This is a genomic window from Pseudoramibacter alactolyticus ATCC 23263, assembly GCF_000185505.1.
Taxonomy (GTDB): domain Bacteria; phylum Bacillota; class Clostridia; order Eubacteriales; family Eubacteriaceae; genus Pseudoramibacter; species Pseudoramibacter alactolyticus.
Window position 1 is genome coordinate 771860 of record NZ_GL622359.1, and the last position, 57671, is coordinate 829530.

Consider the following 57671-nt stretch of genomic DNA (forward strand, 5'->3'; position numbering starts at 1 on the left):
TATCAGAAAAGTAATTTTTTGTATAACAAACGTCGCGCACCCGCATAGCGGGTCGTTAATATTTCGTGCATATTCTTTTCTCTGATGAGAATCTCACACCCACTCAACTGGGTCGACCCACAATTTAAAAGAGCCCCATTTCAGATTTGTTTTGAATGGGGCTCTTTTTTGCTGGGTTTGTTTGCTTACATCGAAATAATCCCAAATACATTGAGTAGTGAACTCACCAAGATGATCGTCAAAAAAAGAATACAAAAATATTTGATAAATAAATTGTAAATACGCTGACGTTTAAAAGTCGATGTAATCTTGACTTCTGCCGCAATTTGATCAAGTGTCACAGACTTCAAAATTAAGATACAGGTTGCAATGGCCGCGATCGGCATCATCACTGAATTGGTCAGGAAATCAAAGAAATCCAAAAAGTCCATGCCAATGATGGTTATATGGCTGAGGACATTGAAACCAAGAGACGACAAGGACCCTAAAACCACCATGATAAACGTCACTAAAATCGTCGCACGAATTCTTCCCCAACCAAGTTCATCTTCAAAAGTTGACACCGCAGATTCGGCCAATGCAATCGAACTGGTAAGTGCCGCCAAAAGCACCAGCAGGAAGAAGGCAATGCCAGCCGGCGTTCCCAAACCCATGCTACCAAAAACCTTCGGCAATGTAATAAACATTAAAGACGGTCCCGCTTTTAAAACCTTAGGATCACCGCCCGAGAAAGCAAAAACTGCCGGAATAATCATCAACCCAGCCAAAATGGCAATCGCCGTATCGAAGAATTCAACTTGAGTCGTCGATTTTTCAATATCCATATCATGACCCATATAGGAGCCAAACGTGTATAAGATCCCCATCGCGATTGAAAGCGAATAGAACATCTGCCCCATAGCAGATACGACCGTCATCCATGAAAAGTTTTTAAAATTGGGAATTAAAAAATATTTAACCCCAGCCATTGCACCAGGACGTGTTATTGAATAGATTGCTACCAAAATACCTAAAACAACCAATACGGGCATACCAATTTTGGAAATGCGTTCAATTCCTTTCTGAACACCGGCTGCGATAACCAACACTGTTAATAATGTAAAGATTAAAAAATAAATTTCAACCGGCAAACCGTGACCGATAAATCGCGCGAAATAATTATCGGATGCCATGGCCTGGGTATGCCCTTGAAAATAACCGACTAAATATTTGACGACCCATCCCCCGATGACCGAATAATACGGCACGATCAGCATCGGAACGATCGCATTGATCCAACCGCCAAAACGATGGGCTCCGGAGCGGCCAAAATATTTAAAAGCGCCGACCGGGCTTTTACCGGTCATTCGCCCTAAAGCCGTTTCAGACATAATCATGGTATAACCAAAGGTATATACCAAAATTAAATAGACGAATAAAAAAATCCCACCGCCGTATTTCGCTGCAAGATATGGGAATCTCCAGATATTTCCCAATCCAACGGCCGAACCGGCTGCAGCCATCACAAAACCGATTCGACTGGAAAAGCTACCGCGCTTATTTGCTTGATTACTTGTTTTTTCCAAACGATAATGCCTCCATTATAATTGTAAATTTTGTTGCGAAATGATTGCGCAGTCTCACAACGGCACAAGTTCCAATTATTATACACTTAAAATTTACTGAAAGCAATACGTACCCTTATTGATGCATCACATGCCACAGCGTTCGTACGGCCTCTTCATAACGAGGATATTGCCGCATGAAAACGCGAATGCGATCCAATGTTTCTATCACCAATTGGTCCATTCGGTGAAATGCGTGACCAAACGCAAAATCACTCTTTGCAGCATTCAAAAAGTCAAAGGCTTTTTTCTCCGGCACATCCCCTTTATCGGATGCGCTGTCATTGAGTGCTCGTTCATAAGCCTTTGAATCAAAGGTCGATACCATTTTCACCTGTTCATTCAATGCCAATTGAAAAATCGTAATAATTGTTTCGGCAATGGCGTTTTCATCATCATCGTTATCAACGCCCGTTTCAACAATTTGCCATTGCCGGTCAATCAGTTTTTGAAACGCCGCTACATCCGCATCTGTGTAAAGTGCCTTCATCATTCTGATTTGTTTTTTAGTTGCTTTCATAATTTTTTCTCCTGCGATTATCGGTTCAAAACATCTACCAATTGCCAGAGGTGATAGCAAAAAGCCAACGGTCCCGGCAAAATCATATCCACGCCGCCATCGATCAATACTTCCCTGATTCGTTTTTTTTTCAAGGAAATATCCCATTTCCGGTGTTCCAATTCATCCAGCGTTAAAGGATACGGTGCGCACTCCAAAGCCTTGTCCCGATTTTGTTCCTTTAAAACTCGCGGTGAGGCAACGAGGTAAAATCCCAATCTGTGCAACTGATTCAGCAAGGTTTCCCTTGAAACCGTATAAATAACGGCCAATGACGCAATACTCGGATATATGCGAACAGACTGAACTGATGTCAGATTTTTAATTTGCCGCCCCATCTCGGTCACGCGGGCACGGTATTTTCGATTTCTCTGATCAATGATCAGTGTAATCCGCATACGTTTTTGGGTTTCGTGAATAATATTAAAATTCATGAAGCCTCCTTTAAAGTGTCTTTGTGACAAATTATAGCACATAAAAAAGTCCTCTTTAGAATTAAAGAGGACTTTTTGTTTCTTCAATCTTGTCGAATTTGTCTTTACACAATACCCTGAGCGGTCATCGCATCGACAACTTTCTCAAAGCCAGCGATATTGGCACCTGTTACAAAATCGCCTTCCCTGCCATAACGTTTCGCCGCATCGGCAACCTTGGCGTAAATCCCGACCATAATGTCTTTAAGCTTAGCATCCACTTCTTCGAAGGTCCAGCTCAAACGTTCGCTGTTCTGAGTCATTTCCAAGGCGGAAGTCGCCACCCCGCCGGCGTTAGAAGCTTTCCCGGGCATAAAGGCAACGCCATTGCTCTGCAGATACTGTGTCGCTTCAATGGATGTCGGCATGTTGGCTCCTTCAGCCACCAGCTTAACACCATTAGCGACCAAAGTTTTGGCATCGTCAATGAGCAATTCGTTCTGAGTTGCACAAGGCAACGCCAAATCGCACGTGATGGCCCAAATGCCCTTGCCTCCAGTATAAGTCGCGGAAGCTACCCGATCGGCATATTCTTTGATGCGGCCGCGGTGCACTTCTTTAATATCCTTAACAATATCGAGCTGGATACCTTCCGGATCATAAACATAGCCGTTGGAGTCGCTCAGCGCAACGACCTTGCCGCCCAATTGCTGAACTTTTTCAGTCGCATAAATAGCCACGTTGCCGGAGCCAGAAATCACAACCGTTTTATTCTTCAAATCGTCATTCTGATGCTTAAGCATTTCTTCAACAATATATACCAGGCCATAGCCGGTTGCTTCCGTTCTGGCTAAGGAGCCACCCCAAGTCAAGCCTTTGCCGGTCAAAACTCCTTCATATAAGCCTTTGATGCGTTTATACTGGCCGTATAAGAAACCAATTTCGCGCCCGCCGACACCAATGTCACCAGCCGGAACATCCTGATCCGCACCGATATATTTGCATAACTCGGTCATAAAGCTCTGGCAGAAACGCATCACTTCAGCATCAGATTTACCCTTAGGATCGAAATCCGAACCGCCTTTGCCACCGCCGATCGGCAGGCCAGTCAACGAATTCTTAAAGACCTGTTCAAAGCCGAGAAATTTTAAAATGCCACGTGTAACGGTCGGGTGAAAACGCAGGCCGCCTTTGTAAGGTCCGATCGCTGAATTGAACTGAACGCGATAGCCTTTATTGACCTGAACCTGACCCTGGTCATCAACCCACGGCACACGGAAGGAGACAATTCTTTCCGGTTCCGTTAATCTTTCCAGCAAAGCCGCTTTACGGTATTCTTCCTCATGCTGTTCGATGACAATAGACAAAGAATCCAAAACTTCTTTTACCGCCTGATGAAATTCAGGTTCTGCCGGATTTTTTTCGACGACGCGATTATAAATCTCTTCTACATATGACATTTAAAACTCCTCCTGAAAACTTCTATACCCATTGTCCCAATGAACAATGTATACAAATTTAACGTGATCTCATTATAGCGATAAGCATTGGGACAATCAACATTTATTTCGCATTTTAATGTTCTTTATAACATACAAAATGATCAGAGCTCATCCATTGCCTGATTGACCAATGCATCGGCACGATTGTTGCCGGCATCATCCGCATGGCCCTTTACCTTTGTAAAGATTACCTCATGCTGGGACACCAATCGGTCCAATTCCTGCCACAACTCTGCATTCCTCAGTGCCCCGGCTTTACCCCGGGTCCATCCCTTTGCTTTCCATCCACTTATCCAATTTTGATTAAAGGCATTCACCACATAAGCCGAATCAGAGTGAATCGTGACACGGCATGGCTCTTTGAGCATTTTCAATGCGGTAATGACTGCCAGAAGCTCCATTTTATTATTGGTTGTATTTCTATAGCCCTTTTTAAATTCTTTTTGATAATCACCATAAATCAAAACACCGCCAATGCCGCCGATATTTTCGCGGTCCTGACCATTTCCACGACAGCCGCCGTCTGTGTAAATTTCAACATTTTTCATCAATTCACCTATGCTATAAAAAAGGCTGCCGATACTCAGCAGCCTTAGTTTTAAAAGTCTATTATTTTGCAACGATATTATAGATCTTTCCTGGAATGAATATCTCTTTGATGATGTGTTTGCCTTCCAGAAATTTTTGAATATTTTCGTTGTCCAGTGCAAGCTGATGCGCCTGATCCTGATCGCCATCAATCGAAAGCGTAATCTTGCCGCGAACCTTGCCATTAACCTGCACTGCCATTTCGATCACAGCATCAACCGTTTTGGTTTCGTCATATTCTGGCCAATCGGTTTGATGCAGTTCGCCGGCAAAATCAGCCATTTCCCAAAGTTCTTCCGTGATATGAGGGGCAACCGGATAAAGCAGTTTCAAGAAGTCACGATATTCCGCCTTAGTGGTCTGCCCCACCCGATTAAAATGATTGAGCAAGCTCATCAAAGCAGCAATTGCCGTGTTGAACTTCATCGCTTCATAATCTTCACTGACTCTTTTAATGGTTTTGTGCATATCATTTTCCAGTTCCTTAGAAAATGTGTCTCCTTCTACCACCATGTCCTGCAATTTCCAAACCCGGTCCAAGAAGCGGCGGCAACCCTTAATCCCGTTATCCGACCAAGGTGCCGGTTTTTCATAATCGCCAATAAACATAATGTAAGTCCGAAGCGTGTCAGCACCATATTCAGCAATGATGTCATTGGGGTTAACCACATTGCCCTTGGATTTGCTCATTTTTTCGCCATCCGATCCCAGGATAAGTCCCTGAGCGGTTCGCTTGGCATAGGGCTCTTTGGTGGGAACGACACCAATATCATATAAAAATTGATGCCAGAATCGCGAGTAGAGTAAATGACGAGTAACGTGCTCCATTCCGCCATTATACCAATCGACGGACAGCCAATATTTAAGTTTGTCCATATCGGCCAAACATTCGTCATTGTGATTATCTATATATCTCAAAAAATACCAGCTGGAACCGGCCCATTGCGGCATGGTATCGGTTTCCCGTCTGGCGGGACGCCCGCATTTCGGACAAGTGGTATTGACCCAATCTTCAATTTCTGCCAGCGGCGATTCTCCGGTATCCGTCGGTTCGTAATGGGAGACTTTTGGCAATTCCACCGGTAAATCAGATTCCGGTACTGGGACCGTCCCGCAATGCTCACAATAAACGATCGGGATCGGTTCACCCCAATAACGCTGGCGGTTGAATGCCCAGTCCTTCATTTTATAGTTGACGGTCTTCTTGCCAAGGCCTTTTTCTTCTAAATAGGCGATCATGTCCGGAATCGCCTCTTTAACCTGCTTGCCGCTTAAAAATCCCGAATTGACCATTTCACCAGAACTAACATCGGTGAATGCTTCTTGTTCAACGTTTCCGCCTTTGATTACTTCCACGATTGGCAGATTAAATTTCTTGGCAAAATCCCAGTCGCGGGCATCGTGTGCCGGCACCGCCATAATTGCACCGGTTCCGTATCCCATCATGACATAATCCGCAATAAAAATCGGGATGGCATCGCCAGTAACCGGATTGATGGCCTGAATACCTTCAATTTTAACACCGGTTTTATCTTTAGCCAGCTGAACCCGTTCAAATTCCGTCTTGTGCTGCGCGTTTTCTTTATAAGCATTCACCGCATCCATATTCTGGATTTCATCGGCAAGCTCTTCAATAAGTGGATGTTCCGGCGCAATGACCATAAAGGTTACACCGTACAGCGTATCGGCTCTGGTGGTAAAAACCTTCAATGCCTGATCGTGATCAGCAATGGAGAAGTTAATTTCTGCACCGACGGATTTACCAATCCAATTTTCCTGTTCCGTTCGAATCCGGGGAAGGTAATCCACTTCATCCAGACCCTGGAGCAATTTTTCAGCATATTCGCGGATCTTTAAAAACCAGACGTCTTTTTCCATCTGGACCACCGGCGAACCGCAGCGATCGCATTTGCCGTCCCGGAAATCCTCATTCGACAAGACCACTTTGCAGCCCGTGCAGAAATTGACATAAGTATGATCTTTGTAAGCCAATCCGTGTTTATACATCTGTAAAAAGATCCACTGCGTCCATTTGAAATAAGCCGGATCCGTTGTGTCAACCGTATGATCCCAGTCAAACGAATAACCGATGGCTTTCAGCTGTTGGGTAAAGACCTCAATGTTGTGATCTGTCACTTCCCGGGGGTGTTTCCCGGTTTTAATCGCGTAATTTTCTGTCGGGAGGCCAAAAGCATCAAAACCAATGGGAAATAAAACGTTGTAACCCTGCATGCGACGTTTTCTGGCAATCACTTCCAAAGATGTGTATGCTCGAACATGACCGACGTGAAGGCCGACACCGCTCGGATATGGGAATTCGACCAATCCGTAAAACTTCGGCCGTGTCATATTACTATCCGTCGCAAAAGCGTTCGTTTCCTCCCAATGCTTCTGCCATTTTTTTTCAATCTTTTCGTGATGATATTTTATCATTGGTGCCTCCCCATTAAAATCTTATGAACCACTTCATTATAGCGATGGGCCTGTGGCGTGTCAAATGCTTTATCTGCCTTTGCTACGCCCGCAGACGCTCCGTCACATCTCGGGCGGATCCCTTTCGTGTCAAAACCTCCCTAAGATATTGCCCGGTATAGGATTCCGGAACGCGTGCCACTTCTTCGGGCGTGCCCTGCGCCACAATCGTGCCGCCGCCGTCGCCGCCTTCCGGGCCGAGATCGATGATATGATCCGCCACCTTAATCACATCGAGATGGTGTTCAATCACAACGACAGTATTCCCCAAATCAACCAGCTGATGCATGATCGTTACGAGTTTAGCCACATCGTCAATATGCAGCCCCGTCGTCGGTTCATCCAGAATATAGAGGGTTTTACCCGTATTCTGCCGGGATAATTCGGTTGCCAATTTAATGCGTTGTGCTTCCCCGCCGGATAATTGCGTCGAAGGCTGTCCCAATTTGATATAGCCCAAGCCCACATCGTGAAGCGTCTGCAATTTGCGCTTCAGCCGGGGCAAATTGGTAAAGAACTCAAGGGCTTCATCCACGGTCATGTTCAAGACTTCCGCAATATTTTTATCTCGATATTTCACTTCAAGGGTTTCCCGGTTATAGCGCGCGCCGCCGCAGACCTCGCAGGGTACGTAAACATCCGGCAAGAAATGCATTTCGATTTTTAAAATACCGTCCCCGTGACAGGTTTCACATCGGCCGCCTTTAACATTAAAACTAAAACGTCCCTTCTTATAGCCGCGCGCCTTCGCTTCGTTGGTGCTCGCAAAAAGATCGCGGATCAAATCAAAAAGGCCTGTATATGTTGCCGGATTGGAACGCGGTGTTCGACCGATCGGCGATTGGTCAATAGCAATAACCTTGTCGATATTTTCCGTCCCGGTGATTGTCTTGTGCTTGCCCGGACGTTTATAACTGCGATACAGTTTGCGTGAAACGCCGTTATACAAAATATCGTTGATCAAAGTCGACTTACCAGAACCGGAAACCCCGGTGACCAAGACAAGTTTTCCCAAGGGAAATGTCACGTCAATCTGCTTTAGGTTATGTTCGGCTGCCCCCTTAATCGTAATAAATTGCCCGTTCCCTCCCCGCCGCTTTTTCGGAACCGGAATGAATTTTTCACCGGAAAGATAGCGCCCTGTCAGAGACCTGGGATTCTTTCGGATGGCTTCAGCCGTTCCTTCTGCCACGACTTCCCCGCCGTGAATCCCGGCTTTCGGCCCGATATCGACGATCCAATCTGCTTCAAGCATCGTCTCTTCATCGTGTTCAACCACAATGAGCGTGTTCCCCAAATCCGTTAAATGTCGAAGGGATCGCAGCAATTTGCGGTTATCCCGTTGATGAAGACCAATGCTGGGTTCATCCAAAACATAAAGCACGCCGGTAAGACCGGTGCCGATCTGCGTTGCCAGACGAATGCGCTGGCTTTCCCCCCCGGATAAAGTACCGGCAGATCGCGCCAACGTTAAATATTCCAAGCCAACATCCTGTAAAAATTTCAGACGATTTTTGATTTCGACAATGATTTGGCCGGCAATCATCATTTCATGTTCAGATAAATCCGGTGCTTCAAAAAAAGCCAGCTCGTCTCGAATCGGCATCTTCGTCAATTCAATGATATTTTTATCGCATACCGTTACCGCCAGGCTGTTGGAATTTAAGCGGTCGCCATGACAAACCGGGCATGGAATATCGGCCATATAACGCTCAATGAACCCCCGCATGGTGTCAGATCTGGTTTCCCGGAAGCGCCGCTCCATATTGTTGACCAAACCCTCGAAAGTCGTGGTGTAAGTCCCTGTGAATTTCCCGTCGTATTCCACCGTCACTTCGTCATCACTGCCATACAGCAGTTCATTCATAAAAGCATCGGACATCGCTTCAATCGGTGTGTGTATATCAAAGCCATGTTTGCGCAGCAAACTTTTTATCATGACCAACAAATGCTTGTTCTCATTTTTTAAGCCGAAAAACTTAATGGCACCTTCATCAATGGATAAACCTTTGTCTGGGATTAAAAGATCCGGATCGATTTCCTTGTGAAAGCCCAAACCGTTACAGGCCGGACACATCCCGTAGGGATTATTGAAGGAGAACGATCTCGGCTCGGGCACTTCCATGGAAATGCCGCAATCCGGACAGGATAATTTTTCACTATACAGCCGGCTTTCGCCATCGATCACTTGACAACGCACCAATCCGTCGGCCATCTTCAAAGCCGTTTCGACCGAATCAGTCAAACGCTTCTCAAGCGATGAACGCCGCTTCAAACGGTCCACCACCACATCGATGCTATGTTTGACATTTTTTTTAAGTTTAATTTCATCTGAAAGATTGTGAATCTCGCCATCCACCATCACGCGCACATAGCCTTCCTTTTTCAGATGATTGAGAATCTTTTTATGTTGCCCTTTTTCGCTGCGGACAACCGGGGCCAGAATCATAAATTTGGTCCCTTCCGGCAGCTGCATCATGCTGTCCACAATCTGGTCGATGCTCTGAGAAGAAATGGGCTTGCCGCAACACGGGCAGTGCGGGATGCCCACCCGTGCATAAAGCAAACGAAAATAATCGTAAATCTCCGTTACCGTTCCCACCGTCGAACGCGGATTGCGGTTGGTTGTCTTCTGATCAATTGAAACTGCCGGAGACAATCCCTCAATTTTATCGACGTTCGGCTTTTGGGAATTACCCAAAAACATCCGCGCATACGACGACAAAGATTCTACATAGCGGCGCTGCCCTTCGGCATAAATCGTGTCAAAGGCCAACGTCGATTTACCCGAACCAGAAACGCCGGTAAACACGACCAGTTTTTCCCGCGGGATATCCACATTGATATTTTTTAAATTGTGCTCTTTCGCACCTCTCACAGATAAATATTTCATGATGATTCCTAATTTTTGTTATTTAACCGCCGCTTCCAAGCGCTGAATCTGATCTCGAAGCGCGGCCGCCTTTTCGAATTCCAGATGCGCAGCGGCCTCCTGCATTTGTTTTCTCAGTTCATTAATATCCATTTCAGCGGGCTCTGGCTGAACCTTTGCATCGTATGCTTCCGGCTTTTCAGCTACTTTTGTCACTTCAATCACGTCGTGAATATCCTTGACCACAGTTTTTGGTGTAATGTGGTGTTTTTCATTATAGGCCTGCTGAATCCTGCGGCGACGATTGGTTTCTGTAATGGCGCGGTCCATCGATTTTGTAATATTATCCGCGTACATGATCACGCGACCATCTGCGTTTCTCGCCGCGCGGCCAATGGTTTGAACAAGCGAAGTTTCACTTCTCAAATACCCTTCTTTATCGGCATCCAAAACGGCCACCAGTCCCACTTCCGGCAAATCAAGTCCTTCGCGCAGCAAATTGATCCCAACCAAAACATCAAATTTTCCTAAACGCAGATCCCGAAGAATTTCCATGCGTTCGATGGTATCGATGTCCGAATGCAGATAGCGCACCCGCACCCCATTGTCTTTCAGATAATCCGTCAAATCTTCCGCCATCTTTTTGGTCAGCGTTGTGATGAGCACACGCTCCCGATGGCTGGTGGTCTCACGAATTTCACCCAGAAGATCGTCGATTTGCCCCTTAATGGGCCTCACGGAAATTTTCGGATCCAAGAGCCCCGTTGGGCGAATCAATTGTTCCACAATCTGTTCACTATGCTTCTTTTCGTAGGGACCGGGCGTTGCCGTTGTAAAAACCATTTGATGAATTTTGCCTTCAAACTCTTGGAACGTCAACGGCCGGTTATCGTAGGCGGAGGGTAAACGAAACCCGTAGTCCACCAAATTTTTTTTGCGCGCGCGGTCGCCGGCACTCATCCCGCCAATCTGCGGAATGGAGACATGGGATTCATCGGCAATCATCAGAAAATCATCAGGAAAATAATCGATCAAGGTGTACGGCGGACTGCCTGCCGAAATCCCGTTAATGTGCCGCGTGTAGTTCTCAATCCCGGTGCAGTATCCCATTTCCTGAAGCATCTCCAAGTCATAATTGGTTCGCTGCAAGATGCGTTGGGCTTCTACCAATCGATTGTGCTCATTAAACCAGGCATAGCGTTCACCCAATTCTTCCCGGATACCTTTAATGGCTGATTCGAGCCGCTCCGGCGTCGTCGTATAATGGGAGGCAGGAAAAATGGAAATGTGACTCAATTCTCCGGTGATTTCTCCCGTGATCACATTGATCTCCGTGATTCGGTCGATTTCGTCATCGAAGAATTCAATGCGAACGGCTTTATCCGTCGATGCTGCCGGGAAAATTTCCAATACATCGCCGCGAACACGAAAATTATTGCGCTCAAAACCAATATCATTTCTCGTGTACTGAATTTCAACAAGTTTGCGGATAATGTCGTCCCGGTCTTTTACCATGCCCGGGCGCAGCGATAAAACAAGATTCTCATAGTCTATTGGGCTTCCCAGACCGTAAATACAGGAAACCGACGCAATGATGATCACATCCCGGCGCTCAAAAAGCGCAGCCGTTGCCGAATGCCGCAATTTATCGATCTCGTCATTAATCGAAGAATCCTTTTCGATATAAATATCGCGCCCGGGCACATAAGCCTCGGGCTGATAATAATCGTAGTAAGACACGAAATATTCAACAGCGTTATTTGGAAAAAAGCTTCGAAATTCATTGGCAAGCTGCGCCGCTAATGTTTTATTATGTGCAATAATAAGCGTCGGTTTCTGAACGGCTTCAATAACCTTTGCCATTGTATATGTCTTGCCGGATCCTGTAACCCCTAAAAGAGTTTGATATTTCAGACCTTTTTTGATGCCCTTAGCAATTTTCTCGATCGCCTGCCCTTGATCTCCTTTTGGTTCATAATCTGAGACGACTTCAAAGGGCTGATTTTCTCTTTCCATTTTTATTTTCACCTTTTAGCGTGCGACTACTTCCAACGCTTTCTGAAGCTGCAGGTCTTGTCTCTCTGGTACAATGACAACATTTTGGTAAGCTTTTGATTGTTTTACCACATAGTCAGGGGCCAATCCTTTTTTATGGATATTACGACCCTTTGGCGTGAAGTACTGGGCAATCGTCAATTTATAACCGCTGCCATCCAACAGCGGCACCACTTCCTGCACAATGCCCTTGCCAAACGTTTTGCTTCCAACCAGAGAAGCTTTTTTGGTATCCTGCAATGCGCCGGCTAAAATTTCCGAAGCGCTGGCGGAATAACCATTCACCAAAAGCGCCACCGGCTGATCAAAATGTTCCTGACTCGTTGCTCGGTAATCCTCACGATGCCCATTTTTATCCACTGTATAAACCACTTCGCCTCTACCCACAATATTATCGGCCACCTTTACCGCCGAATCAACAATGCCGCCACCGTTCCAGCGCAAATCAATCACCAGGCCATCGATTTGCTGAGTTCGAAGCGCCTTTAATTGTGTATTAAACTCACGGCTGGTTTTTTCGGTAAATTCAGCAATTGCGATATAGCCGATTTTTCGATTATTCCGGGATATCACCCTTGAACTAACCGTCGGGGTGGTGATGGCGCGACGGACCAGCGTCAGATCTTTCTTTTTTCCGTTACGTTCAATGCCAACCATTACCTTCGTTCCCGATTTCCCCTTGATTTTCGAAACAACCGCTGCGGTTCCCTTGCCTGCCATGGAATGGCCATTCACCGAAAGAATTTTGTCACCGATTTTTAAGTCTGCATTAGCTGCCGGCGAATTTTTAAAAACCGTTGCAATAATGGCATTTCGAGCACTATCTTCCGTTACCGCAATACCAATACCGACATAAGTCCCGGAAATGGATTGATTCATCTCTTTCATCTGAGATTTAGAGTAGTACTCCGAATACCGATCGCCGACCGCCTTGAACATGGCTCTGTAAGCCGATGTGCTGACTTTATTTAATGTGATGTTCTGATAATACCGATCTTGAATGGCGCTTTCCAATGTGGCGAATTTTTGTGCATCGTGTGCTGTCCTTCGGCTTGATGCTGAAATTACATAACGTTTTGGCAAATGCCATACGCCCATTGCCGTTAATACAAAAGTCATCGCGTTGGTCACCAATATCAAACTTATCACCCAAAGCCATTTTTGGGGACGTCTTTTTTCCTGCATATTCAACTCCTTCAAAGCTAATTGTCATATTGTATCACACTCAAGAATGAGTTCAATCAAATTTATTTGACAAACAATTCTGACCCAAAATAAAAAATCCAGACCAAATGATCTGGATCGAAATTTTAGGGTTGAACATATCGGAGCGGATTAACATAATCGCCATTAACCATGATACCAAAATGTAAATGCGGACCAGTTGAGTGCCCGGTCGAACCGACATAACCAATCACATCGCCCTGATTTACCCGCTGCCCTTTGGAAACGGCGATTCTGCTTTGATGACCATACAACGTTGTTACCCCATTGCCGTGATTAATCATCACACAATTGCCATAACCGCCGCTTGTACCGGCAAAGATCACCGTACCGGAAGCCGAGGCGTAGATGGGAGCCCCCTGGCCGGCACCAATGTCAATTCCCTGATGATTAGTGCTGCCGATACCGCCCGGAGACTTGCGGCTGCCAAAACCGGAAGTGATGCGCTTAACCGAAACGGGCCATTTGAATCCTGACGAAGTACTTGATGCTTTTTCAGTCGTCGTCTGCCCTGCCGCGCTTTCAGCCTTTGCAATGGCAGCCATTTCATTATCGGCCGATTGAATAACCTGATTTTGCTTCCGAATCTCTGCTTGATACTGAGCGACCAACGTCTTGTTTTTTTCAAGTAATGTTTTTTGTTCTGTTCTCGCTCTTTCCAAATCCTGTTTTGCCTGCGTCTGCTTTTGCAAGGTCGCTTCCAAATTGGCCTGTATAGATTGCAGCTCTTTCTTTTTAGTTTCCAAATTGGCCTGCATGGATTTTAGGGAATCCAGCTTCTGTTGATCCGCTGCCGCGATTGATTTGATCAATTTTATGCGGCCGACCAACTCCGCAAAATCTTTAGACGAAAACATCATTGTCGTATAGCTTTCTTTGCCATACATATACATTACACGCAAACGCTCGTTCAATTTTGATTGCTGCTTTTGTTGCTGAATTTTCAATTGGTTGATCTCAGCTTGCTTCGCCGCAATTTGCCGCTGATAATCTGCTTTTAACGCATTGGTCTTTTCGATCTCTTGATCGGCCGTTTTGATTTTATTGTCAAGCGCTGTCAGAGCCCGTGTCAAACCCTGAATTGTTGTCTGGGTAGTGTTGATGTGTTCTTCTGCCTGCGCCTTTTGCTTTAACGCCTGGTTCTTTTTCGCTGCCAGATCTGCTTGGTTACCAGCCAAAACCGGGGTGGTCACAAAAGCAGTACAAGCCAATGTTAAGACTACCGCCAAACTTTTTTGTTTGATTTTTCTCTTCATCCTGTCTCGAACCCCAATCTACGCCACTAAACATCAAGGAATTTGCTGATGGCGACACGACTTCCAAATGTTCCGATCACAATACCATAAATCAAAAAGAACACAACGATTTGACTGATAACTAACGCCGGCGAAGCTAAATTTGCAGAGATCGGCATCAATGCATTCCCGCTTAGATAGCCGAGCACATAAAAATAACCAGTCCGAATGGCCAATGTCGCCGCTAACGCGGCAATAATGCCGAGAATCGCGCCCTCCAATAAGAAAGGAGCTCGTATATATCCGTCTGTCGCTCCGACATATTTCATAATGCCGATTTCCTTTCGGCGGGCAAAAACGGTCAGCTTAATCGTGTTGTAAATCAGAAAATAAGAAATAACGGAAAGCACAATGACAACCACCAAGCAAAGCATATTGACAAAATGGCTGAAGTTCGTCAGCGCCTTAATGTAATCTCGGCCGTATTTGATATATTCAATCCCGACGGAGCCATTATTATATGCCGAAATATCATTTTTTATTTTCTGAAGATTATCGGCATTTTTAGCCCGAATGATGATAGAATCCGGCATCGGATTGTTTTTGCGGTTAAAACCGCTCATTAAATCAGAAGCATTTTGAAGCGATGCCGAAAATTTCTTTAAAGCCTGGCTTTTCGACTCATAAGTCACTTTTTTTACTAAATCATTTTGCCGCATCCGATCCATCAGGGCGTCTTTTTGTTGCTCAGTATGATTCTGTGTCAGAAAGACCTGAATTTGTAATTCATCCTCAACATTGGCAGTGACCTGATGAATATTCATGGTCAGCACCAGAAAAATACCGAGGATAATCAAAGCGGCCGTTATTGCCAATATGGACGCAAGACTCATCAACGAATTGCGCCGCAGACTCTGCGCTGCATCTCTGATCGTTGAACGCCTTAAATTAAACATTCTGAATACCACCTTTAGCGCTATCGCCCGTTAGGAATCCGCCCTCAAGAGTTAAAACCCGTTTATTAAGCGTTTTGACAATGTTCATATCGTGGGTAACCACAACGACCGTTGTCCCATGCCGATTAATTTCCAACAAAATGCGCATAATATCTTTCGATGTTTCCGGGTCGAGATTTCCCGTCGGTTCATCGCAAATCAAAATGCTTGGATTATTGATGATCGCTCTGGCGATTACCACCCGCTGCTGTTCACCGCCCGATAACTCGTGAGGATAGTGATACATGCGATCTGACAATCCCACCATGCTTAGCGCCAATGGAACCTTTTTACGTATTTTCTTCTCCGGCCGGCCAATGATTTCCATAGCATAGGCCACATTTTCATATACATTTTTGTTTTCCAAAAGCCGGAAATCCTGAAAAACAACTCCTAATTTTCTTCGCAAATACGGAATTTCTTTTTTCGTCAACTGCGAAATATCATGGCCTTTGATTTTAACAATACCATTGGTCGCATCAATTTCTCTCAGCAGCAATTTGATAAAAGTCGATTTTCCAGCACCGCTCCGGCCTACTAAAAAGACAAATTCGCCATTATCGATAAATAAATTAACATCCTTTAAAGCGTCTTTTTCATTCTTTTCATATGTTTTGGTCACATCAACAAATTCTATCATTACTATCTATACCACGCTTTCTTAATCTATTTTCGTACATCTTGAACATACTGTTAACGCAAACGCAAAATTCCATCTGAATTAAACGCATATATTATACCGCATGCGCTGTAAATATACAAATCCTATCAAGATTTATTCAAGATTTTAGATCAAAAAAATTACGTGTCACAGAGTTTTATCTTGCGACACGCAATTTTAATTTCAGAAAAATATCTGTATCATTTCTTAAAGCAATTCACTAGATCAAGCTTTTCCCAAGGCAGATCCAAATCGTTTCTGCCGAAATGACCATAGGCAGCCGTCTGTTTATAAATAGGTCTTCTCAAATCCAGATTCTTAATGATCGCATCTGGTCTGAGATCAACATTTTCTTCAATCAACGCGACAATCTGATCGTCCGGAATGGTGCCTGTCCCAAAGGTATCAACATAAATTGAAACAGGTTTCGCCACGCCAATCGCATACGCCAGCTGAACTTCTGTGCGCTTCGCTAAACCAGCTGCAACAATATTTTTTGCAACCCACCGCGCCGCATATGCCGCTGAACGGTCGACCTTTGTCGGATCCTTTCCGGAAAATGCACCGCCGCCGTGCCGGCCGACACCGCCGTAGGTATCCACAATGATTTTTCGTCCGGTCAAACCGGCATCCCCCTGCGGCCCGCCAACCACAAAACGGCCTGTCGGGTTGACAAAGATCTTGGTATTTTCATCCATCATATCGGCATCGACAACCGCTTTAATCACGTACTCAATGATGTCTCGGCGAATGGTTTTGGCATCGACTTTGGCGCTGTGCTGGGTGGAAATGACTACCGTATCCACACGAATGGGTTTATCATCCTGATATTCGATGGTTACCTGGGATTTCCCATCAGGACGCAAATATGCCAGCGTACCGTTTTTCCGGACTTCTGTTAATTTTTTTGTCAGTTTGTGTGCCAAGGAAATCGGCATCGGCATATATTCTTCTGTTTCATCACAGGCATAACCGAACATCATTCCCTGATCCCCAGCACCGGTATTAAGATCGCCGCCCTCTTTGGATTCCAAAGATTGATCAACCCCCATGGCGATATCCGGTGATTGTTCATCAATCGACGTTAACACCGCACAGGTATCACAATCAAATCCGTATTTAGCGCGGTCATAACCGATTTCCCGAATCGTTTCGCGGACCACCTTAGGAATATCCACATAACAATCCGTCGTAATTTCACCCGTGACCAAAACCAATCCTGTTGCAACAGACGTTTCGCAGGCCACACGCCCCATCGGATCCTCTGCCAAAATGGCATCCAGTACTGCATCCGAAACTTGGTCACAGATTTTATCCGGATGACCTTCGGTGACCGATTCTGAAGTAAATAATCTCTTCATGCTTTCTTCCTTTCAACGGTTAAAATCATAATTAAATGTCGCCTATAAAAAAATCCCACGGCAAAACCTGGGATTTTATGGATCCCATCACTCAGATTTCTGAAGGTATTGGCACCATGCAAAAGCTGGTTGCCGGGTTTCATCGGGCCTTTCCCTCCACCGCTCTGGATAGGTCAATATTCAATTATGATGAACATGTTAACGCTCTGAAAACCGTTTGTCAAGTGGCAGCACAATTTTTTCACGCGCCTCAAACCATGGCGGCCTCAATCGCGTCCGCCTCTTTAATGATTTGTTGTGACAAAACAACCGGCCCGTCATCCGTGATCAGAACATCATCTTCAATTCGAATTCCCATGCCTCGATCAGCTATATAAAGACCGGGTTCACAGGTAATCACCATGCCCGGCTCCAATTTCAATGCACGGTTTTCACATAAATCATGTGTATCCAACCCCAACGAATGACCGATGCCATGATAATAATAATCATCAATCGTCGCATCTTTGGCAAACAATCCCGTTTCGCTGCCGTATTGCCAGAGCAGCTCCCGGGACACTCGCTGCACTTCTTTCATTTCTGCCCCGACATGATAATAGGTAATAATTTCTTTTTGTGCTTTGAGAACCGCGTTGTATAATTTTTTTTGATTCTTCGTGTAGCGGCCGTTTACCGGGAACGTGCGACTGATATCAGCACAGTAGCCGCGATAGCGCGCACCAAGATCAAATAAAACCATGGTATAATCTTTTAGAATATTTCGATTGGTCATATAATGCAAAATCGGACCATTTTCTCCGGATGCCGCGATGGTTTCAAACGAAACTTCCTCAGATCCGTGATCATAAACCGTATATTCGAAAAGGCCTTCCATCTGATATTCATATTGACCGGGCTGCATCTGTTTCAAAATCGCATGAATCCCTTCGTCGGTCACGTCAATCGCGCGGCGCAACATCGCCACTTCATAATCGTCCTTAATCAGACGCAATTCTGACAACATTGGCATCAAACTCATGAAGGAGCAACCTTCGATATCCAAGGTTTGATGTGCCGGCAAGGTGTCGTCCAGATAAAGTGTCTTTTCTTTGATTTCAGTCAGAAACCATTCATCAAAGTTTTCAAGATAATCAATTGCATCAATATCTGAAATTTGCTTAGCCTCTGCCGCAGTAAGATAACGGCCAAACCATTTTTCTTTGTCTGGATCTGACTTTCTGATGAAAAGATGACTGTGAATCGTTCCATCGCCTTTTGCCATTACGAAAATTCCCTCCGGCTCGGTTAATCCCGTAAAATAAAAATAATTATTGTTCACGTAAAAAGGATAATTTTCATCTAACGATTTAGTCACTTCCCTGCCGGCATAGACAATGGCTGCGGCTTTCTCCGGCAACATCCCCGCCAATTTTTTTCGACGTTGTTTATAATAATCTTTCGCTCTCAAGCATGTCTTTTCTTCCTCGATCGTCATGATATTTTCACACTTTCTTATATCGAATCAATTACTGACTTTAATTTTAATTGCTATAACACATATTTTTCAATCAGTTTTGCAGCACCATCTTCGTCGTTGCTCCATGAACCGACCACATCCGCTTCGGATTTTAAAATGGACGCGGCATTGCCTACCGCCATCCCGAGCCCTACACCGCGAATCATGGACAAATCATTTTCACTGTCACCAACCGCGGCCACTTCATCCATCGACAAGCCATAATGCCGGCATAAAAAATTTAGGGCTTGAAATTTATTCATTTCATTCGATGCGATTTCCATAATGGTGCGGCCGCCATGATAAACGCTCAGTCCTAAAACATGAATCTGCCTGACCTTCGTCATCTCCATCTCATTTTCGCAATAAAAAATAAAGCGCAATGGATTTTCAATCTCGGATAAATCATCAACCGGATAGACATAACGGCGCCGGACTGTTGTTTGTGCCGCATAAAGATGCTTCATTTCCGGATATTGGCGTTCATAATAAACATTCAATCCGTCCGCAATATAAGCTTTAAGCCGATATCTGTGAATTTGCGCCAACACGGCTTTTACCTGAGCCTTCGTCATCTTGCCCAAACGCCACAATAATTTCTCTTCGGTAAAAATTGTTCCGCCGCCATCACCAATTTGCGGCGAATGTTCCATTCCGAGATTCAAATTTTTTACAAAAATCAACTGCGATTCTAAAAAACGGCCGCTGGCGGTCACTACGCGAATGTCACGATTCATGCACTCTCGAAGCACTTCCCGAGTTCTTTCCGTAAAACGTTTATCCGTTGTCAAGAGTGTATCGTCCAGATCCAACGCCATTAACCGAATCTTTTTCTGGAACTTCATAATCTTCTATGACGCACTGACGGCCATCAAGCCAAAAGCACACAGCAATGTCACAATCACACCGGCGATCGCCGATCCTAAAACAACAGAAAGCATCCCTCGCTTAAAATCCATTTCAATAAGTGAGGCCGCAAGACAGCCCGTCCAAACACCGGTTCCCGGCAATGGAATGGCCACGAATATCATGAGTCCCCAAAATTTGTATTTGGTAATCTGCTGAGATTTATTAATTCCCCGCGTATGAATCCATTCTGCCAACCGTTTTAACACGCCTTTCTTTGTGCGCATCCAGGTGAGAACGGCGGGAATAAATTTTAAAATAAAAGGGGCCGGCAAAATGGAACCAAGCCATGCCAAAAGAAACACATTAAGATAAGGCATGTGCAGCATTAGCGTGCCCCAGGGAATCGCCCCCCGCAATTCTACGACGGGCACAAAGGCAATAACAAAAACCTCCAGCCAATTGGGCAAAAAAGAAAAAAATTGGATGATTGTGTGTGCCACTAAAAATCTCCTTTCGTAATGAATTGTCATTTTTTTTATGATAAAATAAATTTGTTTATCCATTGTACCGCAATTCATAAAAATTTCAATAAATACTGCTTAGAAAGGCTTGCGCATAAAATCAATGATGCAGAAAATTCTCAGTCCAATGCGAAGGGCCATCCAACAATTCGATATGATCTCGCCAGGCGATCGCATAGCCATTGGCATCTCCGGCGGTAAAGACAGCATGGCGCTGTTGGCTGCAATGGCTCGTTATCAAAAATTTTCACCTATTCCCTTTGAATTAGAAGCCATCACGCTGGATGCAGGACTGGAAGGGATGGATTTCTCTCCGATAGCTGATTATTGTCGGCGCATCAATGTGCCCTACACCATTAAAAAATCTGCCATCGCCAAGGTTGTCTTTGATATCCGGCAAGAGAAAAATCCTTGCGCACTCTGTGCGCGCATGCGGCGCGGCGCCTTGCATAATCTTTCCAAAGAACTGGGCTGCAATAAAATTGCCCTCGGACACCACTCGGATGACGTGGTCGAAACTTTTTTTCTCAGTCTGCTTTACGAAAGCCGCATCAACACCTTTATGCCGGTGACTTATCTTGACCGCAAGAAAATCACGCTGATCCGTCCGCTGGTTTTCGTCAAGGAAAAGGATATCATCTTTGATAAAACCTGTCGGCACCTGCCACTCATTCAAAGCACCTGCCCTGCCGACGGTCACACCAAACGCCAAACTGTTAAGAATATGCTTGAACAGCTCAAAAAAGAAATTCCAGATCTGAATCCGAGGATTATGAGTGCGATTCAAAATAAAAATCAAATGCGGCTATGGTTTTAAAACTCTAATCGGAGGGAACCGATGAATGAAAAAATTTTAGTGGTGGATGACGAAAAAGCCATCGTCGACCTTATTAAAATGGAACTGACCTTTGAAGGCTATCAGGTCATTACAGCTTTTGACGGCGAAGAGGCTGTCGCCAAATCCTTTGAATCCTATCCCGACTTGATTGTGCTTGATATTATGCTGCCGAAAAAAAACGGCTATGATGTTTGTAAAGAAATCCAACAGAAATTGGATACTCCCATCATCTTGCTCACGGCAAAAACCGATATTGTTGACAAAGTATTAGGCCTGGAACTCGGTGCCGATGATTACTTAACCAAACCTTTTGACAATCGTGAATTATTGGCGCGAATAAAAGCACATTTACGCCGAGCGAAAAAAATCACGAACGCCGATATGCAATCCGCCAAAATTATTAACGGTCCGCTTTGCATCATCCCGGATGAGCGAATTGTTAAACTTGATGACCATGAAATTCACCTGACGCCAAAGGAATTTGATCTGCTCCTGCTTTTGGCTTCGCATTTGGAACAGGTTTTTCCCCGAGATGAATTGCTCAAAGAAATTTGGGGATACGACTATTATGGCGACACACGAACGGTTGACATGCATATTCAGCGCATCCGCCGCAAGATTGATATCCATCCAAATAAATTAATTCAAACGGTTTTTGGTATCGGTTATAAAATGAGGAAAGTATAATGCGTCAGTCTTACCGCAACCGCATGGTCTTCTACAACCTTTTTGCTTATCTTTCCATCTTCTCCATTATCCTGATTGTGTTGATTCAAGGAATCCTTTTTATCGGACTTTCCCGCCGCATTGTCCGTGCTGAACAGATGCATCGAGACACCATTCTTTTTATTCGCCAGGAAAAGGGCTATGGCCACCTCGACGCTCAAGACCTTCGCGCTGCGTATCAACAAAATGCATCCGCCTGGGCCAAGTCGTTATCTCAGCTGGAAAATACCAATACTGACATCTTTCTTTGGAGCCGAAACCGAGAACTGTTGGGCACTGCTTCCCAGCACAATCAAGATTTTAATAACCGCATTCAACCAATATCCGCTAAGTTAAAAACCATTCGTCAAAGTTCCTTTTATTATCACAGCCGCGGGGATAAGCCTTATCTTTTATACATCTCGCCGTTAAAAGTGAATGGCCATTTCCTCGGCTATCTGGGAATTTATTTCTCGCTTAATGCGCTCAATGCGATGCTCATGCAGATTATTCAATTATATTTATTGGCTGCAAGTTTGAGCCTTTTTATCCTGCTGGCTATCATTTTTCGTCTTTCGAAATATCTTATAGTCCCTATTACCGATCTTACCCAAATCGCTCACAAAATGACCAAAGGTGAATATAACGTCCAAATCAGTTATGGCCGAAAAGATGAAATTGGCCAATTAGCACAGGTTTTCAATCAGATGGCGACCAACACAGCCCATGTAATCCGACAATTAGATATGGAACGCCAACGTTTAGCGTCCGTATTGGCGGCCTTTGATGACGGCGTCTTAGCCCTCGATCGCGATGGCACCATCATCACATCCAACGCTTATATCAAAAAATACTTTAATGTCGCCAACCCCAAGACCATTTATGACTTCCAATTTCAATCGTTTTTGCGCGATATTTTTGATCAACTGCGCAATGGTAAAAATCATATCTCAGAAGAGATCGACTGCGACGATCGATCACTTTTAATCATCGGCAGTCCTATCGGCGGCGCCGGCGTCGAGGAAAACTATTTGCTGATCATCCGAAACGCGACCGCAACCAAACAATTTCACGAAGATCAGCGAAAATTCATCAGTTCTGTTTCTCACGAACTGCGCACGCCGTTAACCACCATTATCGGCTACACCGATATGTTAACGCGGCGGCATATTGTCGACGGCCAAATTCTCGAAAATTCTTTGAATACCATCAATCATGAAGGCAATCGCTTGTTGCGTCTTGTGGATGATTTGCTCAATGCCAACCGGCTCGATCTTAGAGAATTTGACGTGCGTCGGACCAATCTCGACCTCCACAATTTACTCTCGGACGTCATTAATCAGATGCATATTAAAGCCGAGCCCCGCGGGATTGCCATCACCTATAAGTCAGATGATCACTTGCCGGAGATCCTCGGCGATTATGACCGCCTGGCCCAACTATTTATCAATATCCTACACAACGCCATTAAATATTCCAATGACGGCGATATTATTGACGTGGTTTCTACCGTTGATTCCAATTATTTGGTAACTTCCATTCGCGACTACGGTATCGGCATGTCCGATAATGAAGTTCAAAAAATTTTTGATGCTTTTTACCGCGTTGATGAAGATCGCTCCCGCAGCAACGGCGAAGGCGGCGCCGGTCTCGGCCTTTATCTGGTAAAACAGATCGCCGAAAAACATCATGGGCGTATTCAGATTGAGAGCAAATTGGGAGAAGGCACCAACGTGATGGTCTTGCTGCCCTACATCGGCGCTTATAAACAGGAGGAAAATCCCCATGCACCTCAATAATACAACGCCTCGATTCGGGCACATCAAGTTCATCCTGTGGACGGGGCTTATCTTTGCTGTCTTTTTTCTCTGTTCAGGATGCCGCGCAATTTTTATCCCGGTTGATCAAATTCACACCCTCTCAAGCCGCAAAGCTTGTCAGCCTGCGCCTGCAAATATTCGCGTCGCCAATTTTTCACAAATCGGTTACGGTCATATTCAAGCCATCAATCCCAAACAATCTGTTTTGCTGGTTACCAATGCCTCTGCCGTTCCGCCTGTCGCCTATACGGTGAACCTGCTCAATCCGCAAAATGGTTCCAATCAAAATTTTATCACCTCAGACAAACGAGCGACGGCAACGGTTTTTCAAGGTGATGGTAAAGGCGTGTATTACCTTAATACACAAAACACCGCTTCAAGCGGCTCCCGCCGTTACCAATTGGTGTGGTCTTCGCTTAACCGTGCCTTGACCAAAGTGCTCTCTCTTCCCGGCGAATCCGTGCAGCCGGCATTGTGTGCAACGGACAAAACGCATTTGCTTTACGCCGACCAATCCGGGCATCTGGTTGTCATTGATTCGCATCAAAATCGTCGGATATTCAACCTGTCCCGGTCATTAACCATTTCAAAAATATATTGCGATCCTCAAACGCATCGGCTGTTTTTTTTAGGACAAAAAAAGAATGACGATACGCCAACCTTATACACTACCCTTCTGGAAAATCACCCGCGCGCAAAAAAACAGCCGCTAAAATTGCAGATCATTGACCACAAGGTTACCGATTTTGATTGGATGAACCAAGACCATCGCCTTGTCTATCTGCGAACAATGGATCGTCAAAGACAAATCAAAACGTATTCGTCCAAAACATTACAAATCAAGAAAATAACGACCGGATATTTCTATCGGATAACGGCATTGAAGCGCAACGCGGTCATCGTGTCCCAAGGATATGGCTCCACGTTTTCTAATGCTGCGACCCTCCGATACATCGATCTTAATACAAAACAGCAAAAGCAACTTACCTCACCCCTTCGGTTATCGTCATCTGTTTTTAGTCAGCAAAAAAAGAAAAGCGGTACACTTTTCTTTTCCGTTGAGATCCCGGATAAAAGCAATCACGGAAATGAAGCCATCTATCGCATTGATCTAAAGTAAGCCAAAAAGCCTCAGTCACTGATCAATGACTGAGACTTTTTGTATTTTATCGGGCTTTAAAAATATCTGAAAATGAAATAAACAAATCTTTATAGATCCCAACTTTAATTCGCTGCGGCGTGTCGTAAATTTTAGGAACGAATCCATGCTTTCCAAAATCATAATCCAAGATCACTTTTTTCTCTGGATCGACAATCCAATATTCCCGAACGCCAACTTCGGCATAAATTCCTGTTTTCATTAGATAAGTCATTTCTTCCTCATCCGGCGAAACTACTTCAATAATCCAGTCAGGAAAAGAGCTCCCGTTAATCGTCACGGAAAGGGACGGCCGCAGTTGCGTTTTTTCCATGGCTTCGATTTTTAAAACACCGTTCATATCACTGATCGTATCCAAAGGGCGATGACTCAAACGGTATTGACCCAAAACGGATTGAAAGAACTTGACAATAGTTTTCGCATTTGTATCAACCGTGTTTTTAGCATATTCCACACCGTTGATCAATTCTCCCTGCACGGCTGGCGTTTGTTCATCCGATTCCACTTCGTCAGCGGCTAACGGCTTACCCATCTGGCGACTCAAAATTTCCGTTGTTTCCGGCGATTCTTTTTTTCCCATTTCCATTCGCGTAGATCTCCTTTTATCTTTTTCCGCTTTAAAGCGCATCTCCTTTGATCCTGCCAACTTCCGACTCCAATTCCTTTTTTAAAAGAATGAGCTGAATGAGATCCTCTTTTGCAGAAATAACTTGAAATTCCTGTTCATAGGCATCAGCTAAAGTCTCTTGCTTTAGCTTGCGCAAATTGAGGATATTATCCAGTATATCATTAACCGTCCCGGATTTCATTTTAAAAAGTTTTTGCGCTGATAAAATTTCATCCCGAATTACTGCCATTTCATTATCCAAGCGGTTAACCGTTCCTGCCGTATTGGTCAGGCGTTCCCGAATCACACGAGGCACGCGGCCTTTGTATTTATAATTCAGTGAATGCTCAATGACTGACCAAAAGTTCATTGCCAATGTCCGAATTTGAATTTCCACAAACACTTCCCGATACCCTAATGAACTGATCACCGGGTAACTGATGATCATGTGATAACTTTGATAACCGCTTTCTTTGGGATGACCTTGCCCACTTTGGAAAAAAGAATGATCTTCCCCCCGTAAATAATTTTTTATTTGAACGACTTTCAGATCCTTTCCGTCTCGATCAAAAAACATATTGGACACTTCATAAATATCCTCAATAAATTGGCAGATAATGCGAATACCCGCAATGTCTCGAATTTTATCCTCCACTTCGCCGATATCATAGTCGTATTTATTGATCTTTTCAAGAATGCTCGAAATCGACTTTACCCGGCCGGTCACCGTCTCAATGGGTGAATTTTCTCCGAGTTGCATGCTCTGCTGCCGTAAATGATTGATTTTCAGCAAGAGCTCATCAACCGCTTGTTGATAGGGAATTAGAAGCGTTTGCCAATTTTGTGTTTTCATTTTTGATCTCCCCCGTCATTTCATACAATCTGATAATTTTTCCCGGTCTATCTTCAAGAGGTCTCCTTGCTTTAAGCCAACCTCAGTCATCTCATCCACCAACCGATCCCGAATCTTCCACCAGCTTGTATTCCAATTTGTCAAGATCGAGTCCCGTTTTGGGGCCCGTCCGATAATTCGCTGCAGTGCGATTTTAGGATCTAAATAACCCAAAAATAATTTAGCTCGATGCAGATACGTTTCAAGGGATAACAGATGCACCTCTTTCGAGGCAATCATTTTTGCCAACTCGGTTCCCTTTTCGATATAAAGCGAATGGCATTTAACAAAATCATTTTTTACTACGGATAGGAGTTTTGCACCTTCAATAATATCCAGATCGTCATCCCAGGGCAAATCCAAAATCATATGTGTGCACAACTGCAGCCCGGCTGATTTTATACGAAGCGCAGCATCAATATAGTCAGCCAGCCCATGCCCGCGATTCAATTTTTGGAGCGAATGCGCATTGGCGCTCTGAAGTCCCAACTCAATAACAATATCGATATGATGCTGCTGTTTAAAATCCTTCAACCAATCAATTTGTTGATTCGTGACACAGTCCGGCCGCGTCGAAATAGCAATTCCCACCACATCATTTCCGAGACAAGCCGCGATATTTTTCTTGAATTGATCAAAAGGCAAATAGGTGTTCGAAAAATCTTGAAGAAAAGGAATAAATTTTCGAGCATGATACCGCTTGCCAATATAAGCTTTATTGATCTCAAGCTGTTCTGAAATATTGATTGATCCCCGCAGTGTCTCATTCCCGCCGCCAAACGCACCACAAAAAATGCAGCCTCCATATCCGATTTTACCATCACGATTGGGACACGTCCCCGCTGCATTAATTGGAATTTTATAAACTTTTTCTCCATAGTGTGCTTTAAGCCACTGGGAATAGGGGTAATAGGGCAACTCTGTCAATTGATCTGAAGAGTGGAATATCGCTATACTTTGATCTTTTAGATCCTTCTGTTTCATTTTAACAACACTGATGTTTAATCTAAAAACTGATAAACGCCGATTGTATACCATCATACAATCGGCGCCCTACCGACATATTATCTATTTGTAAAATTATAAAAACTTTTTAACACATTCCGGAATGTCTGTTTCTTCACAACTTAGGCTGAGTACGAATTTGATTTCCTGCTTTTTTTGAATCGTGTCTAAACGCTTTAACAAACCTTCTATATCCTGTGGACCATCGGCATCGAGAATTCTCAACACATTGTCGATATAAATGGTGTCAATGTCATAATTGCCACCAATCACGCCACAAATGAAGCCATAAAGTTCAGCTTCCCCTTTAATTGCGAATTCATCAGAATTAATGAAACGAATCTGCGTATCAACTGTCACTCTGTATTTATCGCGATCGTTAATAAAAAGAACTTGACCTTTCGCGTTTTCGATTTCGCCATTGGCCATATCAATCATTCTTTTTGTCTTACCGCTTCCTTTTGCTCCGTAAACAAATTCAATCATTAGTAGACACCTGCTTTCTAAGTTGTTAATTCAATTATAACGGTGAAAACGATAATATACAATCCTTTTTTTATCAATTTTAGTTATTTTTATATTCTCTGTATCTCACACTGCCGTCACTCATTTAATAAATAAGTTAATGTAAAAAGACTGTCCGTGATATTCACATTTTCGACCATCACGCCTTCAGGCACATCCAAATCCAACGGTACAAAGTTCATAATGGCTTTGACGCCAGCCTTGCAAATTCGATTGGCTGTCCCCTGACCGATTGTCCGCGGCACGCAAAGAATCGCAATGCTGATATTATTTCCGGCAAGGAATTCTTCCAATTGGTCCATGTGGAGAATCGGAATCCCGTCACGGGATTTGCCGACTTTTTGGGAATCAATATCAAACATGGCTTTAATGCGAATCCCTTGATTTTTAAACCCTTCATAGTGTGAAATGGCCCGGCCCAAATTCCCCGCGCCGATAATCACACAATTATACGGTCGGTCAATCCCTAAAATTTTCACAATAGCGTTCTTTAAATCTTCTACCTTATAGCCGTAGCCTTGTTGACCGTAAGCGCCAAACGAATTCAAATCCTGGCGAATCTGAGATGCCGTCAGACCCATCAAATCGGCAAGCTCTTTCGATGAAATCTTTTCAAAACCTCGCTCACTTAAATCATTTAAGTAACGATAATATTTAGGAAGCCTCTTTACCACGCTCATCGAGACTTTCTTTGCATAACTCTGCATTCTTACTCTCCTCTATTGTCATCTATGCATACTTGTTTTGATGTGATTATATCAATTTGTGAAAAAAGAAGCAATTCATTATTATGTCATAAAGATGGATCTTTTAGCAATCAAAGATGACAAATTGACGCGTTTTCTGTTATCATGAGGAACATCAAATATCAGAGGATCCAACATGTTACTATCAATTCAACATTTAAATTTTGGCTATGGCAGCCACACTATTTTTAAAGATTTATCGATCACTGTACAAGAAAAAGAAAAAATTGGTTTGATCGGAGACAACGGCAGCGGCAAGACCACTTTTTTTAATTTGCTCACCTGCTCTTTATTGCCGGACAACGGCACCATTCATCTCAAGCAAGATATCATTATCGGTTATCTTCGACAGGATCCGCAATTTAAACCCGGCCAGACGCTGCATTCTTTTTTTCTATCCCACTTTTCAACACTCTTGGAGATGGAACATCAAATGCAGGTTCTGCAGGACCGCATCGATCGCGCATCTATCGATGAACAGGCTGTCTTAGCGCAGGAGCTCAGTGAAATTCAAGAGGTCTATGCTAAAAAGGGCGGTTATGAATATCCCAGTCGCATCCGCGGCGTGACAATCGGGCTTGGCTTTAAACTAACGGATTTAAAAAAATCCATTGATACTTTCAGCGGTGGTCAAAAAACACGCATTGCCCTCGGCGCTCTGCTTCTGTCCGCTCCCGATTTGCTGATGCTCGACGAACCGACCAACTATCTCGATCTGCAAACCGTCGCATGGCTCGAAAACTATCTTAAATCGTACCCGAATGCGTTTATCATCATTTCCCATGACCGCTATTTTTTAAATCATGTTTGTTCGCGCGTCATCGAAATCGCCCACCATCAATTTTTGTCTTTTGAAGGCAATTACTCAGACTTTCTCGTTAAAAAACGCAAATATGATCAGGCGAGGCAGGCTGCTATTGCCCGCAACAACAAAGAAATGGCGCGTCAGCAAGCTATTATAGATCAATTGCGATCGCGTCATTCCGTCAAAAATATCAAGCGAGCCAAAAGCCGGGAAACAAAACTTGCTAAAATGACTTATTTTCAAGAAGTACAAGCCGATCACGAAGTCAAATTACGATTTGAGCCACCGGTACGTTCCGCTGACGATGTCCTCAAAGTTTCCCATTTGGTCAAAAATTTTGATCAGCAAACTGTCATTCAGGATCTGTCCTTCAAGGTCTTTCGCGGCGATAAAATCGGCATCATCGGTCCCAACGGTGTCGGCAAATCCACCCTCCTTAGGCTCTTAATGCGCCAATTTCCTGCCGACAGCGGACGGTTGCTCTTCGGGCAAAAGGTTCAAACCGGTTATTACAGTCAAGAAGCCACAGACTCCGATGCTTACGGTGCCATCACGCTCATTGATGCGCTTCGTTCCGTTGACTGCCACCTGTCCGACGGCGAAATTCGCCGGATCCTCGCTCGCTTTTTGTTTACCGGCGACAGTGTCTTTAAAGCGACCACCGATTTATCCGGCGGCGAGATGGCTCGCCTGCGCCTTGCTATGTTAATGATTTCCGATGCCAATTTTCTTTTATTGGACGAACCAACCAACCATATCGACATGGCCACCAAAGAAATCCTTGAAGATGCCCTTGCCGATTACGAAGGCACACTTTTGGCCGTCTCTCACGACCGATACTTTCTCAATAAAGTAGCCACTAAAATTTTGGCACTTTCTCCTGCGGGTGCCACGCTATTTGAAGGGAATTACGATGATTATTACCAGCATCTGTCTCAAATGTCGGCCGTCCAACAAAAGGAATCTTTCAGCGTATCCAAAAAAACCAAAACAGCTGAGCGCAAGAATGCCAAAGCTGCAAGGGCGCTTGAACAAGACCGAAGACGAAAAAAGAATCTATTAAAAACGCTTGAAAAAAAGATTGAGGCCTGTGATGACAAAATTGCCGATCTTGAGTCATTAATGTGTCAGCCCGATTTTTATAATGACATCGAACAAGTCTCCCAAATTACCCATGATTACGACGTTTTAAAAAAAGAATCCAATCAATTACTAAATCAATGGGAAGATCTTGCCTTGGATTTAGAAGATGCATAAACTGATTTCACGATTGTCGCGGGGAAGATTTCTTGATATAATTAAATAAAAAGAAAGAGAAAAATCATGCTGAATTTAAATAATGATGAAAAAAAAGTTTTGAACACTCTTTTTAAAGATGTACGTCACACGACCCGCAATGAAATGATTTATGTTCTGTATGCGGCCAAGCCGGAACCGACCACCCCGGATGCTGAATACATCAACTTGATCATCAATCCACTGATCCAAAAAATTTATGATGCCGATCCAAAAGAGATGACTGAAACTTTTGACGCAATCCCTTTCGATATTGATTAACCATTTTATTCCAATTAAAAACCGCTGTTGGCATTTCAACAGCGGTTTTTGACTGCATTATTTCTCTATTTATAACAACCCAAAAAACTTCTCGCCGCCCTTGCGTTTAAAGCGAACGAATCTTTTTAATCGCCTTGTCTAAAAAAGCAACATCTTCAATCGCTTCAACGTCGCCGGCATCCATTAACCGCGCCACTTCAGGATTGATCGGCAGTTCGCCTAAAATATCCAACGCCTTTTCTTCCGCAACGGATGCCAAATCGCTGGATCCAAAAACATTAATCTTTTCGCTGCAATGCGGGCATCTCAGATAACTGTAATTTTCTACCACTCCCAAAACAGAAACGCCCATCATCTTGGCCATATTCATCGCTTTTTCAACAATCATCGCAACCAGATCCTGAGGTGAGGTGACAATGATAATGCCGTCAATGGGCAGCGACTGAAAAATTGTCAGCGGCACATCTCCGGTTCCCGGGGGCATATCGATCAGCAGCACGTCTTCATTCGTCCATACGACATCTGTCCAAAATTGTTTGACCGCACCGGCGATCACCGGTCCGCGCCAAATAACCGGATCCGTATCATTTTCAAGCAAAAGATTCATTGACATCAAATCAATTCCTGTTTTGGATGTTACCGGATAGAAATAATTCTCCGTCCCCCTTGCTTTTTCTGTGATGCCAAAGGCCTTGGGAATAGAAGGACCGGTGATATCGGCATCCATAATGCCCACTTTTAACCCGGCGCGCTGCAGGGCCACCGCCAATTGGGATGTGACTGTCGTTTTCCCAACGCCCCCCTTGCCGCTGACAACGCCAATAACCTTTTTAACAGAGCTCAGTGGATTGGCTTCTGCTTTGAAATTCGGTTCCGGCCGTTTGGGTATTTTTTTTCTGTTTCGCTCATTTTTACCTCTTCCATTTAGTTTTGTTGCTATTACTATAACACAAAGCGGCCCCATTTTCACGATGGACTTAATTTCGGCGAATAACCATACTCAATTAAAAAGACTTTTTCTTGATGCGTCAGTCTTTTCTTAATGAGGGCCTCGCGGCTCATCGCTTTTTGCTTATCGGCATACGATTCTGAGTATACCAATTGCACCGGCCGTCGCACGCGTGTGTATTTCGCCCCTCTGCCGGCATTATGGGTTTTAATGCGTTTGGTTAAATCGCTCGTGTATCCGGTATAAAAAGACCCATCTGCACATTGAAGCATATAAACATAATATTTTCCCATAGTCATCACAAATTTAATTTCATGGTCGGATGTCCTTCTGCTGACAGGAACAACATAAAACAAGCAGTCGGTTAAGACTGCCTGTTTCCGCCATCTATGCCATCATTTCTTTCACTTTCATCAGGCGCGTGGTCGTGCTGCGTTCATTTTCTTCCAAACGCATCACAATGTATTTAATGGATGCCTGCATTTCCGGAATCATCACGTGTTCCAACGCGTTCACCCGTCGCCGCGTTTTTTCGATTTCATCGGTTAACATATTGCAGGTCTTTTCGACTTCTGCCAGTTCGATCAGCAAGGGCATCAATTCCGCCACGTCCAAAACAGCTTGATCTAATTCACCGGATGAAAATGCAAAACTGTATGGTAAATCTGCCGTGTCCGTTTTGCCTTCATAGCGCAGAGTGGGCACGTCCACATTCATGATATTTTGTTTGCCCACCGCAACCGAGGCCTCCCTTGCCGGACAAAGCAATGCTTCCGTAACCGCGTCAGCCCCCATTCTGGCCTCTGCAATGGAAAATCGTTTCATGGCATGGGCCAGTTTTTCATCGATTTCTTCCCGCAATTCTTTATTCTTTTTAATATAGGCCATAAAGCGTCGGACCATTTCGTCACGTTTGTCTTTTAAAAGCTTATGACCTCTTGTCGCCGTGGCCAAACGCGTTTTTAAACGGGTTAATTCCATCCGCGTCGGATTAATTTGAGCAGCCATGATTATGCCTCCTCGTTATTTTCCCGGGGAGATGGTAAATATTTTTCGATATAAGTTTCCTTGACGCGTTTAAGTTCGGATTTCGGCAAAATAGAAAGCAGTTCCCATCCGATGCGCAGCGTCTCTTCGATGGAGCGATTGGTTTGAAAGCCCTGGTTGATATAGCGTTCCTCGAAAGCTTCCGCAAACTGCGCATAAATTTTATCGATATCCGACAGCGCTGCATCCCCGAGGATCACGGCCAATTCCTTGGCGTCCTTCCCGCGGGCATAAGCCGAGAAGAGCTGGTTCATGGTGTCCGCATGATCTTCGCGGGTTTTGCCGTCACCGATGCCTTTGTCCTTCAGACGGCTCAGCGATGGCAGCACATCAATCGGCGGCCGAATCCCACGCATGTTTAAATCCCGGGATAGAATGATCTGCCCTTCCGTGATATATCCTGTCAAATCCGGAATCGGATGGGTGATGTCATCTTCCGGCATCGACAGAATCGGGATCTGAGTGATCGATCCTTTTTTCCCGCGAATGCGGCCGGCACGTTCGTAAAGGGAAGCCAAGTCTGTATAAAGATAGCCCGGGTAACCGCGGCGGCCCGGCACTTCTTTGCGCGCCGCCGAGACTTCACGCAACGATTCCGCATAATTGGTGATATCTGTCAAAATCACCAGCACGTGCATGCCCAATTCATAGGCAAGATATTCCGCGCAAGTGATCGCCATCCGCGGCGTCGCAATCCGTTCAACCGCCGGATCGTTCGCGTAGTTCATAAAGAGCACAGCCCGCTCAATGGCACCCGTCTTTCGAAAATCCTTAATAAAATAATCGGCCTCTTCAAAGGTAATCCCAATAGCCGCAAACACAACGGCAAAGTCTTCACTGTTGTCCAATACCTTCGCCTGTCTGGCAATCTGCGCCGCCAGCTGCGCATGGGGCAACCCGGAACCGGAGAATACCGGCAGCTTTTGACCTCGAACCAAAGTGTTCAAACCGTCAATCGCTGAAATTCCCGTTTGAATAAATTCAGCCGGATAGTCTCTGGCTACCGGATTCATCGGCGCACCGTTAATATCGAGCCGTTTTTCAGCAATAATATCCGGTCCGTCATCTTTCGGCCGGCCCATGCCATCGAAAACGCGCCCCAGCATATCCCGACTGACGCCTAATTCAATACCGTGTCCCTGAAATGTCGCTTTGGCGTCAAAAATTTTTAGCCCTTGTGAGGTTTCAAACAATTGAACCAGCGCCGCATCACCATCGATTTCCAAAACGCGGCCAATGCGTTTCTCACCGTTGGCCTGCTTGATCTCAACCAACTCATCGTACTTGACATTTTCGACGCGATCAACCAACATCAACGGCCCGACGACTTCTCGAATGGTTTTGTATTCCTTATTCATTTGATCCCCGCCCTTCCGTCAATGCTTCGAAGTCATTGCCAATTTCCGTTTTGATTGCATCGTAGCGCGCCGCTTTTTCATCTTCCGGCACGTACTTCATCCGCGCAATGCGTTCGCGTACGGGCATCTCGGCAATATCCTGAAATCTCACATCCGTTTTTAATGCCGACTGTCCCAGATGATACCAATGTAAAATCATTTTTAAAATCGCGTATTGCTTGTCGAGCGACGAATAGGTATCCACATCATCAAACGCCGATTGATGCAAATAATCCTCGCGGATTGACTGGGCACATTCCAATGTCAGGCGATCGTCAAAGCTCAAAGCGTCCACTCCGACCAGACGAACAATTTCGTCCAATTCGGATTCTTTTTGCAAAATATTCATGGTTTCCTGAACCATGGCCGACCAGTCCGATGCCACTTCTTTGTCAAAGTAAGCGTTCATCTGATCGCTGTAAAGCGAGTAACTCTGCAGCCAATCAATCGCCGGGAAGTGACGCTTGTGCGCCAAATCGGCACTCAATCCCCAGAAGACCTTCACAATGCGAAGGGTCGCTTGGGAAACCGGCTCGGAAATATCACCACCGGGCGGCGACACCGCGCCAATGGCCGAGATAGCCCCATAGCGTTCATCACTGCCCAAACATTTAACGTAACCGGCTCTTTCATAAAACTCTGACAGGCGCGACGACAGATAGGCTGGATACCCCTCTTCACCGGGCATTTCTTCCAAACGGCCCGACATTTCGCGCAGGGCTTCTGCCCACCGAGAGGTCGAGTCGGCCATAATCGCCACTTTATATCCCATATCTCTAAAGTATTCCGCAATGGTAATGCCCGTGTAAATTGAAGCTTCCCGGGCCGCCACCGGCATATCCGATGTATTGGCGATCAGCACCGTGCGTTTCATCAGAGACAAACCTGTCCGCGGATCCTTCAGCTCCGGAAACTCCATCAGCACATCTGTCATTTCATTGCCGCGTTCTCCGCAGCCAATATAAATAATGATGTCCGCGTCCGCCCATTTGGCCAATTGATGCTGAATCACCGTTTTCCCCGATCCAAATGGTCCCGGGATGGCCGCCACTCCGCCTTTTGCAATGGGAAATAACGTGTCAACAACCCGCTGCCCGGTTACCATCGGTTCATCCGGTGCCAATTTGTTTTGATACGGTCGGCCTCTTCGGACCGGCCAGGTTCGCAACATTGCCACATTGCGAATGCCGCCATCCACTGTTTTAATTTTAGCAACTGGCTCTGTAATCGTTGCCTCGCCATTCAAAACCCAACTCACCGTGCCGGACAAATCTGTCGGCATCATAATTTTATGCAAAACGGCCGGGGTTTCCTGAACGGTTCCGATCACATCTCCCGGTTGCAGAATATCTCCGACATTCGCTGCAGGTTTGAATGTCCATTTTTTTTCTCGGTCCAATTTGGGAACGTCGATCCCCCTGGTGATTCGATCTCCCGCCTGTCGATAAATTGTTGTCAGCGGGCGCTGAATCCCGTCGAAGATCCCTTCGATCAAACCCGGCGCCAGCTCAACAGACATGGCTTCGCCCATCATATAAACGGGTTCACCCGGGCCCAGTCCCGCTGTCTCTTCATAGGCTTGAATCGATGCGCGGTCTCCGCGCAATTCGATAACCTCACCGATGATCCTTTTCTCACTCACTCGGACAACATCATACATCTGCACGTCGGCCATCCCATCTGCGACGATCAGCGGGCCGGCGACTTTAACAATGCTGCCGGTTTTATTTTGATTCGGTTGACTCACCTTATCGTATCTCCTTCCTACAGAATATCGGCACCGATGGCTTTTTCCACATTCTGCTGAATGCCCTGCATGCCCAATCCTTCCGATCCCAATCGACTTGGAATGGGAATAATAGCCGGAAAGGGCATCGTTTTATAGCTATCGATTGTTTCCTGTGCCAATAGTGCAGCTTGCTCTGTAATGTAAATGGCTGCGTAATGTTCCTTTGCCAGATCCCGGATTGCTTTTTGTATCGTATCTTGATCTTGCGCATAGACGGTTGTAAATCCCAATGCTTTAAAGATCATAATGGATTCTTGGTCACCTATAACGGCAATTTTAGCGTTATTTTTCTTTGCTTCCAATCCTATCACCCCGCAATTCCAAGACTAACCAATGAGGAAAGTATCCCTGCACGTTTTTGTGCAAACAGCACCCTCAAGGCCTTCGCCTCATTTTCTCGGCGCAACAGATAATAAACAATCGGACCGATGCCGAAGGAATCATTCCGCGATTCTTTAATCACAGAAAACGTTAATCGATCCATCGCCTGTTCTAATTGCCCGATGTCGGCATTCTGCGCATATTGATCAAACATCTTTCGCAATGCGTCCCGATGATCGCCTCTTGCCAGCACTTTCGACAATTGATCATCCGGCAGGCCAACGGCAGCCAGCAGATTTTCCCGGTCCAAAGAACCTGATTCAATCATCATTTTCTGCACTTTTCTCGCGTCCCACTTAAGGGCATTCCCCCGCACAATTGCGAGCATATTGCCGCAGTCAATCTTAAGGGAAAAATAATCTCTGACCAGCGCATAGTTTTTCTTCCGCGACGAAAGAATGTCATGAATGTACGCAAAGATGGCTCGGTCCACACCGGCGCTGATCATCATTGGATCTTCTTCATCTATTAGAGCCGCTATCATCTCTTCAATGGGGCTTGGCAAATCACCGCCGCCATTCGTTTCAAACGCTTTGAGCAACTGTTCAATGGGAATAGATCCTCCGGAATGAAGCAGATTTTTGGTATCCATCCTTTGATGCAAACCCTTTAATAAAATCTTTAAATTGTAGGCATCTTCCGGCAGCAAAAATAATTTGATAATCTCAGGCTCCGGAGCAATCTCTTTTGCCACTTGGTAAGCATCCATTAATTCAGCATCTACCAAGGCCTCAATTTGCATTTTCTCTTTTGCATTTGTGCCATAGCCACTTTCGATTAAAATGCGCAACGCATCTTTTTCATTTGCTTCAATCAGGCGGTTCCACATTTTCTCGTCGAGCAAATGTGCCGACAGCCCTGTGATTCGTCCGACCGCAAAGGGATAACTATTTGAAGCCATGTCTACGCCTCATGTTGGTCGTCAAACAGAATTGCCGCTACCTGGCGTTCATATTTTTCTCTCACGGCGTCAAGTAGAACATCGAAATCGCCATTGATATCCGAATCTTCACCGACCAACATCACGCCAGCCTCAAAATCCGCCGGCTGGTCATCCAGCGTCAATTGACCGGACAAACCATTGGCTTGCAATCCACGATTGAGCGAATCCAAAAATCCATTTTCATATTTTTCACGATCCCGCGCCGGAACACGCAATTTGCCATCGCCCGTCACCACTGATTCAGCAACCATAGAAGCGATTAAAACAGACCATTTTTCATCATCTAAATGACGAAGTTGTTCTCTGGCTCCATCAAAGGCTTCATCGATCACCTTTCGCTTGGCTGCCAAAGTATTTTTTCGTGTTTCAAGATGACTCATCAATTCACCGCGATCATGAATCTCAGCAATCGCCGCTTTATTTTTTTCAAGAAGTGTTTCGCGATCCTTCTCAATTTGACGTGTCATTTCTTCTTTAATTGCTTGTACACGGCGATCGCCTTCTGCCATAATGGATTCGGCCTCTGCTTCGGCTCCTTTCAATATTTTTTCGATAATGATATTTTCAGCCATAAGCGCTACCCTCTCAATATTAAGTGCTGTATTTATTTAATACCAAATAAAAGCAAGATAGATGCCAAAAGTGCTAAAATAGCGTACGTTTCAACCAACGCCGTCATCGTGATCCCTTTGGCTGAAGAATCCGGATCTTTGCCGGTCATGTGAATTGAGGCAGCCGCCGTCTTTCCCTGATAGATCCCGGAAACCAATCCAACCACAGCAATCGGCAAAGCCGCGGCAAAATAAGCCCATCCCTGAAGAACTGTTAAATTTGCCGGATGTCCGGAAATCAGCCCGGTTTGAACCATGATTAAAACCGCCAGCAAAAATCCATAGATTCCCTGCGTTCCCGGCAAAGCTTGCAGCACAAGAACTTTCCCAAATAGATCAGGTTGTTCAGAACAAACTCCTGCTGCAGCTTGTCCGGCGCATTGAACGCCCCATACTGATCCTATCCCTGCCAACAAAGCACTAATACCTGCACCAAAGGCTGCAATAATAATTCCTAAAGACATTTTTTGTTCCTCCCTTTACTTTTTACGTTTTAATTTTTATTGTTTTTTATCACTTTACATTAACATATTTTGACTGTATTGACAGCGGCTTAAAAGGTATTCCGCCGCCTTGATAAAATCGATTAAAGAATTCGATATACTGTAATCGGCTGTCGTGGACGTAGGCCGACAACAAGCTCATTGCCAGATTAAACACGTGACCGATCAAATAAATGAAAATTGCAGCAATCCATCCAATCGGATTCACGGCAACCATATGTGCCAGGAGATTCATAACCATGCCTATGACTCCTGTTGCTAAACTCAATGCCAAAATCCGAGAATAAGATAAAATATCACTTAAATATGAGCTGATATCATAAAGCCCCAAAAGGCCGCCTGTGATTTTCCCAAAAATATTTGGTCTGTCCCTTCCTGCTGTCAGTAAAATCACCATCGCTCCAAGGATGGCCATGATCTTTCCAATGGTCGCCAGTGCCGGCATAAATAACAATCCAAGCCCAATGATAAGAACCATCCAACTAACCTGATCAAAAACGGCATCCAACCAATGGCCAGCCTTAACTTGCTCAGCAATTTTAATTCCCATACCGGAAAACATATGCAAAACTCCCACGATCATGGTGAAAATCAGCATTTTCATCGGCTGATTCAAAGGAGCAAATAAAAGCGGATGCCAGGTTTCTCCGAAATATGATCCAAATAAAACACCAAACAAAATTGTCGTCGCGGAAGAGTAAAACAAAACATTAATCAGTTTTGCAAAATCCCCCTTGGGTTTCATCAGTTTTTTGGCTGCAAAAAACAACACGGCCATGCAAGCACCGTATCCAACGTCCCCCATCATCATGCCAAAAATCACCCAATACCATGGTCCTGCAACTAAAGCCGGATCCAATTCTCCCGGTCGTGGTTTGGAAAACATGTCGGTAATGGTTTCAAATTGTGCCCAAAAACGCGGATTGCGCGTGACCGTAGGAGGCATCTCACCTTCTTCCGGTTCAACCAAGTTCAAATCAAAAACAGTTGTCACTTTCCCGATGGCTTGCTTTACCTTATCCACACGATCTTTGCAAATCCACCCATAAAGGCAGATCGTAGCCTCGCTTTGAGCATACACCACTTCCTCACGTTGCAGTTGGGCTTCGTATTGCTCGCTTAAAAGAGCTAAATCTTTTTCGTCTTCTGCAAAAGACGTGATTTGATCTTGGATTTCCTCTATTTGTTCTTGGCATTGGGCCATTGCTGTTTCATTTTCTGAAATCAAATCTTGGGGTGTCCCTTTTTTCCGAGGAAAATTCGCATCCACGAAGCCCAGTTCTCGAAATTGCTTCTCAAAGTCATTTTGGTCCCCGGCATATTGAATGGCGAGCACCGCTTTTCCTTCTGACGCCGCGCCAAAGAACTGCAAATCCACTTGGCAAACTTGCGCTACGGCAGATGCCTCTTCCTCTAATCCCATCGGCAGATAACCTGCCAACACGCGAACATGGGATGTGTCCTTAACCGCCAATAAGTTAACATTCAAATCTTTCCAAGGTTGAAGCGTATCGACTTGGCTTTCGAGATTTGATATGTGATTGCGCAGTTCCGCAATTTGGGCCGTTGCAGCTTCAAGCTTATCCTGAATCTTTTCACCCCGTTCATTTCTTTGCGTAAAAATTTCATAAGAAATCTGAGGCTGATCTTCAAAAAATGTTTTCTTTCCTGTGTGGCGCCTCAGAAATTTGAGCATGGCAGCCGCATCCTGAGCCTTAGATGCCGTTTGAGAATCCGGGGTTAATGTTTCGGTTTCATCCGGCGCAACAGCCATAAATTCTCCAGTGCGCTGCAATGCCATTAATATTTTCGGCAGATCCTCCTTTAAAACAATCAGTCGGGCCTTGCTCATCGGAATAATCATAAACCCTCAACCCTTTCAAGAATATATTTGACCGCATCGCTTAAATGCGTTCTGCCGACTGCAATAATGCTTTCATCGTTTTCACCATCGGCTTTAATCCGCGATCGCAGGTAAGTTTCCGCTTTATCTTCCGCTCTTTTGATTGACAATGCACATGCTTCCCGAACCTGAGCCAACGTGCGCTCGTGCTCCGCGTCGGCTTCCTGGCGAGCCGCTTTTATTTTTTCTCTGGCATTTGCCTTGGCTTGCTGTCGTATTTCCTCGGCTTTCACTTCCGCATCGCGAATTTCATCCAGTATGAACATCCTTTTCACCACCTTCATAAAATAAAATAACAGTTCATGATTATATTACCATGAACTGCTGTAAAAGTTAATCATTTTTTCTGCTTTATTCAGCCTGTTTTCTGCTCTATTCAGCCTATAGCTTTACAATAGATGTGAGACCTTGAGAATAAAAAAAGCGATTGGATCCGTTAAAATTGTTTTTATTACTAAACTCCTCTAACGAAAGGTCTTCAACCGCCATAAACAGTATATCACATTCACAACGATTACTGGCCCCATACTCTTGAAAACAGGATTCTATGCTGTAAAGCTATACCGCGGCAGCAGCTCCGTACAATTTGTCTGCTGTAGATACCATAGGCCTCTCTCATGCGCTGAAACAAACGATTCGATGGGAAACAGAGATTCTCTTAAAGATAAATCTCACAGATCGATTACTCCGCATCCAAATGTGCATACAGAAGTTGAACTAAAACGGATCGTCAATCTGCATCGCAGGAACACTCATAATCCAATCTTTCGCGATCGACGCACATCATTCAGCGCTATCCCCCTGATTTGTCTGGAGCGCCGCCTTTTTATAATCCGCAATCAACGCCTCACATAAATCCAAAGTCGCATTTGGCGAATAAGTTTTGGCCTCAGTGTTCATATTTTCAGCCATTTCCTGGATAATCAATTTATGATCGATAAGATAATCAATCAAATCCGTGAGCTCATCAATCTTCTCAAGGCAAATGCCCATCCCCGAAGCTTCCAGATATTCTGCATTATCCTCTTCCTGACCGGGGTAGCAATAAGGAATGATCATCGGAATGCCTTTCACCATTGCCTCTGCTGTCGTCAGTCCGCCGGGTTTGGATACGATCACGTCAGACTCGTCCATCAGCGCCGGAATATTATCCACAAAGCCAAACGCCTGAACCAATTTATTATTTGTGTGTTTTTGAGCGTAGTGCTCCAGCTCGTCCATCAAGCTGCTGTTATTACCGCACACTGCGATGATACGGATCTTTTCCCGGCTCTTTATCAGCGCCTTAAACGCTTTTTTCATGTGATGCGTCCCGAGACTGCCACCCATTAAAAGCACGGTCCCTTTCACCTCTTTGTCGATCGCTTCGCAGGGTGCTTTTTCTTTTTCGAAGGCTTCCCGAACCGGTATGCCGTAGGGGTGGATAATCTCTGCCGGGACACCGCGTTCTACCATCCCTTTTTTAGTGTAGGGACTGCCGACAACATAAGCATTGATTTTCGGATGGGTATAAACGCCATGGAATTTATAGTCCGTCACAAAAGAGATGATCGGAATATCAAAAGCCCCCATGTCTTTGATCCTGCCCAAAATATTGGTCACAAAGGGATGGGTGGATACCAAAAGCACCGGCTTATTGGCCACCATCATCGGCATGATATCCGGATTCATAAATCGTGCTACCAGACTGAAGATGCCTCTTCGCCGCAGCGTATCTTTGTCTAAATCATTATAAAGCAGATGATACAACCGCGGCACTTTCTCCACCATTTGCTTATAGCCCTTTGTCAGCAGTTTATTAAAGGCCTTGGATGTATCGGCAAAGGCGTCGATGATCTGAACCGTGTATCCGCGCTCGCTCAGCCCTCTTTGAACCGTCTGAGCCGCCAGATTATGTCCGCCGCCCGTCGATGCCGAAAAGATCAAAACGGTATCGCCGCCCTTGGCCTCCATTTGTGATGCTGAGATCATCTTTTAATCGTCAAATTCTTTGGTGAACCGATAGTTGACCCGCATCAATTTACCACCGACTTTTTTCTCACTCTTCTTTTCCAGCCAATAAAACACGCCAAAAACGGCCGATAGTCCCACGCACACTGCGCCGATCGCCGTCATCACTTTTTTAAACATTTTTTACCTCCTGCTCCTTCACCTGATAAAATTTTTGATTTTTCCGAAATAATGTTCCAATTGGCTCGCCGTCCATAATACGGTAAAGCACATTCACATCGCTTCCCGAGGTAATAATGGTTTCAAGACCGTGATTCGCGGCATACCGGGCCGCCTTGAGTTTCGTTACCATGCCGCCTGTCCCCAAACTGGACCCGGATACACCTCCCAGTTTCATAATCTTTTCCGTCACTTTTTCCACAATGTCGATGCGTTGAGCTTGAGCCTCTTTTCCGGGATCCCCGGTATAAAGACCATCCACATCTGAAAGAATGATCAAGCCGTCGGCCTCAATCAATGCCGCCGTCATCGCCGATAAACGATCGTTGTCACCGAAGCGTTCCTCCTCTATTTCATCGGTCGAAATCGGGTCATTTTCATTGACAATCGGAATGATTCTGCGCTTCATCAATTCACTGAAGGTATTGCGGGCATTAATGCGCTTAATCGGATTTGAAAACACATCCTTCGTCAAAAGGATCTGACCGATATTTTGATAATAACTGTCAAAAGAGCGGTGATACAATTCCATCAGAAGCCCTTGCCCCACAGATGCCGTCATTTGCTTTTCTTCCAGGGTGATTGGCCTTTGGGACATTTTCAGGCGATGCATCCCACAGCCGATTGCCCCGGATGACACCAGCACAATTTTCCGGCCTTCATTCTCGAGATCGGTTAAAACCCGGGCAAGGGCGTCCATTTTTCTTAAATCGATAGTTCCATTGTCGTGAGTCAGCGAGGTGGTGCCCACCTTCACCACGATGGTCTGCGCAGCCGTAAAATCATTCTCCATGATCTTTACGCTCCTTTATTTCCTCTGTTGATGCTTTTCAGTTTATCAGAAATGGTTCGCAAAGGCAAGAAGCCATCCGGCAGCGGATGGCTCCTAATTTTCGATATTCAAAATCGGTTTTGCCGTCTGTTATTCCTCATCGTAGGTTTCCAGCCAGCGTCGCAAAATCTGACAAAGCTGCCTGGCGTCTTCCGACGACAGGTGCAGACATTGCCCCATCTGTTCCGGCACACACAAGGCTTTATCCTGCAGGGCTTCGCCCTTGTCTGTCAAGGTGACGATCAATGAACGCTCATCAATTTCCGAACGCTTTCGCGTCACATAGCCTTTCGCTTCTAATTTTTTAAGAACCGGTGTCAGCGTACCCGAATCCAGATAAAGCCGCTTGCCCATCTCTTTAACAGAGATTTGTCTTTCCTCCCAAACAACCATCATCGTGATATATTGGGTATAGGTTAAGTCGATAGCGTCTAAAAAAGGCTTATAGGTTCGGATGATTTCCCGTGAACAAGCATAAAGCGGAAAACACAATTGATTATCCAATCTTAAACGCGCGTATTTATCACTCATATTATTTTCCTCCCGCAACGACATTCTCAGCAAATGCGCCGGCATTTTTTAAATCAACCGTGTCCGGATGCGATTTAAACAGACCGTGAAAAGACCCTTTGCAATGAAATTCTTCATCAGCCATGGCAATGCCCCTGGCGGCTGCCAGTTTTTTAACCTGACGATACGTGCCGGAAATCAGCGCCGCGCTGCTAAAGTTAACAATCTTCCCCACCTTGACATCCAAATCCGAAATAAATCGCTTGACCGCTTTGTCGACTCCGGCCTTATAAACCGATGATCCCAAAAATAAAAGGTCCACATCTTCCGTCAAGGGGTTCGAAATATCCTCTGGCGCAACGCCAATCGCCCGGCCGATGGCCTCTGCCAATTTTCGTGTATTCCCACTTTTCGTATAATACCGAATTGCAATTTTCATGAAGATCGTGCTCCTTCTTTGAAATCTGTTATGCTTATTAGTTGTGTTCAATCAAATACTATCATTCACCCCAATTCCTGTCAAGCACCAAATTCTTTCGCGCCAAACCTTATTTAAGCTTTAATGATTCATCTCCGTCAACACGTCGCCCGTCAGATCGTCCGCTGCCGTTCGCATCACCGACGCCATTTGATAACGCACCAGCCAAAAGGGACGTTTTAAATCTTCAAAATGCTTTTCCGCACCGGCCATCATCGGCAAAACATAATGTTCAGTCTCTTTGATATAAGTCTTTTGCTGTGATGCCGTAAACCCTTCCGACATTGTTGCCAGATTATGGCAGCGATCCAGCGCCTTGATCAGTGCCGTGCCCCTATTTTGTGCAACGGCATGATAATAGGCCAGCATTGCTGATGTGTCTGCCTTTCCCCGACCGCGATAGGTCAGTGTGTCCACCGCTTCCCGAACGCCCAGCGAAAAAGAACCGGGCAGTTCATGCAGTGTGCTGTCTTCCAATGCGTCGTGCAAAAGAGCTGCTGCCAATAGTTCATCCTCTGAAAAACTAAGGGCCGCCGCATGCAAGGCCACCGTTACCGGATGAATCACGGCCGGAATGGCTTTACCCTTTTTATTTTTTCGAAACTGCCCCGCGTGAACGGACGCTGTCAGATCCAAAGCCTGCTCCGTTTGCCCGAGCCCATCCCGTATTATCAGTTGCTTCAATACATCGACACTTTTATTAATTTGATTTTGCAATGAGAATGCCTCCCGTTCTTTGAATGAATATTTTTCAAACAATAAAATCAGAACGCAAAAAACGCCCGCAATCAACGGGCGTTTTTGATTTTATTTTAATCCGAATTGGCTTTTCTGGCTGACGGCACCGTTCGCAAAAGTGATACTGGCATTCGATCCCGAATCCCCATTACCGTTCCAATAATAAACTTCCGTTTTAATGTCTTTGTTTGACTGATCTTTATAGGTTGATTCCGATAACTTTTGGCCGTCCACATTGCTGAACTGCTGCTTGACCTGATCATAGGTCATGCCAGTTGTAATCGCATTGTATTGTGCCAAAGTCACTGTCGTAGACGTTGCATTATTATTCGTGTTGTCATTGCTTGTATTATTGTCCGCCGTCGCATTATCGTCAGATGACGTATTTTTTGAACTGCTTTTATCGGATTTTGTCTTAGAAGATGTTTGGGTTTTCGACTGACGGTCACTTGCCGTTGACTGCTGATGACGATAATAAACAAAAGCTCCTGCCGATGCCAGGGCAATAATCACGATCAAAATCACCGGCAACAACCATTTCTTTTTCTTTTTTGCCAGTTTATTCGCTTTATCAGCCTTCTTGATTTCCCGGGCTGTTACTTCTGGAACTGGTGCATCATGATAAAGCGCATTTAAATTAGCCTGCGCTTCCGATTGTGCATCTTGTTTTGCGTTCAGTGGCACTTCCTGCCAACCATCTTCTGCGGGTGGTTTCTCTTTAGTTTGATCTGTCCGGCCGTCACCGGGCAAAGTTTCCGATTCATTTGGCAAGCAGGTTTCCTGGTCAGCTTTCGACTCGGCATATGGTTCTCGCTCAGGACTCTGTTCTGCTGATTCATTCGTCTCCGCCGCCCGTTCCTCAACTTTTGCAGCTTTCAGCTCATCCATAACACGTCTAAAAATCGGCGCTACCTGATGTTTATAATCGTCAATCAACGACGGGTCATCCACCTGAATGACCATTCGGGTTTTCCCCGTTTCCGGCGTCATATAATCAATGCCAATCGCTCCCTTTTCAGGATGATGTCCACTGATATGCAAACTCGCTTCGTCAACAGTGATATCCTCAATGCCCATGTTCGATAGGGCCGCTTCGGTCGAGCGCATCCAAACATCCAGCTGACCTTTCGCTGTCAATGCCTGTCTCATGTTTTTCCTCCTGGTGCACCATTTAATTTATAATAAGATACGTATTGCTTTTATTTTAGGCTTTTTAATAGCCACTGTCAAGACAAATCGATTTCATTCTTCACGTTGCTCCCTATTTTTGCAATATGCTTTTTTGAGGAATTTCCACTTGCAATTTCATTTTGACTGAATTATAATAAGAGCGTTCTTGGCACAGGGGTATAGCTCAGTTGGTAGAGCAGTGGTCTCCAAAACCACGTGCCGAGGGTTCAAATCCTTCTGCCCCTGCCATTTTATTTTTTAAAGAACTGCCTGAAACCGCACAAAAGCGTGGTTTCAGGCTTTTTTATTGGTATTTTCTTTAAGGGCTTCCGCTCCGTACAAAATCCCCATGTATTTGGATGCCCTTGCTTTTCACTCGAATCAATCATCGCGAGGTTGTCGTCACCCACATGCAGTCACCCGCCACTTCACAGACCTCGATTCTCATATTTGCCCGATGCTATCCTCCTCCTAAATTTTTTGGATTTTATTCGAATCAACCCGAAACGGTTTGTTCTGAATAAAAGGTTTTTCCATCTTTTTTCTTTTATCCATAAAATACAACGTCATTATTTAATTCTCAATCCGTTAATGACTTGAGCAGACAATTAAAGAACCTCCCCCATCCAAATTCAGATGAAAGAGGTTAACGCAAAAATAACTTTTCAATTTTTATTGATTCAGCGAATAAATCGTAATCCCGTTAAAGAGCAACACATTATCCTCCGAAAGGGAGTAATCCAATAGTTCCTGTTCAAACGGATAGGCCGAGAATACGCCAAAAATCCAGGTATAATCTTTATACGTTTTTTTCAAACGCTTAATCCCCCGGGCCTTTTCGACAAAATAATCAAATTTCTTTTTGGTATAAGCCTCGCTGGTGAACACGCAATCCCCAAAGAATATTTTCTTTTGCTCTTCGTCGACCGCGACAATTGGGATCTTATTATCGTCATCATCAAAGTATTCCCCAACCGCATCCGTTCGCATCGGAAGGCTGTCCTGAGCGGCGGCGACCAAAAAGATTTCTCCGGCCACTTGGCGAAACCATTTTTGAATATACTGGGCAAAGTTTTTCTTGAGAGCCTGCTTGGCACCTTTGGATCGGTTGTCTTTAATATCCTCGTAATACGGAAAGACAAAGGTATACCAAAAATCGAACATCGGGTCGGCGATATGATATTCCACACGTTGCTTGCCGAAAAGTTTTTTCTTCCCGATAGAGGCTGTCTGGGCCACATAACCCAGCGTTTCCAAATTGGCCAGCGCGTCTCGTATTTTTCCGATCTTAAAGTCCGTAAAAGCTGCAAGTTCTTCTTGAGTGGAACGATCTGCAGACAATGCAGACAACAAACTATGATAAACCGACGGTTCCCACACTTCCCGTTCAAGCAGCCGACTCACTTCGTCAAAAAAGATCCCTCTTCCGCTTAAAATATTCGCTTCGATGGTATCCCGTACCTGTTTGTCGTTAATGCAGTGATCAAAGATATACCAATAAGCCGGAACGCCGCCGGTCACTGCGTACATCAGCATGAGCTGGCTGAAATCATGATGGGGATATTCGCGCATCATTTCCACAAAAGTCACCGGCGCAAGGACAATCTGGCAAGTCACTTCAGAGGCAAAGCCTTTATCCGCCATCATATTTTGCTTCCCGGAGGCATTGCCGATAACGAGGATCAACGTCACGCCGTTGGGTTTGAAAAATTGCTGCCAGGCCTTGCGAATCGTTCTGGCAAAGTCGCCGTTGGCCTCCAACAAATATTCAAAATTATCGACGATCAGCATTTTTCCGCCGGTTTCCGTTTTTTCCGCATACAGGCGAAACAATTCTTCCCAGGTAATCTTGTTGTCGCCGGACTTGATATCCCCGTTCAAATGCTGTTTAAATGCCTGCTCAAAAGCCAGGCGATTCATCTGATCAGATACACTCCGCGCTGCAAAATATAAATGATTTTTATGATCTGCAAAGGTTTTAATAAAAGCTGTCTTTCCCACCGCGTGACGCCCGCTGATCAAAATAAAAGCATCCTCTTTCTTCCATGCCTGATTTAACGTTTTGAGCTCTTTTTTTCGACCGATCAATTGCATTGCGCTTTCCTCCACACTTTTTATTTTAGTATAGCACAGTTAAAGCCAAAGATTCTAAACATTTGCAGAACTTCTGAAATTTCAAAAGCCTGTTCACGCCTTACGGCATCAATAACGTCAGCACATGCATCTCTTCGCGCTTCACATAACGCAGTCCCGGGAGCCGGAGCCACCTCAGGCGGCTGACGGCCTTTTGCATGTCATCGGCCGATGCAAAACGTGCCGAAAAAATTTTTTCTCCCCGATAACGGGCCATTAAAACGGCCCGCAGGAATTTACCCGACTCCCCTGCATGATAATCGCGCTGCTCCCGGACAAAATAATTATCACGGGTGGCTTCGCACGTCGCAATTTCTCCCAGGGGCGCATCTATCGTGTGATTTTTTAGCAGCGCCCGGGTCGTAATGCCGAAGAAGGCATGATCCACATAATCTGACGGCGCTTCGCCTTCAAAGGTCGGATCGTCCCAAGTCACGTCGACAAAATAATAATCCCCGTCCATCTTCACCAGGTTCCACTCGTGCGCGCCACGACCGGCCACCCGGCCGTCAACCACCGTGCAGTAAATCCCCACCTTTTTCAGCAGATATTGCATCGCGCGCGAATAACCGGCACAAACCGACTCGTGGTCCACCAGCACCGAAACGATATTTTGATTGTCCTTGGAGCCACTGCCATAGCGGGTATCTTTCACAATAATGTCGTGCACTGCCAGCACGGTATGATAATCGTCAGCGCCTTTAGGAATCTGCGCCAACATGCGTTTTGCCCCCGTGTCAATTTGCCGCTGCTTGGCCTGCGCTTCCTGCTGCGTATAGGCATAAACCAATTGAACCCCTGAAACAATTTGATTGGCGCCGCCATAGGTATAGCGATATCCGGAGACCCAAAAGATCTGCGGATTATCCTGATAAAATGCCTGCCAGACGCGTTTAACGGCCTCGACATCCAACCGAATCCCCGAAAGTGCGACCGATGACAGGTGCGTTTCGGCCGCTTTTAAAAATTGCGCGTAGGCAATTTGCTCTGACGCCGTTAAACGCGCATAGCCGCTTTGTGAATCGGCCGTATAAATACTCTGGGACAACGCATGGCGCTTGGCTGCCGTCTGCGAACGGGTGCGGGCAGGCAAAAGCCATTGCCGCCCGCCAAAAAAACAGCCGACGATGAACACGATGAGCATCCCCGCAATGACAATGCGCATTCCCTTTTTCGATTGGTTATTTTTTTGCTCCATTTTTTAATTCCCGCTGAAATCCATGCTACAACACGATATTTTAAAAAAAGACTGCCCCTGCCGATCGGCAGAAACAGTCTGCACGGATCGCCGATTAAAAAAATCGGCCCGTTGAGTTTTAATCCGCAGGACTCACAGGTCCAGTCATGGCCAATCGCCGTGGTTTTTCCGCCGCAATTCGGGCACACACCTTCGCCGCCTTTTTTAAACTGGAAGTCCAAAACCTTCATATCGACAAATTCGTCCGGACCGTCCTGAACCTTTTTAAACTTCAGAATCGGATCTGGTGCATCGTGACTCACAACTTCCCCTCCTTTGACATCTCTTTAATATGATTTTATTTTACCACACCATCCTGTTACATCAAAGAAATTTTGTTATTTGGTGACCTCACGCCGCCTTGGCACGATGATACCGCTCAATCATTTCATCATACTCTTCCATTACATGGGCTTCCGGTTTGGTAAAGTGATTAACCATCAGAATGGTCAGAACATTCAGCGCAAATCCAGGCAGAATTTCGTAAATTCCCGTGCCGAACAGATGTGCCGAAAGGCCGGTTACTTTCCAGACGATAACCGTCGCTGTTCCGACGAGCATGCCGGACAACGCCGCCTGCCAGGTGGTTCTGCGCGAGTAGAGGCCGAACAGAACAAGCGGACCAAAAGCCGCCCCAAAACCGCCCCACGCATAGGAGACGAGCCCCATGACTGTTGCGTTGTTGCCAAAAGCGATAACCAGCGCCGCCACAGAAACGGCAATAACAGACCAACGTCCCAGGCTCACACTTTGTTTATCAGTCAGTTCTTTCTTTAAGAAAATGCGAGCCAAGTCTTCTGATAAAGCCGAAGAGCAAACCAAAAGCTGGGAATCGATCGTGGACATGATCGCCGCCATGATCGCCGCCAAAAAGACACCGCCGATCCAAGCCGGGAAAAATTTGCGAATCATTAAAATAAAGACGGTTTCTTCTTTCCCGCCGGATAGCCCATGAAAAAGCGGAATGGAAAGCAGTCCCACCAGCAAGGCGCCGGCCAGCGAAATCAAGCACCAGACAATGGCAATCCGTCTGGCCTTGGGAATTTCTTTAACCGAGCTGATGCCCATGAAGCGCACGAGAATGTGCGGTTGGCCAAAATACCCCAATCCCCAAACAACAGCAGAAACAATGGTTGCAGCCGTGACGCCGCCGCCAAAAAGATTGAGCGAAATATGCTGGCTGGTCATCGCCGCTTGGGTCGTGCCAAAGCCGCCCATGTGAATTATGGCAAGCACCGGCACCACTGCAATGGCAATGACCATCAAAATGCCCTGAATCAAATCCGTCCAGCATACGGCCAAAAATCCGCCGAGAAAAGTGTAGGAAACGATCACCACCGCGCCGATCATCACCGCGATATTATAATCCAGACCGAACATCGTCGAGAAAAGCTTTCCCGAAGACACCATGCCCGAAGCGCAGTAAATCGTAAAGAAAAACAGGATAACAACAGCGGAAATGATCCGCAGCGCACCGGTCGGATCTTTATAGCGCCGGTCAAAAAAGGTCGATAAAGTCAGCGCGTTTATTTCTTCGGTGTAAACCCGCAGCCGTTCGGAAACGCATTTCCAGTTGATGCAGGTGCCGGCAAAAAGGCCGATGCCAATCCAAAGCTGAGGCATTCCCCCGAGATAAATTGCGCCGGGGAGTCCCATCAAAAGCCATCCGCTCATATCAGAAGCCTGGGCAGAAAAAGCCGTGACCCAGCTGCCCAGGGCGCGGCCCCCCAATAAAAATCCTTCTGACGAATCGGATGACGCATCGTAAAACTTCAGCCCGATAAAAATCAACACCGCCAAATACACAATAAAAATCCCCAACTCGACGGGATTAACCTGTCCCATGTGATGATCTACCTCCTTTGTATTTTTAATCGCGTAAATGCTTATTTATTCTACCCTAAAGGAAAATCAAAGTAAAGATGCGAAAACAGCGGACACAACAAAAGGCGGCTTTCGCCGCCCTATATCGAATAAAATAGAGTAAAATGATTGACTTGTCCGTTTAAAATTATCCGACCACGAATTGTCCGTTCTGCCAATCAACCGTCATCACATCGCCTCGGCTGAGCTCGCCGCCGAGAATTTTCTTCGCCAGCAGCGTCTCAATGTGCTTTTGGATAAATCGACGCAGCGGCCGCGCTCCGAAGGAAGCGTCATATCCTTGGTCGATCACCGCGTCTTTGGCCGCCGGTGTCAGCTCAAAGTGCAGCTCCTGTTCGTCAAGGCGGTTTTGAACCTGAGCCAGCATCAAATCCACGATCTTGCTGATCGTCGTCTTCGACAAAGGCTTATAAAGCACAATTTCATCGATCCGGTTAAGAAACTCCGGCCGGAAGGTCTGGTTTAACAGCTTCATCACGGTATCTTCGGTCGCCGGCTTGATATTGCCGTCGACATCGATGCCGTCGAGAATGTATTCACTGCCGAGGTTGCTCGTCATGATGATGATCGTGTTTTTAAAATCGACCACCCGGCCCTGAGAATCCGTCACCCGACCGTCGTCGAGAATCTGCAGCAGAATATTAAACACGTCTCTGTGGGCCTTTTCGACTTCATCAAGCAAAATCACCGAATAGGGTTTGCGGCGCACGGCTTCTGTGAGCTGACCGCCTTCTTCATACCCCACGTATCCCGGAGGCGCCCCAATGAGCCGACTGACCGAGAATTTTTCCATATATTCGGACATGTCAATGCGCACCATGTTGTCTTCCGAATCGAAAAGATTGGCCGCCACCGCCTTGGCCAGCTCCGTCTTCCCGACCCCGGTCGGCCCGAGGAAAAGGAAAGAACCGATGGGGCTATTGGGATTTTTAATGCCGGCGCGGGAGCGCAGAATCGCATCGGTCACCTTTTGAATCGGTTCGTCCTGGCCGATCACCCGCTCTTTGAGGGTTGCTTCCAGATGCAGGAGTTTCTCCCGTTCGCCGCTCATGAGCTTGGACAGCGGAATGCCCGTCCAATTCGAAATGATTTCGCCGATTTCTTCCTCGCCGACCCGTTCGCGGATCAAATTGTCATCGTAGCCCTTGGCGTCCGCCGCGTCTTCCATGGTTTTCATCTGATTCTGAAGCGCCGGCAGTCTGCCGTATTTGAGCTCAGCGGCCTTTTCCAGATCATTGTCGCGCTGGGCCATATCGATTTCATGATTGACCTGATCAATTTGTTCTTTGATTTTCTGAACGCTGTCCACCGACTGTTTTTCGTTGTCCCACTGGATCTTCATCGCGTTGAATTTTTCGCGTTCGTCGGCCAGTTCCTTCTGCAGCGCCGCAAGCCGTTCCTGACTCAAATGATCTTCTTCTTTTTTAAGCGCCGATTCCTCGATTTCCAGCTGGATGATCTTCCGATTGATTTCATCCATTTCTTCCGGCATTGAATCGATTTCCGTACGGATCATCGCACAGGCCTCGTCGATCAGGTCGATGGCCTTGTCCGGCAGGAACCGATCGGAAATATAGCGATTGGACAGCGTTGCCGCCGCGACGATGGCATTATCCATGATTTTAACGCCGTGGAAAATTTCATACCGTTCTTTGAGTCCGCGCAGAATGGCAATGGTATCTTCCACCGTGGGTTCGTCCACCATAACGGGCTGGAAGCGCCGTTCCAGCGCCGGATCCTTTTCGATGTATTTGCGGTATTCATCAAGGGTTGTCGCACCAATGCAATGGAGTTCTCCCCGGGCCAGCATGGGCTTGAGCATATTGCCGGCGTCCATATTGCCGTCGCCCTTTCCCGCGCCCACCACCGTATGCAGCTCGTCGATAAAGAGCAAAACCTCACCGTTGGCGTCCTTTACTTCTTTGAGCACCGCCTTGAAACGCTCTTCGAATTCGCCGCGGTATTTAGCGCCGGCCACCAACGCTCCCATATCCAACGAAATGATGCGTTTGTTCTTAAGCCCTTCGGGCACATCGCCGGCGACAATGCGGGCGGCCAGCCCTTCCACGATGGCCGTCTTGCCGACCCCCGGTTCCCCGATGAGCACCGGGTTATTTTTGGTTTTCCGGGACAGAATTCGGATGGTGTGGCGGATCTCGCTATCGCGGCCGATCACCGGGTCGAGTTTATTGTCAATGCAGTCCTGCACCAGGTCATGCCCGTACTGAGCCAGCGCTTCATAAGTCGATTCCGGATGATCGCTGGTCACGTGCTGGCTGCCCCGCACTTCCTGTACAATGGCTTCAATCTGCTGCTTGTCCACTTCGTAACGGGCAAACAGCTGCCGCACGTCATTGTCTCTCGGCAGGGCAAACATCCCAAGCAGCAAATGTTCCACCGAAATGTATTGATCCTGCATCTTCCGGGCCTGCTCTTCCGCCTCGTTTAAAACCTGGTTGGTTCCCTGGCTCACATAGACCTGACCGGACTGTCGCCCCGGGCCGGAAACCTGGGGCTTTTTAGCAACTTCCGTTTCCAGTTCGCGAATCATGGTGCTCACGGGCTTGCCCAATTTGTCAAACACCCGAGCCACCACGCCGCCCTCCTGATTGAGCAGAGCCAACAGCAGGTGGTCCGGTTCAATTTCGACATGGCTGTGGTTATTTGCAATTGTTTCGGCGCTTTTCAGCGCTTCAATGGATTTTTGTGTTAATTGATTCATATCCATGGGTTACCTCTTTAATCTTCATTAATTGTTTCGCCGAGAAAATGAGAATAGATGGCATCAATCCGCGCTCCGATGTTTCCCTGACCGTCCGTTTCAAAATAAGTGTCCATCGCCGTATCGATCATGCGCAGATAACGGGTCAGAAAATCTGTCAGCGTGTTCTCATCCCGGCTCACCGCTCCGGCGTGCTTGAAAGCCCGCACAAATTTGTGCTGGGTCTGATCGTCATCGCCTTCCCGGTCAATTTGATGATGTTGACGCTCCACCGTGCAGATCTGATCAAAAAAATCATCAAACCGTTCGTTGAGATCCCGATTCTGTGTCCGCGAACTCACTTTCAGCACCGCGTACCGTCCTTCGCCATCATTTTTAAATTCATAGATGTAGCGCACCTTTGGCCGGTATTTATATTTAAGGCTCTTGCCAAAATAAATGCTGCTGTTTTGATTGATCTGACTGACCGCCAGCATATCGTCCATATTGGCATTAAGCGCTTCAATCACCGATTGAATTTTCTGCTCCGGCGTCTCCATGCCGACATAGTCTGCCAAAATGTCGTTGATGAGCTGAGAGCGATTAGTGTGATGCATATAGGCCATATCATCAATCCGCTCTACAATCTCATCAAACAACATCAAGCTGTAAACACTTTTTTTCATGCCCTCACCTCGTTTTATTTATTGTTATCATAGCCGACTTCCAATATTTTGTCAATTGATTTATATATTTTATTATTCAAATTATAAACTATTAAGATTTTAAATCGGCAGAACCAATAAAAAACCTCACCTGCCAAAAGGCAACCGAGGTTTATTTTTTCTTTATTTTAAATCAAAAATCAACTTTGAAACTAATCGAGCATATTTCCCGGTCGTTGATAGGCCGAGAAGGGTTCCTCTTCCTTGATAATCGGCGAAACCAATAATTCCAGCTGATGGTCAATTTCCGCTTCTTTCATGCCAATGAGCGGCATATTCAGCGTTAAGCCTTCCAAAAACAGCGCAATCTGCTTGGACCAGACTGCCGTATCCATTTTGTTGAATTCGCCGCGGGCAATGCCATAGATCAACACCTCACGAACGGTTTCCACCAATCCGTCAAACTGCCACTGTTTGACAATGCGCTCATCCGGGTTTTCCATAAAAAACTCGTAAACAGCGTGGGCCATTGTCGGCCCGTCACCGCGCATGGTTTTTTTATACACATCAAAAACGCCAAAAAGAATATCCGTGGCCGTTTGCTCTTCCCAAATGGCAATATCGGCAGCATCAGCTGTAAGTTGTGCATCCCGGCGAAAGATTGTCAGAAAAATTTCTCGCGTCGAAGAATAATAAAGGTACAGACCACCACGGCTAATACCGCAGGCCTCAATGATATCCTTCATTGTCACATTGGCAAAGCCCTTTTCGAGAAAGACCTTTTTGGCCCGTTCCAATATCAATTCTTTTTTCTTTTCTGCGATGCGTCCCATGGCGATGCCTCACCTTTTTTGGTTTTATTATACGAGAAAGTATGAAATCGGTCAACAAATTTAGAGCCGAACGACTTCCGCTTTTGCCACCGCGTTGGCAATCATCGCTTCAGCCTCAGCCATCATGGCCGCTTCCCCTGCCCGGATTTTATCCAACTGCGGGCGCGTTTCCGGATGCTTGGGAACAAAGATGGTGCAGCAATCTTCATAAGGCAAAATGGACGTTTCAAAGGTGCCAATATCCTGGGCAATCTCCACAATTTCCTGCTTATCCATTCCAATCAGAGGACGCAGCACCGGCATCGCCACCACGTCCCCCGTCGCCGCGAGGCCTTCCTGGGTCTGGCTGGCCACCTGGCCAAGGCTTTCTCCGGTGATCAGGGAAAGCGCGCCATTTTGTTCAGCAATTTTTTCCGCAATGCGCATCATAAAGCGCCGAATGATGAGCGTCGTCTGGCGTTCCGGGCAGACTTCAACGATTTTGGTTTGGATATCGGTAAAAGGCACCACATAGAGACTCATGCGCCCGGTGTATTGGGTTAGAATCTTCGCCAGGTCAATCACTTTTTCCTTCGCGCGGTCACTGGTAAAGGGAAAGCTGTGAAAATATACGGCAATAGGCCGGATGCCGCGTTTGGCCATCATATAGCCGGCTACCGGCGAATCAATCCCGCCGGACAGAAGCAGCGCCGCTTTGCCGGAGCAGCCCACCGGCAGGCCGCCACGACCTTTGATAAATTCGGAATACACATAGGTTTGTTCCCGAATTTCCACCCAGATTTCCCGATCGGCTCCTTTCATCTTTACTTTTTTGCCCTGACCGTCGTAATGCTTGAGCACCACGCCGCCGAGATGCCTGGCGATGTCCGGCGATTTCATCGGAAAGCGCTTATCCGAACGCTTCACACAAACCTTGAAGCTATCGAAGGGGGCTTTATCCGCTTCTTCCCGCACCACCGGCTCAACGGCGGCCATCTCGCTGGGCACCACCGTCGCCGGACTGAGTGAGACCACCCCAAAAACCCGGCTCACCGCTTCCATCCCGGCAGAAAGCTCCACGTCGCTGACGTGCACCACAATGCGTCCCTGCACCTTTTTCACGTCAACACTTTCAAAATGCCCCAGGGTGTTGCGGATGTTTTTAACCAGCATATCGATAAACGTATGCCGATTGAGCCCTTTCAGGGCAATCTCTCCGTATCGAACCAAAATCACGTGTTCTCTCGGTTGATTTTCTGTTAACTGCATGCCTTCTCCTCAATTTTTATTGCCGCCGCATAAACTTCCGAAGTTTCTGCGCTTCTGCCACGATCACGGCCATACCGGTTTTGACTTCCTCCCAGGTAGTTAATGCCGAAAAAGAAATGCGAATGGTCCCTTCGGCCTTATCGCGACCGAGGCCGATAGCCTTCTGCATCCCGTGCTTTTCTTTTTTATGGGTTGAACAAGCGGACCCAGTAGAAATATAAACCCCTCGTGCCTCCGCCGCATGCAAAAGAACCTCGCCCCGGATCCCCTTGATCGCTACACTCATCACGGCCGGAGAGCGATCGGCCGTCGCCGCCGGTCCGAGCATGGTCACGCCGCCCAATTCATCGGTGAGGATTTGAGCCACATACTGCTGATATTCCCCGATACGGACCATCACGGCCGGATCCTGCCAGACTTTCACGGCGGACTCAAAGCCCACGATACCCTGCACATTTTCCGTGCCGCTGCGCAGCCCGTTTTCC

Annotated in this window: 53 protein-coding genes, 1 tRNA gene and 1 riboswitch (1 of these 55 cut by a window edge); of the genes, 7 read left to right on the forward strand and 47 right to left on the reverse strand. The window is 45.9% G+C overall.

The features are described from left to right. Positions 1-185 precede the first annotated feature (185 nt). The 16 genes from HMPREF0721_RS03635 to HMPREF0721_RS03710 form a co-directional block, all read right to left on the reverse strand. Positions 186-1565 (reverse strand): sodium-dependent transporter, encoded by a 1380-nt coding sequence (locus HMPREF0721_RS03635; protein WP_006598206.1) that lies wholly within the window; start codon positions 1563-1565, stop codon positions 186-188. Positions 1566-1680: 115 nt separating this feature from the next. Further along, entirely contained in the window at positions 1681-2124 is a 444-nt protein-coding gene (locus HMPREF0721_RS03640; RefSeq protein WP_006598207.1) for a hypothetical protein, read from the reverse strand. Positions 2125-2141: 17 nt separating this feature from the next. Then, entirely contained in the window at positions 2142-2597 is a 456-nt protein-coding gene (locus HMPREF0721_RS03645) for a hypothetical protein (RefSeq protein ID WP_040639889.1), read from the reverse strand. Positions 2598-2701: 104 nt separating this feature from the next. Further along, entirely contained in the window at positions 2702-4036 is a 1335-nt protein-coding gene (gdhA, locus tag HMPREF0721_RS03650) for an NADP-specific glutamate dehydrogenase (RefSeq protein WP_006598209.1), read from the reverse strand. Between the two features lie 143 nt (positions 4037-4179). Further along, on the reverse strand, positions 4180-4626 hold the full coding sequence (rnhA, locus tag HMPREF0721_RS03655) for a ribonuclease HI (RefSeq protein ID WP_006598210.1): 447 nt from the start codon (positions 4624-4626) through the stop codon (positions 4180-4182). 61 nt (positions 4627-4687) lie between these two features. Then, complete coding sequence (leuS, locus tag HMPREF0721_RS03660; RefSeq protein WP_006598211.1) at positions 4688-7099, reverse strand: leucine--tRNA ligase; 2412 nt, start codon at positions 7097-7099, stop codon at positions 4688-4690. Positions 7100-7181: 82 nt separating this feature from the next. Next, entirely contained in the window at positions 7182-10031 is a 2850-nt protein-coding gene (gene uvrA / locus HMPREF0721_RS03665) for an excinuclease ABC subunit UvrA (RefSeq protein WP_006598212.1), read from the reverse strand. An 18-nt stretch (positions 10032-10049) separates the two neighbouring features. Next, a complete protein-coding gene (gene uvrB / locus HMPREF0721_RS03670; RefSeq protein ID WP_040639890.1) occupies positions 10050-12026 on the reverse strand; it encodes an excinuclease ABC subunit UvrB in 1977 nt (658 codons plus the stop codon). Positions 12027-12041: 15 nt separating this feature from the next. Then, positions 12042-13250 carry a S41 family peptidase gene (locus HMPREF0721_RS03675; RefSeq protein ID WP_006598214.1) on the reverse strand — a complete coding sequence of 403 codons (1209 nt, stop codon included), beginning with the start codon at positions 13248-13250 and terminating at the stop codon, positions 12042-12044. Between the two features lie 125 nt (positions 13251-13375). Continuing rightward, positions 13376-14545 carry a murein hydrolase activator EnvC family protein gene (locus tag HMPREF0721_RS03680; protein ID WP_006598215.1) on the reverse strand — a complete coding sequence of 390 codons (1170 nt, stop codon included), beginning with the start codon at positions 14543-14545 and terminating at the stop codon, positions 13376-13378. 26 nt (positions 14546-14571) lie between these two features. Beyond that, a complete protein-coding gene (ftsX, locus tag HMPREF0721_RS03685; protein ID WP_050786957.1) occupies positions 14572-15480 on the reverse strand; it encodes a permease-like cell division protein FtsX in 909 nt (302 codons plus the stop codon). Further along, complete coding sequence (gene ftsE / locus HMPREF0721_RS03690) at positions 15473-16159, reverse strand: cell division ATP-binding protein FtsE (protein ID WP_006598217.1); 687 nt, start codon at positions 16157-16159, stop codon at positions 15473-15475. Before ftsE ends, ftsX begins: the two co-directional genes overlap by 8 nt. A 221-nt stretch (positions 16160-16380) precedes the next feature. Beyond that, positions 16381-17541 carry a methionine adenosyltransferase gene (gene metK, locus HMPREF0721_RS03695; protein WP_006598218.1) on the reverse strand — a complete coding sequence of 387 codons (1161 nt, stop codon included), beginning with the start codon at positions 17539-17541 and terminating at the stop codon, positions 16381-16383. 81 nt (positions 17542-17622) lie between these two features. Next, positions 17623-17716: riboswitch (SAM riboswitch) on the reverse strand. 75 nt (positions 17717-17791) lie between these two features. After that, positions 17792-18988 (reverse strand): aminopeptidase P N-terminal domain-containing protein, encoded by a 1197-nt coding sequence (locus HMPREF0721_RS03700; RefSeq protein WP_040640240.1) that lies wholly within the window; start codon positions 18986-18988, stop codon positions 17792-17794. Between the two features lie 80 nt (positions 18989-19068). Continuing rightward, positions 19069-19881, reverse strand: coding sequence for an HAD-IIB family hydrolase (locus HMPREF0721_RS03705; RefSeq protein ID WP_006598220.1), 813 nt, complete (start codon positions 19879-19881; stop codon positions 19069-19071). A 6-nt stretch (positions 19882-19887) separates the two neighbouring features. Continuing rightward, on the reverse strand, positions 19888-20385 hold the full coding sequence (locus tag HMPREF0721_RS03710) for a COG2426 family protein (protein WP_040640241.1): 498 nt from the start codon (positions 20383-20385) through the stop codon (positions 19888-19890). A gap of 127 nt (positions 20386-20512) precedes the next feature. Between HMPREF0721_RS03710 and HMPREF0721_RS03715 the strand changes: the two genes are divergently transcribed. From HMPREF0721_RS03715 to HMPREF0721_RS03730, 4 genes are read left to right on the forward strand one after another with little or no spacing between them, the layout of a single operon-like run. Further along, on the forward strand, positions 20513-21223 hold the full coding sequence (locus HMPREF0721_RS03715) for a tRNA 2-thiocytidine biosynthesis TtcA family protein (RefSeq protein WP_040640242.1): 711 nt from the start codon (positions 20513-20515) through the stop codon (positions 21221-21223). Positions 21224-21244: 21 nt separating this feature from the next. After that, positions 21245-21931 carry a response regulator transcription factor gene (locus HMPREF0721_RS03720; RefSeq protein WP_006598223.1) on the forward strand — a complete coding sequence of 229 codons (687 nt, stop codon included), beginning with the start codon at positions 21245-21247 and terminating at the stop codon, positions 21929-21931. Then, positions 21931-23748: a HAMP domain-containing sensor histidine kinase gene (locus HMPREF0721_RS03725; protein ID WP_006598224.1), complete on the forward strand. Its 1818-nt coding sequence runs from the start codon at positions 21931-21933 to the stop codon at positions 23746-23748. Before HMPREF0721_RS03720 ends, HMPREF0721_RS03725 begins: the two co-directional genes overlap by 1 nt. Then, on the forward strand, positions 23735-24889 hold the full coding sequence (locus HMPREF0721_RS03730) for a hypothetical protein (RefSeq protein ID WP_006598225.1): 1155 nt from the start codon (positions 23735-23737) through the stop codon (positions 24887-24889). The genes HMPREF0721_RS03725 and HMPREF0721_RS03730 overlap by 14 nt, the downstream gene beginning before the upstream one ends. Before the next feature lie 46 nt (positions 24890-24935). On the opposite strand, the gene HMPREF0721_RS03735 is transcribed toward HMPREF0721_RS03730, so the two are convergent. The 5 genes from HMPREF0721_RS03735 to HMPREF0721_RS03755 form a co-directional block, all read right to left on the reverse strand. Next, positions 24936-25514, reverse strand: coding sequence for a Uma2 family endonuclease (locus tag HMPREF0721_RS03735; RefSeq protein WP_006598226.1), 579 nt, complete (start codon positions 25512-25514; stop codon positions 24936-24938). Between the two features lie 31 nt (positions 25515-25545). Then, positions 25546-26388, reverse strand: coding sequence for a GTP pyrophosphokinase (locus HMPREF0721_RS03740; RefSeq protein WP_006598227.1), 843 nt, complete (start codon positions 26386-26388; stop codon positions 25546-25548). A gap of 15 nt (positions 26389-26403) precedes the next feature. Next, positions 26404-27468 (reverse strand): tRNA modification radical SAM protein MnmL/YtqA, encoded by a 1065-nt coding sequence (mnmL, locus tag HMPREF0721_RS03745; protein WP_242821850.1) that lies wholly within the window; start codon positions 27466-27468, stop codon positions 26404-26406. 39 nt (positions 27469-27507) lie between these two features. Beyond that, positions 27508-27918: a hypothetical protein gene (locus HMPREF0721_RS03750; RefSeq protein ID WP_006598229.1), complete on the reverse strand. Its 411-nt coding sequence runs from the start codon at positions 27916-27918 to the stop codon at positions 27508-27510. 116 nt (positions 27919-28034) lie between these two features. Next, positions 28035-28664 carry a redox-sensing transcriptional repressor Rex gene (locus HMPREF0721_RS03755; protein WP_006598230.1) on the reverse strand — a complete coding sequence of 210 codons (630 nt, stop codon included), beginning with the start codon at positions 28662-28664 and terminating at the stop codon, positions 28035-28037. Between the two features lie 175 nt (positions 28665-28839). On the opposite strand from HMPREF0721_RS03755, the gene abc-f reads away from it, so the two are divergent. Together abc-f and HMPREF0721_RS03765 are read left to right on the forward strand one after the other, a co-directional pair. Then, positions 28840-30765: a ribosomal protection-like ABC-F family protein gene (abc-f, locus tag HMPREF0721_RS03760; protein WP_006598231.1), complete on the forward strand. Its 1926-nt coding sequence runs from the start codon at positions 28840-28842 to the stop codon at positions 30763-30765. A 66-nt stretch (positions 30766-30831) separates the two neighbouring features. Beyond that, positions 30832-31065, forward strand: a complete 234-nt coding sequence (locus HMPREF0721_RS03765; protein ID WP_006598232.1) for a hypothetical protein — start codon at positions 30832-30834, stop codon at positions 31063-31065. A 106-nt stretch (positions 31066-31171) separates the two neighbouring features. Here HMPREF0721_RS03765 and HMPREF0721_RS03770 read toward each other — a convergent pair whose 3' ends face one another. From HMPREF0721_RS03770 to HMPREF0721_RS03855, 18 genes are all read right to left on the reverse strand, one after another. After that, positions 31172-32035 (reverse strand): Mrp/NBP35 family ATP-binding protein, encoded by an 864-nt coding sequence (locus HMPREF0721_RS03770; protein WP_006598233.1) that lies wholly within the window; start codon positions 32033-32035, stop codon positions 31172-31174. Next, positions 32032-32313: a GIY-YIG nuclease family protein gene (locus HMPREF0721_RS03775; RefSeq protein ID WP_006598234.1), complete on the reverse strand. Its 282-nt coding sequence runs from the start codon at positions 32311-32313 to the stop codon at positions 32032-32034. Before HMPREF0721_RS03775 ends, HMPREF0721_RS03770 begins: the two co-directional genes overlap by 4 nt. A gap of 88 nt (positions 32314-32401) precedes the next feature. Beyond that, entirely contained in the window at positions 32402-33022 is a 621-nt protein-coding gene (locus HMPREF0721_RS03780; RefSeq protein WP_006598235.1) for a V-type ATP synthase subunit D, read from the reverse strand. A 2-nt stretch (positions 33023-33024) separates the two neighbouring features. Further along, entirely contained in the window at positions 33025-34419 is a 1395-nt protein-coding gene (locus HMPREF0721_RS03785) for a V-type ATP synthase subunit B (protein ID WP_006598236.1), read from the reverse strand. Then, complete coding sequence (locus HMPREF0721_RS03790; RefSeq protein WP_006598237.1) at positions 34412-36205, reverse strand: V-type ATP synthase subunit A; 1794 nt, start codon at positions 36203-36205, stop codon at positions 34412-34414. The genes HMPREF0721_RS03785 and HMPREF0721_RS03790 overlap by 8 nt, the downstream gene beginning before the upstream one ends. Positions 36206-36222: 17 nt before the next feature. Then, positions 36223-36558: a V-type ATP synthase subunit F gene (locus HMPREF0721_RS03795; protein WP_006598238.1), complete on the reverse strand. Its 336-nt coding sequence runs from the start codon at positions 36556-36558 to the stop codon at positions 36223-36225. After that, complete coding sequence (locus tag HMPREF0721_RS03800; RefSeq protein WP_006598239.1) at positions 36555-37529, reverse strand: V-type ATPase subunit; 975 nt, start codon at positions 37527-37529, stop codon at positions 36555-36557. Before HMPREF0721_RS03800 ends, HMPREF0721_RS03795 begins: the two co-directional genes overlap by 4 nt. A 2-nt stretch (positions 37530-37531) precedes the next feature. Next, positions 37532-38143, reverse strand: coding sequence for a V-type ATP synthase subunit E (locus tag HMPREF0721_RS03805; RefSeq protein ID WP_006598240.1), 612 nt, complete (start codon positions 38141-38143; stop codon positions 37532-37534). 32 nt (positions 38144-38175) lie between these two features. Then, positions 38176-38646 (reverse strand): V-type ATP synthase subunit K, encoded by a 471-nt coding sequence (locus HMPREF0721_RS03810; protein WP_006598241.1) that lies wholly within the window; start codon positions 38644-38646, stop codon positions 38176-38178. A gap of 49 nt (positions 38647-38695) precedes the next feature. Further along, positions 38696-40549 (reverse strand): V-type ATP synthase subunit I, encoded by a 1854-nt coding sequence (locus HMPREF0721_RS03815; protein ID WP_006598242.1) that lies wholly within the window; start codon positions 40547-40549, stop codon positions 38696-38698. Further along, positions 40546-40854 carry a hypothetical protein gene (locus HMPREF0721_RS03820; RefSeq protein WP_040639891.1) on the reverse strand — a complete coding sequence of 103 codons (309 nt, stop codon included), beginning with the start codon at positions 40852-40854 and terminating at the stop codon, positions 40546-40548. The genes HMPREF0721_RS03815 and HMPREF0721_RS03820 overlap by 4 nt, the downstream gene beginning before the upstream one ends. 517 nt (positions 40855-41371) lie before the next feature. Further along, positions 41372-42559, reverse strand: a complete 1188-nt coding sequence (locus HMPREF0721_RS03825; protein WP_242821851.1) for an MGDG synthase family glycosyltransferase — start codon at positions 42557-42559, stop codon at positions 41372-41374. 3 nt (positions 42560-42562) lie between these two features. Continuing rightward, positions 42563-42718 (reverse strand): hypothetical protein, encoded by a 156-nt coding sequence (locus HMPREF0721_RS03830; RefSeq protein WP_006598245.1) that lies wholly within the window; start codon positions 42716-42718, stop codon positions 42563-42565. Continuing rightward, positions 42711-43550: a glutamate 5-kinase gene (gene proB / locus HMPREF0721_RS03835; protein WP_006598246.1), complete on the reverse strand. Its 840-nt coding sequence runs from the start codon at positions 43548-43550 to the stop codon at positions 42711-42713. Before proB ends, HMPREF0721_RS03830 begins: the two co-directional genes overlap by 8 nt. A 129-nt stretch (positions 43551-43679) precedes the next feature. Then, a complete protein-coding gene (locus HMPREF0721_RS03840) occupies positions 43680-44120 on the reverse strand; it encodes a MarR family winged helix-turn-helix transcriptional regulator (RefSeq protein WP_040639892.1) in 441 nt (146 codons plus the stop codon). Between the two features lies 1 nt (position 44121). Continuing rightward, positions 44122-44538 (reverse strand): flavodoxin family protein, encoded by a 417-nt coding sequence (locus tag HMPREF0721_RS03845; protein ID WP_006598248.1) that lies wholly within the window; start codon positions 44536-44538, stop codon positions 44122-44124. Between the two features lie 120 nt (positions 44539-44658). Continuing rightward, positions 44659-45294, reverse strand: a complete 636-nt coding sequence (locus HMPREF0721_RS03850; RefSeq protein WP_169310207.1) for an HD domain-containing protein — start codon at positions 45292-45294, stop codon at positions 44659-44661. Between the two features lie 90 nt (positions 45295-45384). Beyond that, the gene (locus tag HMPREF0721_RS03855; protein ID WP_006598250.1) at positions 45385-46464 is read right to left on the reverse strand and encodes a hypothetical protein; all 1080 of its coding nucleotides are present in this window, start codon (positions 46462-46464) and stop codon (positions 45385-45387) included. A 194-nt stretch (positions 46465-46658) separates the two neighbouring features. On the opposite strand from HMPREF0721_RS03855, the gene HMPREF0721_RS03860 reads away from it, so the two are divergent. Continuing rightward, positions 46659-46734, forward strand: a tRNA-Trp gene (locus HMPREF0721_RS03860). 423 nt (positions 46735-47157) lie between these two features. Here HMPREF0721_RS03860 and HMPREF0721_RS03865 read toward each other — a convergent pair. The 8 genes from HMPREF0721_RS03865 to HMPREF0721_RS03900 all read right to left on the reverse strand — a co-directional run. After that, on the reverse strand, positions 47158-48579 hold the full coding sequence (locus HMPREF0721_RS03865; protein ID WP_006598252.1) for an ATP-binding protein: 1422 nt from the start codon (positions 48577-48579) through the stop codon (positions 47158-47160). A gap of 100 nt (positions 48580-48679) precedes the next feature. Next, complete coding sequence (locus HMPREF0721_RS03870) at positions 48680-49816, reverse strand: transglutaminase domain-containing protein (protein ID WP_006598253.1); 1137 nt, start codon at positions 49814-49816, stop codon at positions 48680-48682. 390 nt (positions 49817-50206) lie between these two features. Further along, positions 50207-51700: a sodium/proline symporter PutP gene (putP, locus tag HMPREF0721_RS03875; RefSeq protein ID WP_006598255.1), complete on the reverse strand. Its 1494-nt coding sequence runs from the start codon at positions 51698-51700 to the stop codon at positions 50207-50209. A 166-nt stretch (positions 51701-51866) separates the two neighbouring features. After that, positions 51867-54467, reverse strand: coding sequence for an ATP-dependent chaperone ClpB (gene clpB, locus HMPREF0721_RS03880; protein ID WP_006598256.1), 2601 nt, complete (start codon positions 54465-54467; stop codon positions 51867-51869). 11 nt (positions 54468-54478) lie between these two features. Then, positions 54479-55126: a hypothetical protein gene (locus HMPREF0721_RS03885; RefSeq protein WP_006598257.1), complete on the reverse strand. Its 648-nt coding sequence runs from the start codon at positions 55124-55126 to the stop codon at positions 54479-54481. A 191-nt stretch (positions 55127-55317) separates the two neighbouring features. Further along, positions 55318-55938 carry a TetR/AcrR family transcriptional regulator gene (locus tag HMPREF0721_RS03890; RefSeq protein WP_006598259.1) on the reverse strand — a complete coding sequence of 207 codons (621 nt, stop codon included), beginning with the start codon at positions 55936-55938 and terminating at the stop codon, positions 55318-55320. Positions 55939-55998: 60 nt separating this feature from the next. Continuing rightward, positions 55999-57186, reverse strand: a complete 1188-nt coding sequence (gene thiI, locus HMPREF0721_RS03895) for a tRNA uracil 4-sulfurtransferase ThiI (RefSeq protein ID WP_006598260.1) — start codon at positions 57184-57186, stop codon at positions 55999-56001. Between the two features lie 16 nt (positions 57187-57202). Continuing rightward, on the reverse strand, positions 57203-57671 hold the 3' end of the coding sequence (locus tag HMPREF0721_RS03900) for a cysteine desulfurase family protein (RefSeq protein WP_006598261.1). The gene runs 701 nt beyond the window's last position; 469 of the gene's 1170 nt are visible here — the last part of the coding sequence; its start codon lies beyond the right edge, outside the window; it ends in the stop codon at positions 57203-57205.

Coding starts and splice junctions, on each gene's coding strand:
- HMPREF0721_RS03735 (WP_006598226.1), bottom strand. CDS start 25,514: ATGGAAATGGGAAAAAAAGAATCGCCGGAAACAACGGAAATTTTGAGT.
- uvrA (WP_006598212.1), bottom strand. CDS start 10,031: ATGAAATATTTATCTGTGAGAGGTGCGAAAGAGCACAATTTAAAAAAT.
- thiI (WP_006598260.1), bottom strand. CDS start 57,186: ATGCAGTTAACAGAAAATCAACCGAGAGAACACGTGATTTTGGTTCGA.
- HMPREF0721_RS03730 (WP_006598225.1), top strand. CDS start 23,735: ATGCACCTCAATAATACAACGCCTCGATTCGGGCACATCAAGTTCATC.
- abc-f (WP_006598231.1), top strand. CDS start 28,840: ATGTTACTATCAATTCAACATTTAAATTTTGGCTATGGCAGCCACACT.
- HMPREF0721_RS03830 (WP_006598245.1), bottom strand. CDS start 42,718: ATGTTTAAAAAAGTGATGACGGCGATCGGCGCAGTGTGCGTGGGACTA.
- HMPREF0721_RS03675 (WP_006598214.1), bottom strand. CDS start 13,250: ATGCAGGAAAAAAGACGTCCCCAAAAATGGCTTTGGGTGATAAGTTTG.
- HMPREF0721_RS03885 (WP_006598257.1), bottom strand. CDS start 55,126: ATGAAAAAAAGTGTTTACAGCTTGATGTTGTTTGATGAGATTGTAGAG.
- HMPREF0721_RS03840 (WP_040639892.1), bottom strand. CDS start 44,120: ATGAGTGATAAATACGCGCGTTTAAGATTGGATAATCAATTGTGTTTT.
- HMPREF0721_RS03645 (WP_040639889.1), bottom strand. CDS start 2,597: ATGAATTTTAATATTATTCACGAAACCCAAAAACGTATGCGGATTACA.
- HMPREF0721_RS03845 (WP_006598248.1), bottom strand. CDS start 44,538: ATGAAAATTGCAATTCGGTATTATACGAAAAGTGGGAATACACGAAAA.
- HMPREF0721_RS03810 (WP_006598241.1), bottom strand. CDS start 38,646: ATGTCTTTAGGAATTATTATTGCAGCCTTTGGTGCAGGTATTAGTGCT.
- HMPREF0721_RS03870 (WP_006598253.1), bottom strand. CDS start 49,816: ATGGAGCAAAAAAATAACCAATCGAAAAAGGGAATGCGCATTGTCATT.
- HMPREF0721_RS03750 (WP_006598229.1), bottom strand. CDS start 27,918: ATGATTGAATTTGTTTACGGAGCAAAAGGAAGCGGTAAGACAAAAAGA.
- mnmL (WP_242821850.1), bottom strand. CDS start 27,468: ATGATGGTATACAATCGGCGTTTATCAGTTTTTAGATTAAACATCAGT.
- HMPREF0721_RS03725 (WP_006598224.1), top strand. CDS start 21,931: ATGCGTCAGTCTTACCGCAACCGCATGGTCTTCTACAACCTTTTTGCT.
- clpB (WP_006598256.1), bottom strand. CDS start 54,467: ATGGATATGAATCAATTAACACAAAAATCCATTGAAGCGCTGAAAAGC.
- proB (WP_006598246.1), bottom strand. CDS start 43,550: ATGGAGAATGATTTTACGGCTGCGCAGACCATCGTGGTGAAGGTGGGC.
- rnhA (WP_006598210.1), bottom strand. CDS start 4,626: ATGAAAAATGTTGAAATTTACACAGACGGCGGCTGTCGTGGAAATGGT.
- ftsE (WP_006598217.1), bottom strand. CDS start 16,159: ATGATAGAATTTGTTGATGTGACCAAAACATATGAAAAGAATGAAAAA.
- uvrB (WP_040639890.1), bottom strand. CDS start 12,026: ATGGAAAGAGAAAATCAGCCCTTTGAAGTCGTCTCAGATTATGAACCA.
- HMPREF0721_RS03720 (WP_006598223.1), top strand. CDS start 21,245: ATGAATGAAAAAATTTTAGTGGTGGATGACGAAAAAGCCATCGTCGAC.
- HMPREF0721_RS03865 (WP_006598252.1), bottom strand. CDS start 48,579: ATGCAATTGATCGGTCGAAAAAAAGAGCTCAAAACGTTAAATCAGGCA.
- ftsX (WP_050786957.1), bottom strand. CDS start 15,480: ATGTTTAATTTAAGGCGTTCAACGATCAGAGATGCAGCGCAGAGTCTG.
- HMPREF0721_RS03640 (WP_006598207.1), bottom strand. CDS start 2,124: ATGAAAGCAACTAAAAAACAAATCAGAATGATGAAGGCACTTTACACA.
- HMPREF0721_RS03705 (WP_006598220.1), bottom strand. CDS start 19,881: ATGAAGTTCCAGAAAAAGATTCGGTTAATGGCGTTGGATCTGGACGAT.
- metK (WP_006598218.1), bottom strand. CDS start 17,541: ATGAAGAGATTATTTACTTCAGAATCGGTCACCGAAGGTCATCCGGAT.
- HMPREF0721_RS03780 (WP_006598235.1), bottom strand. CDS start 33,022: ATGGCTGCTCAAATTAATCCGACGCGGATGGAATTAACCCGTTTAAAA.
- HMPREF0721_RS03775 (WP_006598234.1), bottom strand. CDS start 32,313: ATGACTATGGGAAAATATTATGTTTATATGCTTCAATGTGCAGATGGG.
- HMPREF0721_RS03740 (WP_006598227.1), bottom strand. CDS start 26,388: ATGAAAACACAAAATTGGCAAACGCTTCTAATTCCCTATCAACAAGCG.
- gdhA (WP_006598209.1), bottom strand. CDS start 4,036: ATGTCATATGTAGAAGAGATTTATAATCGCGTCGTCGAAAAAAATCCG.
- HMPREF0721_RS03755 (WP_006598230.1), bottom strand. CDS start 28,664: ATGCAGAGTTATGCAAAGAAAGTCTCGATGAGCGTGGTAAAGAGGCTT.
- HMPREF0721_RS03815 (WP_006598242.1), bottom strand. CDS start 40,549: ATGATTATTCCGATGAGCAAGGCCCGACTGATTGTTTTAAAGGAGGAT.
- HMPREF0721_RS03890 (WP_006598259.1), bottom strand. CDS start 55,938: ATGGGACGCATCGCAGAAAAGAAAAAAGAATTGATATTGGAACGGGCC.
- HMPREF0721_RS03765 (WP_006598232.1), top strand. CDS start 30,832: ATGCTGAATTTAAATAATGATGAAAAAAAAGTTTTGAACACTCTTTTT.
- HMPREF0721_RS03825 (WP_242821851.1), bottom strand. CDS start 42,559: ATGATCTCAGCATCACAAATGGAGGCCAAGGGCGGCGATACCGTTTTG.
- HMPREF0721_RS03785 (WP_006598236.1), bottom strand. CDS start 34,419: ATGAATAAGGAATACAAAACCATTCGAGAAGTCGTCGGGCCGTTGATG.
- HMPREF0721_RS03820 (WP_040639891.1), bottom strand. CDS start 40,854: ATGTTCATACTGGATGAAATTCGCGATGCGGAAGTGAAAGCCGAGGAA.
- putP (WP_006598255.1), bottom strand. CDS start 51,700: ATGGGACAGGTTAATCCCGTCGAGTTGGGGATTTTTATTGTGTATTTG.
- HMPREF0721_RS03680 (WP_006598215.1), bottom strand. CDS start 14,545: ATGAAGAGAAAAATCAAACAAAAAAGTTTGGCGGTAGTCTTAACATTG.
- HMPREF0721_RS03805 (WP_006598240.1), bottom strand. CDS start 38,143: ATGGCTGAAAATATCATTATCGAAAAAATATTGAAAGGAGCCGAAGCA.
- HMPREF0721_RS03715 (WP_040640242.1), top strand. CDS start 20,513: ATGCAGAAAATTCTCAGTCCAATGCGAAGGGCCATCCAACAATTCGAT.
- HMPREF0721_RS03800 (WP_006598239.1), bottom strand. CDS start 37,529: ATGGCTTCAAATAGTTATCCCTTTGCGGTCGGACGAATCACAGGGCTG.
- leuS (WP_006598211.1), bottom strand. CDS start 7,099: ATGATAAAATATCATCACGAAAAGATTGAAAAAAAATGGCAGAAGCAT.
- HMPREF0721_RS03855 (WP_006598250.1), bottom strand. CDS start 46,464: ATGAGACAGGCATTGACAGCGAAAGGTCAGCTGGATGTTTGGATGCGC.